Genomic DNA, 50636 nt, shown 5'->3' on the forward strand with positions numbered 1-50636 from the left:
GCGCGCCGAAGTGGACCCGGTTGCTGCCGCACGTGGTGACGAGCGCGGCCGTCACAAACGTCTCGTCATCGATCCGGTCCACGTCGTCCAGCTCCTCGGCGAGGGTCGGCCGAGGCCGGGCGGGGAGCAGGAAGTCGGCCTGTGAGGAACGCCAGAGGAACTCCGCCTCCCGCAACCGCTCGGCCAACTCCGGCCGCAGCCCGGCCCAGACATCCCCGGCCCAGTCGGCGAGTTGCGGATGATGCCCGGGTTCGGCCAGCACGTGCAGCATCGCGGTCAGCTCGGCCAGCGGGGAGGCGGCGAACCGCAGTTGCTCGGACGGCAGGCCGCTGATGTCGATCCTCAAGGTCACCCCTCATCATCACCGACCGGAGGACCGTCGACTCCGTCGGTTGACGGAGTCCGTCAACCGACGTGGCCTGTCCGGCGGTTGAACGCACCTTGGGCGCCATGGCAACCACCACCAAGATCCGGCCCCGCGCCCTCGTCCGTGCCTCCGGAGGCCCCCGCTACGCCGTCGCCCTCGTCGTGGACGCGCTCGGCACCGGCCTGCTGCGCCCCTTTCTGCTGCTCTACGGACTGACGGTGGTGAGGCTGTCCGCGCCGGTCACCGGCATCGCCATGACGGTCGGCATCGTGGTGGGTCTGGGGTGCATGCCCGCGGTGGGCCGATGGCTGGACCGGGGCGCACGCAGCACGGTCGTGGCAGCGTCGATGCTCGTACGGGTGCTGGGAGTTGCGCTGCTGCTGGCCACCCCGACCGGGCACGTCCGGATGTTCGCGACGGCTGCGCTCTTCCTCGGCATCGGCAACCAGGCCTGGCCGGCCGCCCACGCGGCTCTCGTCGCCACGATCGCCCACGGCCGGGAACGCGACGCCGCTCTCGCTGCGGGCCGCGCCCTGCGCAACGCCGGGCTGGGCGCGGGCGCGCTCCTCGCCACCGCCTGTCTCGCGGGCGGCACCTCCGCGTTGCAGGCGCTGGCAGCCGTCACCGGGCTCGCCTATCTCACTGCGGCGACCTTGGCATGGTCGGTCCACCTGCACGCGGATCCGGGCGTGGCCCCGGCCAAGGACAGGGACGACGGGCCCGCACCCCGGATGCGTGCGCTGCTGGCCGCCAACGTGGTCTACGTGTTCTGCCTCAACGTCCCCGAGATCGCGCTCCCTCTGGTCCTGGTCACCCAGCTGCACGCATCCCCGGTGTGGTCGGCAGCCGTCTTCGTGGCCAACACGGTACTGGTGGTCACCTTGCAGGTTCCGGTCACCGTCCTGATGTTCCGCTTCACCCGGCGCACCGCGCTGGCCCTCGCCGGAGTGGTCCTCACCGCGTCCTACCTCGGCTTCCTCGTGGCCACCTCCCTGGGCCACGGCTGGGGTGCCCCGGCCGTCGCCATGGTGTCCGTGGTCTGCACCATCGGCGAGATCATCTATGCCGGCAGCGCCACCGCGCTCGTCACCGACCTCGCCCCGGCCCATGCCGTGGGACGCGCCCTCGCCCGCTTCGAGCTCTCCACCGGCTTCGGCCTCGCCATCTCCCCGGCGGTCATCACCGCTCTCGCACCCCGCGGCTCGGCCGCCCTCTGGGGAAGCCTCGCCGCCGCGACGCTCCTCTCCGCCTCCGCCGTTGTCATCGAGAAGGATCGAGGCACGCGGCCCGGCGGTTCGCTGCCGCCGGGCGCGAGCCGCGACCCTCAGCCGTAGATGGTGACTGGAGGGTGGGTCGCGGCGGCTACTGCCGTACTGCCAGGCGTAGTTGGCGGGAGTGCCCAGGTCCTGGCGGTTCCGTACGTGGTCTTGTGTCGCGTGGATCGAGGCAGGCCGGCTGCCCTGCTGCGCGACCGACGGCCCTCGCCGGGCCGGGTTTTCGGGTGAGGGCCTGAAATCAATTCGACCCCGCGTGCCTCGCCCGGTACGGTCACGAGCTGTTCTACCTGCGGGAGCCCATGAGATGTGTGTGCGGCCACCCCGGCAGTCCCCACGCTGAGAGTAGGTTTCGTCCATGGCATGCCGTATCAGTGAGATCGTGCTCAAGTGCCACGACCCTGAGGTACTGGCGCGGTTCTGGTGCGAGGTCCTGGACTTCGTAGAGCTCGATCGCGAAGCGGAGGGCTGCATCGAGATCGGCCCGCGCGAAGGGTTCGGCGGCCCGCAGCCGACGATCTTCCTCATCCGCGACGACGAGCCCGAGAACGGGCATGCCCGGCTGCACATCGACGTCAACCCCACCGACCGCGATCAGGACGCCGAGCTCGAGCGCCTCCTGGCCGCCGGGGCCAAACTCGTCGACATCGGTCAGCCTGCGGAGGCGTCCTGGAACGTCCTCGCCGATCCGGAAGGCAACGAGTTCTGCCTGCTCAAGCGGCGCCTCGACCCGCTCTGACCGCCCTCGCCCGAACGATCGACGCAGCTGCTCCCTGGCGCTCGCCCGCGGGCGCTTCAGGTTCCGGCGGACTTCTGTTCATCGTGTTCGGGCTCGTACTCGTCGCTGTCGGCTTCGTCTGGAGGGGCTTGGGTTCCCGAGAGCCCCAAATGGCTGTGAGTGGGGGAGTGCTGGGCCATAGGCTCGCGCAATGCCGCTTCGCCAGTACGCCTACTTCGCCTTGACCAGCCATCGCACGAGCGCCCAGGAGATCACCGCGTGGCTGGGCATCGAGCCCGACGAGACGACAGTGCGGGGAAGCCGCAGCGCTGAGTCTCCGACCGTTCCGGTCGCTCATCGATGGAAGATCGTGTGTCGTGATCCCGGCCTGCGGGTCGACGAGCAGATCGCGCGCATCCTGGAAAGGCTCCGGCCGCGTAGGGATCGCATCGCCGAAGTCGCGGCGAGGCTGGCAGCCGAGGACGAGGAAGGCAGCGCTGCCGTGCTGCACGTCGTGCGCTACTTCGACGACCAGGACACTCCTGACGCGGATGCGCCGGACCGGCCCGATCTGTTCGGCTGGCACCTGGACCGGGACGCGTTGAGCTTCCTCACCGTCACCGGCGCCGCGTTGGACATCGACGAGTACGACATGAGCGCCGATTGAGGGCGACCTAAGGCTGTGACCGCATAGGTTCGCCGAGTTGGTGCTCGTGGCGGTTGGGCGAGAGGCCGGCCCCGCCTGCTCAGCAGTGACGACGAGGACTTCGTCATCCAGACGGCCACCACCCGACCCGGCTATCTCGGCCGGCCCTTCACCCGCTGGCTACCCCAACCACACCGTGTAGATACAGGCGTTGCACGCCGCTTCGTGGGGCGCAGCGGTCGGCTACTCGCCGGTGGCGCCATCGATGGCCTCGCGGAGGAGATCCGCATGGCCGACGTGGCGGGCGTACTCCTCGATCACGTGCTCAAGGACGAACCGCACATCGGTGTCACCGAACTCCGAATTCGGCACGATGCGCGCGAGGTCGACGGTCACCTTCGCGAATACCTGCCGCGACTCCTCGCACGCCTTTCGGTAGTCCTCGTAGACGTCCCTGGCCGGCGTAGCGTCCGACTCGTCGTACCACTCGCCACCGTCAGCGGTGGCGTAGGTCCTATAGGGGAAGAAGCGAGGCGTCGTGCCGGCCAACGTCCGCTGGAACCAGGCACGCTCAACCCCCTGCAGATGGCGCATGAGACCCAGCAGGGTCAACGCCGACGACCTCACAGGACGTAGCCGCAGTTGTGCATCCGAGAGGCCCTCGCACTTCCACAAGAAGGTCGCTCGGTGGTAATCGAGATTCGAGGCGATCACCTCCAGCCACGGGCCCGATACTGCGCGCTCAGGCCGGACGATCTTCTGGACCACAATGTCGCTCACGCTGGAGTCTCCTTACCGGTCATCAAGCTTGGTCGAGTTCGTAGGTGCCCACGATCCGAGGACTGAGCGGCGCCTCTACTGGCACCGCACGAGCACGTCCGTCCAAGAAGACCTGTCTTCGGATCGGAACTCATCGCTCGATGCCGCAAACGGGAGTGGCCATCCACGCCTGCGAGTGTCAACGAGTGGTGGTGACGTACTGGTCCGACGACAACGCAAACACCCGCACTGGCCGACCGCAGCTGGGATTGACGGTCTCACGGACCAGATGCATCCCCAGTTTGGTCATGATCCGTTCGGAGGCGTCGTTGCCCACCTGAGTGATGCTGACGATCCGTTCCAGCCCTCGCTCTTCGAACCCGAACCGTACAGCGGCCGCAGCGGCCTCGGTGGCCAGGCCCTTCCCCCAGTGGGAACGTCCCAGCCGCCAGCCGACCTCAACCGCCGGCAGTACCTCCGGCAAGAAGTGGGGCACCGAAAGGCCGGTGAACCCGGCCAGTTCGCCAGTGGACCGGATCTCCACGGCGAACAGGCCGAAACCCTGTGACTCCCACTCGCTCTCCCATGCCTGGACCCCGCCGCGAGTCTGCTGTTCGTCACGGACGCTGCCGTCACGGATCCACCGCATGACCTCGGGGTCGGCATTGACGGCAGCCATGGGCGCAATGTCTTCCTCGCGCCAGCGACGCAGGATCAATCGGGGAGTCTCCAGCGTGACCATCCCATCATTCTGGATCACAAATGGGCTCTCCACCATCCTCACCAGGCACCTTCGACACACGCCCTGGGACTGTCCCGTATCGGCAGTGTCCCCTCTCGGCGGAGTTCAGTTGATCTCACTGAACCTCGACCTGGAGAGCAGGCGAGCGCTGGGCGGCGAAACCAGGTCGACGGCGGTAACCGCGGTACCCGATCATGCTCTTATGCCGCTGAGAGACACCCTTTCCCAAGTCGATGCGGACCTGGCCGCCGGCCGGGTTCCCGTCGCGCGCCAGCGCCTGCGCGGACTGGTGTCGTCCTTTCCGGACGATCTGATGCTTCGTCGTCGGCTGGCCGAGGTGTACCGACTCTATGGAGAGCCTGCCGAAGCGGGCCGTTGGATGTACCTCGACAAGGACCGGGACGCATCCGAGACCTCGGCCTTCGAGGCGAGATACCGCACCGCTCCGCAGCGCATGAGGGCCCTTGCCTGGCACGGCCCCGAGTCGCTTGCCCAATCTGCCTTTGCCAGACAGCAACTGGCAGCGATACGAGCAGCCTGCTCCGATGCCCTGGGGCACCCCGTCGACTGGGACACGGTGCCGTCCAGCCGGGAGACAGACAACAGGGGCAGCACCTTCGCCGGTTTCCTGGCGGCGACCGGATGTCTGGTGGCTGTCCTCGCGTTCCTCGCGATCTGGGTGATCGGGCTCGTTGCCCTCTTTGATTGACTCGAAGCGCCGGGGACCGTGAAGGCGCCGCTCGAGCGCCGCGGCGCGAGGGCAGCCCGGTGTCAGTGGCGGGTGGGAAACTGCGAGACATGATCGAATCGAATGCGAAAGCGGACCTTCTCCGGTACCTGCAGGACGCTCGCGATGCCTTGCTGTGGAAGCTGGAGGGTCTCTCCGAGTACGACATCCGTCGCCCTTTCACGCCGACCGGCACCAATCTGCTGGGGCTGGTCAAGCATGTGACGGGGGTGGAGTTGGCGTACTTCGGCGACACGTTCGGGCGGCCGTATTTCGACGCGGAGCCTCCGCCGTGGTGGTACACGGAGGATGCCGATTCCAACGCGGACATGTGGGCCACCGCGGAAGAGTCGCGTGAGCAGATCGTGGGCCTGTACCGGCAGGCGTGGGAGCACTCCAACAGCACGATGGAGACGCTGGCCCTGGATACGATCGGCCACGTTCCGTGGTGGCCCGAGGAACGACGGGAGGTGACCCTGCATCACGTCGTCGTTCGCGTGATCGGCGATACTCACCGGCACGCAGGCCACGCCGACGTCCTGCGCGAGCTCATGGACGGGTCCGTCGGATGGTTGCCGGGCAAGGAGAATGTGGCGCCCGGCGATGAGGAATGGTGGAAGGAGTACCGGAACCGATTGGAACAGGTCGCACGAGAGGCCGGCAACGGCTGAACCCGCCGGTCCGCAGCACACACATCACGCCGGTGAGCGCCGCCCGGTCGGGAACACGCGACCCCATGGACCCCCGGCTCCGCGCGAAACGATCAGTAAGCCCGCCCGTGTGCGCGAGCGTTGGCCTGCCCAGTCAACGTGTCCTGGGCTTCCCGCACCACGGTGCTTCCCGGTGACACGCCCTCGCCGCGGCGGGCAGTCCGCGCGCTGGGCAGGGAGCGAGGTACCCCGAGACCGGGCGTATTCATCCGCGTGATCCGCTCCCAGGTGCGCGAGCCCCGCAACCGGGCGGTCGTCCCGATGGGCCAGGTCCGCAAAGGGATGCGGCGTGGTCCTCGGGTCGGCCACCTCAGCAGCGATGCACGGGAGCGCAAAAAATTGCGCTACTTGCGCTCGCTTGCATCGCAGGGCGCAAGGCCTGGAACGATGAGCTCGGGAGGTGAGGCCGGGCGATGGCGGCGCGGGCGAAGCGTACCTCTGGAGGGGGGGCGAGAGGCTTTCGCTAGGCGGGATAAGGAGATTGCGTCCGGGGGAGCGGGGCTCCCGCGGCGTCCCGTCCGCTTCTGCCGGCCCTTCGGGCCTCGCGCATCGCCGGTTCGTCGGTCTGGAGGCTGCGCGCGCTCCGTCTTCACCGCTGGGGCGCGGGTGTTGATGGTGAAACTTGTGCCGTACTGACCGTAGACGGACTCGCATCACTCTGCAATATTGCGATGAAACAACGCAAGAAGCTGCGCATGATCCTCTCTCGCGATCGTGCAGGGCTGTACAGGCAGCTCCTGCCGCTCTGTCGTACCGCGCCACCGCTCTGCCCAGGAACGAGCCGACCTCGCCGCCCCCTCCGGCGCGCGAACCTCCGCAGGGAGTGACCCCGCATGATTCGACACAAGCGGAGATCCTGGAGACGGCGCGCAGCGACCGCTGCGCTCGCCTCCGCCGTCATGGTTCTGGGGGTGCCCGCCATCGGCGCCCACGCGGCCGGCGGTCCCGACGCCGCCGCGGACGCTGCGACCAAGGCCGGCAGCGCCCGTGGCGGACACCCGGCCGCCAAGGTCACCGACGGCGACGCCGACACCTACTGGCAGGCCGGAAAGAAGTCGGCCCAGTGGGTGCAGACCGACCTCGGGCGGACCCTGCGCGTCCGCCAGGTCGTGCTGCGCCTTCCCCAGGACTGGCAGACCCGCAAGCAGACGCTGGCACTGCAGGGCAGCGCCGACGGCAAGAGCTTCGTCACGCTCAAGTCGTCGGCGCAGTACGTGTTCAGCCCCGGCAACGGCAACACGGTGAACGTCTCCTTCCCCGCGACCCTCGCCCGGTACGTACGGGCCGACTTCAGCAAGAACTCGGTCGCCGCCACCGCTCAGCTCGCCGAGATGCAGGTCCTGACGACCGCCGCGTCGACCCCCAACCTCGCCCAGGGCAAGCCCTTCAGCGAAAGTGGGCACGCCGACGTGTACGGCGCTGCCAACGCGGGTGACGGCAACCGGGCCACCTACTGGGAGAGCAAGAACAACGCGTTCCCGCAGTGGATCCAGGTCGATCTGGGATCATCGGTCAAGGTCAACCAGGTGGCGCTGCGACTGCCCGGTGGATGGCCGAGCCGCAGCCAGACGCTCAAGATCCAGGGCTCCACCGACAACCAGAACTTCACGGACCTGACGGCCTCGAAGGCGTACACCTTCGACAGCGGCAACGACCAGTCGGCGACCATCAGCTTCGACACCACCACGACGCGTTACGTGCGTGCGCTGATCACCGCCAACACCGGTTGGCCCGCCGGGCAGTTGTCCGAGCTCGAGGTCTACGGACCGGCGAGCGGCGACACCCAGGCGCCCACCGCGCCGTCGAACCTGGCCTACACCGAGCCGGGCACCGGGCAGATCAAGCTGACCTGGAACGCGGCGAGCGACGACACGGCCGTCACCGGGTACGACGTCTACGCCAACGGCCAACTGCGGGCGAGCGTCGCCGGGAACGTGCTGACCTATACCGACACGCAGCCGGCCGGCAGCGACATCACGTACTTCGTACGGGCCAAGGACGCCGCGGGGAACGTCTCCTCCAACAGCAACAGCGTCACCCGGCAGGGCTCGGGCGGAGACACCCAGGCCCCCACGGCGCCCGGCAACCTCGCCTACACGCAGTCCGGCAGCGACGTGAAGCTCACCTGGCAGGCTTCGAGCGACAACGTGAAGGTCACCGGCTACGACGTCTACGGAAACGACCAGCTCGTCAAGTCCGTGGCGGGTGACGTCACGACGTACACCGACACCCCGTCGCCCGCGACCACGGTCACCTACTCCGTGAAGGCGAAGGACGCGGCCGGGAACGTGTCCACGGCGAGCAACAGCGTCACCCGGCCCGGCTCACCGACCGGTCCCGGCTCCAACCTCGCCCAGGGCAAGCCCATCGAGGCGTCCTCGTCCACCTTCACTTTCGTCGCGACCAACGCGAACGACGGTCTGACCAGCACCTATTGGGAGAGTGCGGGCGGTGCCTACCCGGCCACCCTCACCACCAAGCTGGGTGCGAACGCCGATCTGAGCCAGGTTGTCGTCAAGCTCAATCCGGACGCCGCCTGGTCGACGCGCACGCAGAACATCCAGGTACTCGGCCGTGACCAGGACGCCACGGCCTTCACCGGCCTCGCCGCGGCGAAGGACTACACCTTCTCGCCCGGCAGCGGCAACACCGTGACCATCCCGGTCTCCGGTTCCGCTGCCGACATCCAGCTCAAGTTCACCGCCAACTCCGGTGCTCCGGGCGGGCAGGTCGCCGAGTTCCAGGTGATCGGCACCCCGGCCGCCAACCCGGACCTCAAGGTCACCGGCATCACGAACACGCCCGCCGCCCCGGTCGAGTCGGACGCCATCAGCCTCACCGCGACCGTCACCAACAGCGGCAGCAAGGCGGCCAAGGCCACCGACCTGAACTTCACGCTCGGCGGGACGAAGGCTGCCACGGCGGACGTCCCGGCCCTCGCGGCCGGTGAGTCGAAGACGGTCAGCGCAGGCATCGGGACCCGCGACGCGGGCAGTTACCCGGTCGGTGCCGAAGTGGATCCGTCGAACAAGGTCATCGAGCAGAACGAGGCGAACAACGCCTTCACCCGCTCCGACGCTCTCGTCGTCAAGCCCGTCTCCAGCTCCGACCTGATCGCCGCACCGGTCTCCTGGACTCCCACCAGCGCCTCCGCCGGTGACGACGTCAAGTTCACCGTCGCGATCAAGAACCAGGGATCGAGCGCCTCGGCGTCCGGTGCCCACGGCGTCACGCTGACGCTCCAGGACTCCAAGGGCGCCACAGTCAGAACGCTGTCCGGCTCCTACAGCGGCGCCATCGCGGCGGGTCAGACCACCGCTCCCGTCAGCCTCGGTTCGTGGACTGCCGTCAGCGGCAAGTACACCGTCAAGACCGTCCTCGCCGACGACGCCAACGAACTCCCGGTCAAGCGGGCCAACAACACCACCACCCAGGCCCTGTTCGTCGGCCGCGGCGCGGACATGCCGTACGACATGTACGAGGCCGAGGACGGCACCGTCGGAGGCGGCGCCAAGGTCGTCGGCCCGAACCGGACCATCGGCGACGTCGCCGGTGAGGCGAGCGGCCGCAAGGCGGTGACTCTCACCGGAACCGGTCAGTACGTGGAGTGGACGACCCGGGCGGCGACCAACAGTCTGGTGACCCGCTTCTCGATCCCGGACGGCACCGACACCACGCTCGACGTCTACGTGGACGGCCAGTTCCTCAAGGCGATCGACCTCACCTCGAAGTACGCCTGGCTCTACGGCAACGAGACCGCGCCCGGCAACTCGCCCGGCTCCGGTGCCCCGCGCCACATCTACGACGAGGCGAACCTGCTGCTCGGCAAGACCGTTCAGGCCGGTTCGAAGATCCGGCTCCAGAAGGACGCCGCCAACAGCTCCACCTACGCCATCGACTTCGTCAACACCGAGCAGGCCACGGCAGCCCCGAACCCGGACCCGGCCGCGTACACGGTCCCGACCGGCTTCACGCACCAGGACGTGCAGAACGCGCTCGACAAGGTCCGCATGGACACGACGGGCAAGCTCGTCGGCGTCTACCTGCCCGCAGGCGACTACGAGACCTCCAGCAAGTTCCAGGTGTACGGCAAGGCGGTCAAGGTCGTCGGAGCCGGGCCGTGGTTCACCCGCTTCCGTGCCCCCGCTTCGCAGGAGAACACCGACGTCGGCTTCCGGGCCGAGGCCGGCGCCAAGGGCTCGACCTTCGGCGGCTTCGCCTACTTCGGCAACTACACGTCCCGGATCGACGGCCCGGGCAAGGTGTTCGACTTCTCCAACGTCTCCGACATCACCATCGACGACGTCTGGGTCGAGCACATGGTCTGCCTCTACTGGGGCGCCAACACCGACAGCATGACCATCAAGAACACCCGCATCCGGGACACGTTCGCCGACGGCATCAACATGACGAACGGATCCACGGACAACCACGTGGTCAACAACGACGCCCGCGCCACGGGCGACGACAGCTTCGCTCTCTTCTCGGCGATCGACGCCGGCGGCGCCGACGAGAAGAACAACCTCTACGAGAACCTGACGTCGACGCTCACCTGGAGAGCGGCCGGAATCGCCGTCTACGGCGGCTACAACAACACCTTCCGCAACATCCGCGTCGCCGACACCCTGGTCTACTCCGGCATCACGATCTCCTCGCTGGACTTCGGCTACCCGATGAACGGCTTCGGGACCGAGCCCACGACGATCGAGAACGTCTCCCTGGAAAGGACGGGCGGCCACTTCTGGGGCTCGCAGGTCTTCCCCGCCATCTGGGCGTTCTCCGCCTCCAAGGTCTTCCAGGGCATCCGGGTCAACGACGTGGACATCGACGACTCCACCTACGGAGGCGTCATGTTCCAGACCAACTACTCCGGTGGCCTAGCCCAGTTCCCGGTGAAGGACACGATCTTCACCGACATCTCGATCACCAACTCCAAGAAGAGCGGAGACACCTTCGACGCCAAGTCCGGATTCGGCGTCTGGGCGAACGAACTCCCGGAGCCCGGCCAGGGCCCGGCCGTCGGTGAAGCCACCTTCCGCAACCTGCGGATGAGCGGCAACGCCGAGGACATCCGCAACAGGACCAGCACCTTCAAGATCAATATCGAGTAGGTTCCGAACGGCACTGACAGTACGGGGCCGCCCTCCACAAGGGCGGCCCCGCGCTGTTGGGTCCGGGATCGAGACAGACCCTCCGGAGTTCTATCAGCGTCGGTTGAGCGAACGTGTGACGCCGGTGACGATCGTCGTCGCGAGGATCCACCCCGAGGCGGTCAGCAGATAGCCGATCCACTGAGTGCCCGGCGTGGGGGTGAACGCCGTACCTTGTCCGAGCCCGATGACGGGGAGCAGAACGTCGAGGGTGAAGATCACGGGATGGAAGGCCTCGGTACCACCGGAGTCGGCTCGGGTGGGCCGCTGGACGGTGAAGACGACAGAGCCGAGCACCAGCAGGGCCAACAGCCAGAGCGCCGCGCGCATCGGTCGATAGCCGTAGCCGACTGTGATGTCCTGAATGACTCCCCAGACCCGTGCCGGCCGTGGGAGGGTCTTGCGGCGGAGACGTTCCTTGAGCAGCGAAACCGTGCGGGCCTCGTCTTCGTGGCCCAACGAGCGGTAGGTCAGGGCCAGTTGTTCGAAGGGCTGCGGGGAGTACCCCGAGCCGTCGCGGAGCAGCCAACGGACGCGCTGCCCCGGGGGCAGCGGGTTCTCGAACCGGTCGTAGCGAAGACCGTCGAGCTTCAACTCGTCCGGCCAGCTCTCCAGTCCGTCGCGGATGATTCCCAGCACCGCGTGACGGAGGTCGACGACGCCCTGTGGCCGGTGCGCCATCCGCAGATCCACCTCTTCGGCCTGGGCGTGCGGCAGGGCGAGCGCGACGCGGCCGGGAGCCATGATCCGCGCCTCGTTCAGGGTGATCCGGCCACTGACCCTGGCTCCAGCAAGCTCGATGCTCCCTTCCGCCGCGAATCCGCTGTTGAGGTGCAGGCTCGTGCCGACCTCCAGGTGGTATCCGTACAGCGCCTTCCCGTCCGGGTTGCTCAGCCGCGCGCCCCAGAAGCGAACCACTCCCATGACTTTGGCGCCCCCGAAGTCGATCTGGCCCATCGTCTTGATCCGGTCGCACAGCACATCGCCCTCGACACGCGTCTGCGCGACCATCAGCGCCACATTTCCAGGGTTCGACAATCGAGCGTCACTCAGGTCGAGGTCACCACCGACGTGAGCGCCGCGCAGCGACACCTCACCCTCAGCGCTGAATCCGTGGCGCATCCGTATGTGGTCGTCGACCTGGAGCCGGTTGGCAGCCAGGGAGGGACCGTCGGAGTTGGTCAGCACGCTTCCATCGAGATCGAGGACGCCGGTGATGTGCGTTCCATCCAGCATCAGCAAGCCGTCCAGCTGAGAACGATGCACTCGGAGAGTGCCGTCGACAGACGCATTGGCGGCGTAGAAGCGGACAAGGCGGCAGTGCTTCAGACTGAACTGCCGCGTGCGTGCGCTGTACAGGGTGATCCGGCCTCGGAAGTCGCAGCCATCCATGGTGACGCGGTACGGGATCTCCGCATAGTCGAGTTCCAGTGGTCCGTCGATACGTGCGCCGGCAAGGCGTAACGCTGGGACATGGCCCGGTTCGGCGCTACCGCCGTCGAGCAGCAACCACGTGAGGGCGGCGCCCCTGACCACACGCTCGGGCCCCCATCCGTCGCTGCCGGCCGGGTCGTCCGCTACCGGATCACCGCTGCGCAGGTCCAGCCTCTCGCCACGAGAGAACGCATCCCGAACCCGTAATTCCACCGGAGTCAGATCCTCTGCCCGCACTCCTGCCTCCCCCTGGCCGCGTCGCCGGGAAGGCTACCCGGGTGGTGTCCGGCCTACTGATCCCCTCGGAGTGCTGTCGGGCCGGTTCACTCAAGACCGAAGGGAGTTCCCGTTGCCGAAGGTCCAAGCCTCGATGTCGCGGTAGTGGATCGGCCCGGGGCTGCGGCCGATGTTGCTGCCGACCAGATGCAGACGTTCGGCGGCCCATCGGCGGCCGGTGAATGCAGCGAACCCCTGGGCGATCTCTCCTGCCGAGGACCGGTCTCCTCGGCGGGCACGGGCCAACGTCAGATGGGGGCGAAGCGGCCGGTCCTCGAAGGCGATCCCGCAGCTTCTGACGACGGTACGCACGTCGGCTGCGAGCCCGTGCAGCTCGTCGAGGTCTCCGTCGATGCCGCTCCACAGCACGCGGTCGTCGAAGGTACCGCTGCCGCGTAGTGACAAGGAGAGCGGTCGGTCGTCCGCTGCGAGGGCGGCGAGAGGCGGTCGCAGGAGCGGAACCGTCTCGACCGGCAGCTCTCCCAGGAACGCCAGGGTGATGTGCCAGTCCTCCATGCGGTTCCACCGCATGTCAGGGAAGGTGTCGTAAGCGGGGCGCAGCTGCCGGGCCAGTTCCTCTTTGGCGTGGTCAGGTGGGGCGAGGGCGATGAACACGCGCACGGACGTGGGCAGGGTCTGATCGTTCACACGAGACTTCGTACCGCACCTGGGCAGCCGATGCGAAAGCCGAAGTGCTGCCGGAGAGCTGTTCGAGGGGCGCGAGGCCGAGGCGGCCACGTCTGTCCGGCGGCGAGAATGCGAGCGGTCGAATCGGCATGACCGGCATGACCGGCAGGCGAGGGAGGCGGGTCGAGCATGCCCGCCTGCGCGAGGTCGCGCCGCGCGGGTCGAGGTGGTCGTGCCCTCGCCGCGCAGGTTGCTTGCGCTCACGAGCCCGGGCTCTGGTCCGCACCCGCCCGACGAGGTGGACCCAGGTCACTGGTCGGTGATCAGCACGTCCCAGGACCGGGGGCGGGTGAGCGCCTGCCACTCGTCCCGGAGCAGGGCCAGCACCGCGACGTCGTACCGGCGGCCCCGGTGCAGGCAGGCGGAGCGGCGCACTCCCTCCTGGACGAACCCGGCCCTGGCCAGGACGCCGAGAGCTCCGCCATTGGTGGTGTGAGTGACCGCCTGGACGCGGTGCATGGGTAGTTCACCGAAGGCGAGGTCGACCAGTGCGTCGACGGCGTCCGTCCCGTAGCCCTTGCCCCGGTGGTCGGGGTCCAGCATCAGCATGATCTCGGCTGTGCCGTCGACCATGTCCTGGTCCGTCAGGGCGATGTGGCCGATCGGCGTGCCGTCTGGAAGCAGGACGAGGAAGTCGTCGCGGTCGTGCTCGTCACGGTCACGCTCGATGCGCTCGCGCACGGCGGAGAGGGAACGCGGCCACATGCCGATCTCGTGGGCGGCCACGGGGTCCGAACGCCAGACCTGGATCAGCTCCGCGTCGTCGACGTCGAGCGGCGCGAAGGCGACGCCCTTGCCCCGCCAGCAAACCTCCCGAGGCGATTCCGCGTCCCCGTCCTCCAGTTGCTCCCCGGTAAGGCGCGCGTCCACAGCCCCTGCCCCGTCTTCGATCATGGACGAAGGCTATCGACCACCGGGACCGGTGGACCACTCAATAGGAGTACCGCCTCTCATGGGGCTGCGGCGGCGTGCGTCGACGTACCGGCTACGACGATGACCGGAACGGACAGCACGCGCATGCCTGGTATGGGCCACGGGCCACTTCTCGCTCGCCGATTCCGTGATACACACTGCACGTTGACACGCAGACGAGGTGGGGGAGCCGGTCGTGCGACAGGATCTGACGGTCAATCTCGTGGCCTCGCTGCTGGCGTTCGCCGTGGGCTGGCTCGGCCGCGCTCTGGTGCACTACTACCGGACCAGGATGCCGGCAGGGCGTGTGTGGCGGCTGGACCGCGACCGGCGCGTGGTGATGGTCGTCGGAGAGTCGGGCGGAGCATCGTCCGCCTATCCGAAGATCCCTGAGACTGATGCTCTGGCGGCCATGAACCTGCGTCAGTTCCTCTCCCAGGATCTGCGGTTGCACGAGGCGGCGACGGTCAGGGCCAGGGCCTTCGCCATGGCGTCGGATGCCGAGGAGAACCTGGTGGTGATCGGCGGGCCGGCGCACAACAGCGTCTGGCAGTTGATGGCCGACCGGCTCGACGCGCCCTTCGAGTTCCGGCAGTTTCCCGAGGAATATCGCATTGTCGGCGTGGAGAGTGGCGAGGAGTACGGCGAGTCGGACGTCGACCGGTCGACGCTCGTGGATCACGCCATCGTCCTGCTGGCCCGTAATCCCTTCGCGGCCGGCAGCCGCCTCGTGATGATCGCGGGGTGCGCTCTACTGGCGACCTCGGGTGCGACCCAACTGTTCGCCCGCGGTGAGATCCGCGCGCTGGCCAAGGCATACGACACGAGGTCGCCTCTGGCGCTCGTCGTTCGCGTGGAGAGTGTCAGCGGCTACGTACGCCCGCCCGTGGTGGTGGCCGCCGCGAACTTCTCCCAGGCCCCCACCGCCCGCACCGCCCCCGCCACACGCTCCTGACGTCCGCGGCGGCGGTGGCCGCGAGCGGTGCCCGGGCGGATTCCGGCCCCGGTTGCTGGGGTGCCGGTGCTCGAGCTCATGGTCGGCGTGGCATGGGTATGAGCCGGAGTTCGCCGCGGACGGCGTTGATGAAGTCCTGTTCGGCTAAATCGCTGGTGCCGCAGCCGACCGCGGTGGATGATCCGCAGGGTCCGGGGCCGCCACGAGCCCTCGCCTCCCGCTGGACAGGAATCCTGATGACCGTTGCCGAGTCCGAGCCGTCCGGGTCCCGGCCCGAAGTCCGCGTCGCGGCCGGGAAGCTCCGGGGCAGCCGGGAGGCAGGTGCGGCGGTCTTCCGCGGCATCCCGTTCGCCGAGCCACCGGTCGGCGCGTCGCGCTTCGCGGCGCCCCGACCGGTTCAGGCCTGGAGCGGGGTGCGCGAGGCCCTCTCGTACGGCCCGCCGCCCCCACAAGGCGGGCATTTCGGCATGGACTCGCTGCAGCGGGACTCGGCGGGCGACGACTGGCTGACGGTCAACGTCTGGTCGCCCGAATCCGACCCGGTCGCGGCGCTGCCCGTGATGGTGTGGATCCACGGCGGTGCCTACGTGATCGGCATGTCCGGCCTCCCCGAGTACGACGGTGGCCGGCTCGCCCGGGACGGTGGGGTCGTCGTGGTGACGTTCAACTACCGTGTGGGCATAGAGGGGTTCGCGCAGATCGACGGGGCGCCTGCCAACCGGGGTCTGCTCGACCAGGTCGCCGCTCTCGAGTGGGTGCGCGACAACATCCGGGCCTTCGGCGGCGACCCCGACCGGGTCACACTGTTCGGGCAGTCGGCGGGTGGCGGATCGGTCGCCGCACTGCTGGCGATGGGCCGCGCGGCCGGACTCTTCCACCGGGCCCTCGTGCAGAGTGCGCCGGGCACGTTCTTCTCGCCGGAGCTTGCCGCGGACATCGCTGCCGCCTGCGCCGCCGAGCTGGGCCTGCGGCCCACGGTGACCGACCTGTCGGGCGTCGCCCCACGCCGACTGTCCGCCGCCGCTGACACGATCGGCGCCACGATGGACCAGCGGGCGCAACGCTGGGGCCGGCCCGCGCACACGATGATCCCGTTCTCGCCCGTCGTCGACGGCGAGGTCCTGGCCGTCACACCGTGGCAGGCCCTGACCGACGGCGCGGGCCGCGACATCGAACTCCTCGTCGGCCACACCCGCGACGAGCAGCGCCTGCTCACCGCGCTCAACGGTCTGCTCGGTGAGGTGAGCGAGGAGCAGGCGGCCCACGCCCTCGATGTCCTGGCACCCCGCCCCGACGGCGCGCGCCGTTACCGCGACGCCTTCCCGTCGGCGGGACCGGACGAGCTGTACGAACTGGTCCATTCCGACTGGCTGTTCCGCATGCCCTCGCTCCATCTCGCCGAAGCCCAGACGGCTGCCGGCGGCCGCGCGCATGTCTACGAGCTGACCTGGCCGGCCCCGGGCATGGGCGGCGTCCTCGGCGCCTGCCACGGCCTCGACGTACCACTCGTCTTCGGCAACCTGGACCGCGGTCAGCCTGCCATGCTGATCGGCGAAACACCCTCCCCGGAGGCAGAGGCCCTGTCCGCTCGGATGCGCGCCGCGTGGACCTCGTTCGCCGCCCACGGCGACCCCGGCTGGCCCGCGTACGACGCCGCTCAGCGCCTCGTGCAGCGCTTCGACACCCAGTCGGCTGTCACCGCCTACCCGGAAGAGCCCTCCCGCCTGATCTGGCAGAGCCACACCTTCCCGGCTCTGCCGCTCATCAGCCGGTAGCGCCGACCACCCCGCCGGCCGCGCGGTGGCGGACATGGGCGGTGGTGAGTCGCAACAGACGGAAAACCGGCGCGAGTCGGGAATGCGACAGCAGCGACCGCACGTTGACGATCGCCGACCGACTCTCCAACCCCGGGAAGAAGGCCGCCCCATGACGTCCTCGCCGACCACCATCCGCGCCGTACAGCTCTCCGCCCCCGGCCCCGTGGACAACCTCCGGCTGACCACACTCCCGCTGCCGCCCGAGAGAGACGGCTGGGTGCGCATCCGTGTCGAGGCGTTCGGCCTCAACCGCTCGGAGCTGAAGCTTCGGCTTGGTCTGAGCGAGGGCGTCACCTTTCCCCGGGTTCCGGGGATCGAGGCCGCCGGCATCGTCGACGCGGCCCCGGCAGGCAGCGGTCTTGCTCCCGGGCAGAAGGTCGTCGCGATGATGGGCGACATGGGGCGCACGTACGACGGCGGCTATGCCGAGTACACGTCGGTGCCGCTGCCCCAGGTCATTCCCGTCGACACCGACCTGCCCTGGGAGGTGCTGGGCGCCCTGCCGGAGATGGTGCAGACCGCCTACGGCTCGCTCACCATCGGCCTGGACCTGAAGCCCGGTCAGTCCGTGCTGATCCGTGGCGGCACCTCCTCGGTGGGCCTCGCCGCCGCCGCGCTGGCCACCTGGCGCGGCGCCACGGTGCTGTCCACCACCCGCAGGGCCGACCGCCTCGCTCTGTTGAAGGAGCACGGCGTCGACCACCCCCTGCTGGACACCGGCGAGGTCGCGCCCGCCGTGCGCGAGCTGTATCCGGACGGCGTGGACACCGCCTTGGATCTCGTCGGCACGCCGACCCTGCCCGACACCCTGCGCGCGGTACGCGTGCACGGCACGGCCTGCTTCGGTGGCAGCCTCTCCAACCAGTGGACGGTGCGGGACTTCTCCCCGAACGAGTACCTGCCGAGAGGGGTGCGCCTGGCGGGCTATTTCGGCGACGCCGCCGACCTGCCCCGGGAAGCCTTTCAGGAGATTCTCGACGCGGTCGCGGCCGGCCGGCTGGCGTTCCCCGTGGATCGCGTCTACGAGGGCCTGGAACAGGTGCGGCAGGCCCACGACGACATGGAACACGACCGCGCGACCGGCAAGCTCGTCGTCCGCGTCCGGCATTAGCGCCCGTTCTCCCTCAAGTCATCGGAGGGAGCACTGCCGGGCAAGGGGGCGTCACCTCGCCACACCTACCCGTGCAGTGCCGGTCCGCGCGCGGGCCTCGGACCCCGTCGTCCGGATCCATGACCGGGACCCTCCGCCGAGGAGCCGGTCGGCCGCCCCCAGCCCGCGCTCGCGCGAGCCGTCAGCCTTCCTCGCGCAGGCCCCACGGCGAGCCGTACTCGGTGAGCAGGTCGAGGAAGGGGCGGGGCGGCAGGGCTTCCGGACCGAGGACGCCGCCGGCCGACCAGGCTCCGCCCGCGACGAGTTCGAGGGCGATGACGGGGTTGATGGCGGTCTGCCACACCACCGCCTGCGATCCGTACTCGCGCATCGACCATTCATTGTCGACCACGTGGTAGAGGTAGACCTCGCGGGCCGAGCCGTCCTTGGTGCCCTTGACCCAGGTGCCCGCACAGGTCTTGCCGGTCATGCGGTCGCCCAGCGTGGCCGGGTCGGGCAGGCAGGCGGCGACCACGTCGCGCGGGGAGACCGCCACGGGTCCGTTCTCCGAGGGAACGGTGACCTTCTTGGTGGCGTCGAGACCCAGCTCGTGGAGGGTCTTCAGCTTGGCGATGAAGTCGTCGCCGAGGCCGTACTTGAAGGTCACGCGGCGGGCGTCGACCCAGCGGGGGATGAGCAGCACTTCCTCGTGCTCGACGTTGACACACTCCACCGGGCCGATGCCCTCGGGGAAGTCGAAGATCTCCGGTTCGCTGAAGGGGGCCGTGGTGAACCAGCCGCGGTCCTTCTCGTAGACGACCGGCGGATTGAGGCACTCCTCGATGGTCGTCCAGATACTGAAGGACGGGGCGAAGTCGTAACCCTCGACGGTCAGGTTGGCGCCGTCGCGGACGCCGATCTCCTCGATCTCGTCGAAGAGTTCGTCGGCCGCGTACCGGGCGAAGACGTCCGAGAGACCCGGCTCCACGCCCATGCCGACCAGGGCCAGCCGCCCGGAACGTTCCCACTGACCGGCCTGTTCGAACTGCGCGTCGCCGAGCTTGACGCCGCATCGCTCGTACGGGTGGGTGGCGTGCGGCGCGGACAGGGACATGGCCATGTCGACATAGTGTGTGCCCGCCGCGCGGGCCGCGTTGAACAGCGGCATCACGAACCGCGGATCGGTCGCGTTGAGCAGGGCGTCACACCTCTCCTCGGTGAGTGCCTGACGTACGGCGTCCTCGTCGGAGGCGTCCAGGCGCCTCGCGCTGAACCGGTCCCCGTGTCCCGTGAGCGCCGCGACGGCCGCTTCGGCGCGGGCGAGGTCGTAGTCCGCGACGACCATGTGGGTCAGGAAGTCGCGGCGGGCCGCGATCCGGGTGACGGCCGTGCCCACACCGCCGGCGCCCACGAGAAGCACTCGCATGTCACACACCTTTCGTTGCCGGAGACGCACGTCTCCGGGGCTGGATCGATGCAACGGGATGTCCTGGCTTAAAGTCAACGACGTTGGCATAGGAGTCGCGCGGCGAGCGGGGAGAGGCCGTATGGGGAAACAGGTGGTGCCGGAGGTGGCACGGCGCAGGCGCCGGCCGACGAGGCAGGGCACAGTACTGTCCGAGAAGCTGATCGTGCAGACGGCGTTGCGGATGCTGCGGGAGCACGGCAGCACGGGACTGACAGCACGCAGGCTGGGTGTGGCACTCGGTGCCGACCCCAGCACCCTCTACCGGTACTTCGCCGGACTGGACGACCTGACCAGGGCCATCGGCGAGGAGCTGATGGGGCGGGCGCTGGACACCTGGACGGCCACCGGGGAGTGGCGGTCCGACCTGCGGGCCCTCGGCGGGGCCATTCACGCCTCCTACCTCGCCGATCCCCAGGCCGCCGTACTGACCGCCAGTCGAGTCACCGGACGGCCCCGGGAGATCGCGGTGGACGAGACGATCCTGGGCATCCTCCGTTCCGCGGGCTTCCCGGACGCGGACGCGGTCGTCGTCTACCACGCGTTCATCGACCTCACCCTGGCCTTCGCCGCCCTGGACGCCGGGTCGCTGGCACTGACGGGCGAGGCCCGCGCGGCGGACGAGGAGATGTGGCACTCCACCTACGCCGAACTGCCCGCCGACACCCACCCACACATCGCGGCCACCGCGCGGCTCCTGGCCGGGCGGATGACCCACAGCGCCTACCCAGTCGTCCTCGACACGCTGCTGAACAGCGCGGCAGAGCAGCTCGTCTGGGCACGCGCGCGGCGATATCCCGACGCCGCGAGCGCACGCACAACCTGACCCCGGCGCTTATGCCAACGGCGTGGACTCCATTTCGCGAGAAGGCGGGGCGTGGCTGCGAGGCCTGCCGTCGGCGGATTCTGAGGGCGAAGCCCGGAACCACCCCAGCTCCACCGCCTGGTTCGACCAGCGTCGCGGAGGCGAAGGCGAAGGCGGAATCGGAGGCGGAGGCGGCTTCGCGCCGTACGCGCATACTCGGCTCAGCCGAAGGCGGGGATCGGGTGGTCGGGGACGAGGGCCGCGGCGATTCGCTGGGTGATCGTCTGGGCGGTGTGCCCGTCGGGGGTGCTGGGGCCCTTGGTGGTCGAGACCGCGATGGCCAGGTGCTTTCCGGGAAGGTATGCCTGGGCGGCCGTGTAACCGAAGAACAGCGGGTGCTGCGAGACCCAGTCGTTCAGGACGAGCAGGCCCATTCCGTAGTGGGTCGCTTCGGTGTTCGCGATGCATACCGTCGCCGGGCAGGTCTTGGTGGCGTGGCCCAGGCCGACCGTCCCGGGGTTCAGCAGCTCCTGATAGGCGGACGGGGAGAGCAGTTCGCCCGAGCCGATGCCGCTGGCGGAGCGGGCCAGGTCGCAGATGTCGGTGGTCTGCACCGCCCCTGGAGCGGTGGTCCACGAGGGGTTCCAGAAGGAGGACTCCTCGTACGTTCCGCGGTCGGCGGTGAAGGCGTGCAGGACGGGCGTCGGAATGTCGGGTGTGAAGCTGTTACTGGTCTCGCGCAGACCGAGCGGACCCATGACCTTCTGCTGGAGCAGGACGTCGAGTGGGGTCCCGGTGATCTTCTCCAGGGCGGCGCCGAGGAGGACGAAGTTGGCGTGCGAATAGCTCCAGTTGGTGCCCGGCTCGTACCACAGGGGCCTACTCGTCGAGATGGCCACCAGTTCGTCAGCCGTCCACTGGCGGAAGGGGTCCGCGTAGACGCTGTCGGAGAAGCCGGGAGAGGTGACGTAGTCGACGAGACCGGAGGTGGAGGCGCCGAGCATGCGCAGGGTGATCCGTTTTCCGAGGCCGTCCGGAAGGTCGGGGAGCCAGCGCCCGACGGGGTCGTCGAGGCCGACCCTCCCCTCGTCGACCAGCCGAAGGAGCGTCGTTCCCATGTAGCTGATGGCAACGTTGCCGTTCCGAAAATGCATGGCGGGGTCGGCCGGCACCCCCGTCATCGATTCGCCGAGGGCGGTGGTGATGACCTCGCGGCCGTCGACGGTGACGCGCAGGATGACGGACTTGAGGTCCATTTCCTCCTTGGCCTGCTCGGCGATCCGCAGGATGTCGCGCGCCGGGCCGCGGTCGGGCAGCCGAGAGCTGACGCAGGGCCGGCGGTGGCCACCGTTGCTCTCCGCGCCGACGGCGGCCGCAACGGGGGCGCTGAGGGCGATCAGGGCAGTGACCGCGGTCAGGCGCAGCAGGGAAATGGGGCGCATGGGTCGCATGTCCCGCAGTATCGGATCGGAGTACCCGGGCGCTGCCCGGCGACCGCACGACCCGCGAGAACATCACCCGTCGGGCTGCCCACGCCGCCGCACCAGGTGTTCCGTTTCCTCGGTCTGCTCCAGAAGCGCGCCCGGTACATGGGAAAGTTCCCAGGAACCGGGGTCTGCGGGCTCGCACGGCTCCGCCGCCCACAGGCGCCCTATCTCCTCGCTACTGGCCCGCAGCCTGGCGCACGCATCAGCCATGGCTCCGAGGACCTGTGCCAGCGGGCCCGGACCGCCTTGGTCCTCGCACGGCAGCGCGTCGGCCGCGATGGACAGGGCGGCGGCTGTATCGGCCAGGTGCTGACCACCGGGCCGTCAGCCGTACCGGCAGAAGAGTGCTTGGAGGTACTCCTCCAGGCGCTGGGCGAGAACCGCGGATGTCAGATCTTCTCGCCCGAGTTCCCGCCAGGGCTCGGCGGCCTTCTCCGCGTTCGGTGCGAAGGCGAGTGCATCCAGCAGGCGCCAGTAGAGGTGATCGGCAGGGTCGCCGCTGAGCGTTCCACCGGCTGCGATGTAGTGATCGGCAAACCGCATTCCGACGGCGGCTCCGTGCAGCAGGGCAAGATTGGTGGAGCAGTGGGCGACGTCCAGGTCAGCGGGTCCCCAGGACGTCTCCACCCAGTCCACGACACCGGTGATCGTCAAACCGGTTCCTTCTCCCGCGAAGAGCACGTTCCCGGGGTGGAAGTCCCGGTGCAGGAAGCAAGGCCGGTAATCCGGGGGCGGTCGCCGGATCACATCGACGGCACGCTGCCACATCTCCGGCCGTCCCGAGCCCTCGGGAAGCCGCACCCGCTCTGGACTGGTCCACGCCTCGTAGCTGCGCGGCCGGGTTCCTTCGGGAACGTACACCTCGTGGATCGCCAGCAACTGCCGAGCAAGGAGTGCTGACTTCCGCTCGATGTCCTCATCACCCAGCCTGACACTCCCGGGAAGCAACGACATCAACAGCGAAGGATGGTCGCAGTGTTCGGCTGTCGCATCAACACCATGAAGACGAGCGGTCGGTACGGCGGTGTCCGCGAGCAGGCGGAGTATGTCTGCTTCCCGTGTGAGCAGTCCCGGCGCGTGCTTCACGAAGAACGGTTTGACGAAGGACCGAAGCGCGACGGAGTACGGCTCACGATCCCCCTCGATGTCGAGACGGCGCATCTGCGATGTCCAACCCCCTCGCAGGCCTTCCACTGCGCAAATCCGGTCCCCGGGGGGCAAGTTGCGCTCCACCCACCTACGCGTGCTGGACCAGCCCAGGTCATCGCATTCAGCCTCGACCACCGCCGCGTTCTCGTCCTCAGCCATGACAACAGCCTAATGATCACGGACGAACGGCCCGAGGCTGACAACAGTGACAGCAGTGACAGCAGTGACAGCAGTGACAGCAGTGACAGCGGGGGACGGCGCTGTGTGGCGCTCGACAGGTCCGTGCTGCGCCCGACCCCGAGCGGTCTAGGGTGGGTGAGGTTGGTGTCACGGCGCCGCGTGACCGACTGCAATGTCAACGGGACCAGGTTCGTGGCCGGCCAAGCTTTGTCATAGGTGGGGGGTCTTCGTGGGGTGGAGTCCGTCGATCCACAAGTTCGTGGGCGGTGGTGAGGCGCCTGTTTCGCTGGACCTGGAACTGGTACGGGCTGTTCTGGAGCCGCACGATGTCGGGGACCCGAGGCTGACGGTGGGTGAGGACGGGAACCTGGGATTCTGGATCCGGGCATCCGACGGCAGTGAAGCCGAAGTGTTTGTCGACGAGTACGGCATCACGGTGCACCGTCCCCACGTTGGTGGCGTCTTCGGTATCGTCGCGGAGCTGGTCTCCCGGCTGGGCGCGGTCATCATCGACCCGAGCAGCGGTCGAGTCGTATGCCGGGAGGAGGAGCGCGCGGACCTTCCGCCAGACATGCGACACGGTGCCGTCGTCATCGAGATGACGGCCGAGGCCGTCGAGACCGCTCTGACCGGGCCACGTCGACCTTGACGGCAAGACTCCGACTGCCATCGAAGCACCGCTGCCGTCGTCGAACCGCCCGGCCTGCGCAGGGCAGCCCACCACCCCTGCCGTTGGGTGGCCCGCAACGGCAACGGCAACCACAACCGCCAACGCACGCCCTGCGCCACCGCACCCTGATCCCCCTCCACCCGCAGCCGAAGGCGTCAGAACACCCATGCCACGCATACCTACCTGCGTCCTGAGCAGTTCCTCACCTGCCCACATCAGCGACGGACACCACCCGGACCGGTTCGTCGAGATCGGATCCCTCACCAAGGTCGTCACCAGCACTGTCCTGCAGCGCATGGAAGCCACCGGCGTGCTGCGCGGCGACGACCCGCTCGAACGTTGGCTGAACGTCCCGGCCGGCAGCGGTATCACCCTGCGCCACCTCGCCCAGCACACCTCCGGGCTGCCCCGTCTGCCGCCCAAGACCTCACGCCGCGACCCCTACGCGGCATTCGACGACCGGGCGCTCCAAGAAATCCTGGAACGTCTGGATGCGCTCGTTCAGGGCCCGCCGGGGCAGCACGAGGAGTACTCCAACCTCGGCTACGCCATCCTGGGCCGGGCTCTCACCGTGGCCGGTGAGGCGACGTACGAAGAGCTCGTGCACAGCTACGTCCTGAACCCGCTGGGCATCAGTGACATCGCCGTCCTCCCGCCCCGCGAGCGGCGCCTGCTCGCTCCGGGCAGGCTGCGCAAGGAGCGCCGCCCGTGGACCATGGCGGGAGCGATCCTCCCCGCCGGAGGACTGTGGGCCACTCCTGACGCCGCGGCCGCCCTCGTCGTACGCCTGCTCGTCGACCGTGCCCTCGGCGACCCCGGCCTTGCCTGGCAGACAGCCGGTCCCCTCCTGTGGCACAACGGCGCCACCCGCGACGCGTCGGTCTTCGCCGGCGCCATGTCCGACGGCCGTTGGGTGCTCGTGCACCGTCTCAACGGCTCGCCCGACGCCACAGACCAGCTCGGCCTGCGCTCCCTCAAGAACCAGCGCACGCCCCCGTCCTGACGGAAGCGATCTTAAAATCCTCCCCGGCCATCATCAGGCCGTGGCCGGGAAGGCCTCACGTTCACCGGCAGCCGATTGGGCATCCAGGCGATCGTTCGGGTAGGTGACGCTGAGTTGACCGCTGAAGCGCTCGCGATGTTGCAGGCGGCCCGAGCGGAAGGGATCGAGCACACTGCTGGCGCACCTGCGGCGAGTCAGCGGCAGGTTCCGGTCACGTCGTCCGCCTGCCACGTGTGGGAGTAGGCCTCGCGCAGGGGCCCGCCGACCAGCTCCAGGGGTTCCTTCACCGAGAACGGCCCCAGTGCCTGCGGGAACAGAGCTCCCGCCAGGCGATTCAGGCCGGTAGGGAGGCGAGCCAGCCGGTCAGGATCTCGTTGACCTCTTCGCGGCGCTCCTGCTGAATCCAGTGGCCGCAGCCGTCAAGGATGTACGAGGAGACCAGGCCGGGCAGGGTGGTGGGGTAGGCCTGGATCGCCTCGGCCATCCAGGTGGTGGAGGCGTCCAGCGCCCCGCCGAGGAACAGGGACGGCTGGGTGATGGGCTTGCCGTTGAAGTCGGCGAGGTCCTCCCAGTCCCGGTCCATGTTCCTGTAGCGGTTGAGCGCTCCGGCCAGGCCGGAGCGCTCGAACTCTCCCGCGTAGACGTCGAGTTCGTCCTCGCTGAGCCACGCGGGCAGCCGTCCGGCGGGAAACCGGTCACGCAGTGTCCCGCCGCGGCTGACGAAGTGCGGGTCCGGGGCTCCGGGTGCGGGCATGGTCTCGGCCGATAGGGCGGCGTAGAAGCCCGCGAGCCAGCCGCGGACGTCGGGTTCGATCTCGGCCTCGGCCCGGCCGGGTTCCTGGAAGTAGGAGACGTAGAACTCCTCGTCGCCGCCCATCCGCGCGAAGACCTCGCTGGGCCGCGGACCACCAGGGGGCGCGTAGGGAACGCCGAGCAGGCCGACCGCGCGGAAGACGTCCGGCCTGACGAGGGCGGAGTTCGCGGCGATGGTCGAGCCCCAGTCGTGCCCGACGATCACCGCGGTCGCCTCGCCGAGCGCTCGCACCACGGCCACGTTGTCCTCGATCAGGTCGAGCATCCGGTACGCGGCCGCGCCCTCGGGCTTGGAGGAACGCCCATAGCCGCGGACGTCCATGGCGACCGCGCGGTATCCGGCCGCCGCCAGCACCGGCAACTGGTGGCGCCAGGAATACCAGGACTCCGGGAATCCGTGCACCAGCAACACCAAGGGCCCGACGCCCTGCTCCACCAGGTGGATCCTCCCGGCGGGAGAGGGGACCAGACGATGTGCGGCATCCGTGACCTGGGCGGGCTGCGACATGAATCCTCCAGGGCTGTCGATCGATCCGAGTGCGCCGAGTGAGCCACCGGCCGGTCCAGGGGCAGCGGGCCTACGGCTCAGGCAATGATCATGCGGCAGGCGTGGCGGCCGCCGCGATTCCTGTTGCTGCTTCGGCAAACGCGTCCCGTCACTCGCCCAGCTCGTCCCCCACCTCGGCGGCGGTCTGCTCGGTGGTGGCGGTGCGGGCGAGGGCTTGGACAATCTCCAGGCCGTGGTGGCCGATGCTCCGTGGGGCTGGGGCCTTGGCGGACGGCATGACGGGGTTGCTGTCCCAAAGTTCCACTCGCAGTACGGCGCCGCTGACCCGCAGACGCAGCAGGGCCGGGCGCGCGTTTGCCGGCATGTGCCGAATCGCTCCGCACGGCTGATCACGAGGTTCTGCCCACCCTGCGCGGTACGGCTGCCTCGTCCGCGATCCTCCTGTCTGATCCCGGCGTTGCCCGGCAGACCTGCGAGGGCCCGGCCGTGAACCGGCCGGGCCTCTTTGTGTTGCAGGTCGTCAAACATGGCGCAGACGCTCGCTGGACGACCTCAGCGCTCGATGGACGGCACGCGCGGGGCGGCTGTCGAGCACTCCGCAGGAAGGTCTGGCTAGGCCAGACCGTATGCGGAACCGCACTGGGCCTTGTCACCCTTTACGGCGCAGACGTTGACGACGATCGGGGTCCCCTCCGCGATGTTGCCGGTCTTCCAGCCGGAGTTGTAGTACGCGGAATGGCCTCGCGTGGTCGCCTTGCGGTAACCGGTCGCGTTGGACTGCACGGCCGCTTCGGCTTCGATGCCCCAGCCGTCGCCCAGGATGTCGCGGACTTCGAGGGCGTCACCGGGGATGGGCGGGCTGATCGAGTTGTCGGGGTCGGCATTCCAGTCCGCGAAGCCGGCGCGCACGTGGTTGTTGTAGACCTCGATACTGAAGTTCTTGCCGTTCCTGTCCACACTGAACGTGAAGTTCGGGTCAGCGGAAGCACTCCCGGCCCCCGTCATGACTACGCCACCCGTCAGACTGGCTACGGCCACAGCTGTGCCCAGGAATCGCTTGAAACTCTGCACTTTTGACAGTCTCCCGTGATGAAGGGCGCCTTGGTCGGAGGGGCCCTGATGTTGGGGGCTGCCAACCGATGCAACGCAACCCCCGGTCCGAATGATCATACGGTGGGCATGACAAACAAACAGTGCCGGATGGGCCCGGACCGGGCCGGGCGGTTGCGCGGCGAGGCCTCGCCGTTGAACCGGGAGAGAGGTCGGCATCGGCCGTGGTTGACGAACTGCGATCCGCGACGACCGTCATCACCACCGGGATCGATGGGGGGAGGGTCCGTGTGGCGAGCCCGCTGAGCCGGGTGCTCGTCGCGGTGCGCCACACCGTGAGCCAACGGCCCTTGTGGCGTGGATGCGGGAGCGAGCGCTGCCTGGGCGGGGGTGTCAAGAAGTGTGCTGATTCATCGCCCAGGCAAGGAGGGCCCGGACAGCGCCGGAGACGGCGCCGCCGAGGGCAGCGCGAGCCAGGCCCAAGCATTCGCGGCGTGAGAGGCGAGCAGGGGTGCGGGGCATCAAGTACCTCCAGGGGGTGCGGATCAGAAGGGGTTGGCCGACCGACTCGTTCCTCTGCTCGTCCCCGTATCGAGATCAACTCCGAGTTGCGACAAGTGCACCCGGAGGCAAGGCGTTGTCGCTGTTCAGGGCCTTTGCCTCTCACGCAAGCCCTCGAGCATGCCACCCAGGACTGCAACGGCATCCCCGGCATGCTCACCCCCGTCAAGACCACCGGCACCCGCCCGCAACGCAACCGCCGTCCAAGCGCCGCCAGCCCCGTCGGCACGCCCGACCGGGACACGCACGGGCCGCACTACCGACTGGCTGACTACCTCGACCAGCACGGTCGCCACCGCGCCGACCAGATACCGCCCATCGACTTCTGGAACGCAGCCGCCACCTACGCGCACGCAGCCGATCTGACCGGACTCGGAAACGCTGCCTGGAGCCGCGGGCTATACCGCGACGCGGCTCAGCTCTACAAACAGGCCACCGCTCAGGGCATCCCGCAGGCCGCAAGCCTCTTCGTCGACCGCTTGCACATCCTGCATCCCTTCGATCACCGTCCCGTCCAGCTGGCCGCCACCCGCGTTGCTCTCCACGACCCGCACGGTGTAGCCGCGCTACTGGGCAAGTTGAGCAAAGTCGGGGCGGAGCAGCAGGCCATGATCCTGGCCCAGCGGGCCGCGACCCACATGCTCCTGGACGACCCGCAGGGATTGCGCATGCTGCTCATGGAGTTGCGGTGGGCCGGAGCGGAGCAGCAGGCCTTGGCCCTGGCCAAGCGGGCTGCCACCCACACCGCAGTTGACGACCTACTCGCTGTGGCTGCATTGCTGAGCTGATCAACGGGGGCGGTCACGCTCGCGGGTGGTGATGAGCTGATGTGTTGCCTGGAGGGGAACCCTCTGGTTCTTGCTCAGCATGGTCGCCCCCATCAGGGTCAGCGTGTGGATCACGGTGTTGCCGTTGCGGTAGCTGGTGATGAGTCCGGCATCGCGCAGCGCAGTGGTGTGATGGGTGGCGGTGGCCGGTGTGACTCCGGCCCTTTGGGCGGCTTCGGTGGTGGTCACCCCGGCGGCCGTGGCCTGTAGGACGGCGGCCCGGGCCCGGCCCAGCAGCACCTGCAACGGCGGCGAACCGGCTTTGTCGGACGCCGACTTGGACGGCGTGGTGGGTACCTCGTGGGGCAGGGAGTAGATGAGGACGGGGGGTAACCCCGGATCCGCGAGAGAGATCGGTCCCTTCCAGCAGAAGTACGACGGAATCAGCAGCAGCCCGCGGCCCTTCAGGTGGATGTCGTGTTCCGTCGGATACGTGCTGATCTCTAGGCGTGGGTGCTTCCACCGGACGGTCGGTGCGAGCCCTTCGAGCAGGCCCTCGGTGCCCCCGTCGAGCAGGTGACGGGCCAGCCGGATCCGCTCGGTGTGCAGGCTTTCGTGCACCCACTCCTCGTGGGGTGCGATGACGGTCCGGTGGTAGGCGCGCAGGATGCCCACCAGCTCGCCTCGCGTCTCCTGCTCTGTCAGCCGGCCGAGCCAGGCCGGCACCCGGGCGACCCGGGCGAGGGCCGCGAGTTGCGTCGCGACCTGGTCCGAGGGCGTGCGGAGGATCGCCTCCAGCCCGGCCTCCAACCCGGCGGTGCCTTCCAACGGGGTGAGGAAGTCGGGGAAGTAGGACGCGCGCGGGAAAAGGGGCAACAGGACCCGCCGCACCACGTCTTCGAGGCCCGCTTCCCGAAGCCGCTCACGAGCGGGCCCGTACCAGTGCGCGTACGCCCAACGGCCCGCGGGGGTTTGGAAGCGGTGCAGGCTGGAGGCGATCTCCCACATCGGGTGCGGGGCGGCAGCGACCCGGGTCCTGGCCAGATCCTCAGCAGAGAAGTGGAAGCGAAGCACGGCCAACACCCTTTCCACCTGCGATATTTCAGCACGTTCGAATGAGCATGACAGGTAGAGGCGTAGACCGGAGCATGAACTCGCCCCGTCGCACCGGCCTCGCGACACCCCATGCGGTTCTTGTGTCTCTCGCTCCTTCCGCCTGCCCCCGAACGGAGAAGGAATCCGATGGCGATGACCTTCGCCCGCCCGGCCGCAGCGGCACTGCTCGCCGCCCTTCCCGTCACCCAGGTCGTGCCGTTCCAGCTCGCGTACTGACATCCCCCCGCCCCAGCGCCGCACCCGCGCACGTGTCCCCCCAAGGAATCACGATGACCTCCCCTCTGCGTCCCTTGAACCGCCGCGCGATCCTGCGCGGAACCTTCGCCGCGACCGTGGGCGCCCTCGCAGGCCCCCTGCTTCTGTCGGGCACCGCACATGCCTACAACTGGTCGCGCACCCTGAACCAGGGCGCCAACGGAGCGGATGTGACGGAACTGCAGATCCGGATCGCCGGCTGGGCCGCGGACTCGGCCAGCCGGTCCCGGGTGAGCATCGACGGCGACTTCGGCCCGGGTACGGCCGCCGCGGTCCGCAGGTTCCAGGCGGCCTACGGACTGGCCGTCGACGGCAGCGCCGGACCCGCCACCCAGGCGCAGCTCAACGCCCTGGAGCAGTCGGACGGTTCGACGGCCCACTTCAACTGGAGCGAGTTCGCCGACCGGTCGAGCGGCACCTTCGACGGCGGCAAGGTGAGCGCTGCCGCCGTCCGGGAAAACGCACGTCGCTGCATGTACAAGCTGGAGGCGCTGCGCAAGAAGCTCGGCAACACGCCCATCACCGTGAACTCGGGCTTCCGCAACATCGCGCACAACGCCGAGATCGGCGGGGCCAGCGACAGCATGCACCTCTACGGCACCGCCGCCGACCTCACCGTCCCCGGTGTCAGCAACCGCACGGTGTACCAGAAAGCGGAGACCTGCGGGTTCTCCGGGCTGGAGCGGTACACCGTCGATCACCAGCATGTCGACAGCCGCGCGGACCTCGGTCGGGCCTGGTGGTGGGAGAGCGGCACCATCTGAGGCCCGGAGGCCCGGAGGCCCGGAGGCCCGGAGGCCCGGACCTCCGGAAGCCCGGAAGCCCGGCTCGGTCCGACCTGACCCGTGTCGAGCCGGGCTCTGCCGGGTTGGTCCGGGGACTCCGGCGAGGTCCCCGGCCCCGCGGCTCCGCGGCCCGGCGCCCGAAGCGAACCGCCACCCGCCACCCGCCACCCGCCACCCGTCACCCGATGCACCCGGGCTCTGCCCTCACGCGCCCGAAGCCACAGTCCCCACCTGGAGGCACACCCATGAACCGCAGACCGTCGCGCATACCCCTGCGGCGCGCAACCCTGTCCGTCCTCGGCACCCTGACCGTGCTGGTCGCCGCCGTGCAGCCCGTCGGCGCCGCGCCCCGCGCCGAGGGCCTCACGACCCCGGGCCCCGTCAGCCGCGCCTTCACCCGGGCGGCGGCCGAGTTCGACGTGCCGCGCGATGTCCTGATCGCCCTCGGATACGGAGAAACCCACCTCGACGACCACGCGGGCCTGCCGAGCCAGGCTGGCGGCTACGGCGTGATGCACCTGGTGAGCAACCCCGGTCAGCACACCCTGGAACTGGCCTCCCGGCTCACCGGTGAGGCACCCCGCGAACTGCGCCAGGACACCGCGGCGAACATCCGCGGCGGAGCGGCCGTCCTGCGCGCCTACGCCGACGACGCCGGCCTCGGCCGAGCCGAGCGGCATGACGCCGATGCCTGGTATCCGCTGATCGCCCGGTACGGCGGCGCGACCGCCCCCTCCGCCGCGCGCCTCTACGCCGACACTGTCTACACCTTCCTGGCCGACGGCGTGACCGCCCGTACTCCGGACGGCGAGGAGCTGACCGTCAGCGCCCGCCCCGTCGCCCCCGAACGCGGCCGCTACGAGACCGCCGCGGCGCCTGCCGCGCAGAGCCCGGACTACCCGCCGGCCCTATGGGTCGCAGCCAACTCCGCCAACTACGCCGTAGGCCGCACGGCCACGATCAGCAAAGTCGTCATCCATGTCACCCAGGGCTCCTACGCCGGGACGATCAGCTGGTTCCAGAATCCCTCGTCGCAGGTCAGCGCCCACTACGTGGTGCGCTCCTCCGACGGCCAGATCACCCAGATGGTTCGTGACAAGGACACGGCCTGGCACGCCCGTTCGGGCAACGCATCCGGCATCGGCATCGAACACGAGGGATACATCGACAACCCGAGCTGGTTCACGGACGCGATGTACCGCTCCTCCGCGGCACTGACGGCCTACCTGTGCAACCGCTACAGCATCCCCAAGGACCGCGCCCACATCGTCGGACACTCGGAGGTGCCGGGCAACGATCACACCGATCCGGGACCGAACTGGAACTGGACGTACTACATGCAGCTGGTCGGCGGCAGCACGGGAGGCGGAGGTGACGTCCAGTTGACCTTCCCGTCCTACGACACCCTTCGCGCCGGCTCCTCCGGGGCTCAGGTGTCGGCCGTACAGTCACTCCTCAACCGGCAGGGATTCGACGCGGGCACCGTGGACGGCAGCTTCGGCTCGAAGACCACCGCGGCCGTCACCGCCTTCCAACAGGCCCGCGGGCTCGGCGCCGACGGGGTCGTCGGCGCGCACACCTGGACCGCGCTCCTCTCCGCCGGCAGCGTGCCGGTGCTCCGTCAGGGCAGCACGGGCTCCGACGTACAGCGTCTTCAGAGGACTCTCACGGCCGCTCTGGGACGGACCGTCTCCGCGGACGGCGACTTCGGATCGGGGACCGACCAGGCGGTCCGGGACTACCAGAGCAGTCGCGCGCTGAGCGTCGACGGCACGGTCGGCCCCGCAACCTGGAGCGCCCTGCAAGCCGGTCGCTGACCGAGATCGGATCGCGTGAGACGGCCCCCGCCGGAACGCTGCCCCATGGGTGGGCGGACCCTTGGTCCGCGAGGCTCAGCGGGCGAGCAGGGAACCGAAGTGGGCCTCGGTTCCTGGTGTGTTGAGGCTGGCGGGGGTGAAGCTTGCGATGTTCTTGGTGACCGGGCCGTCCTTCGAGCCGCGCAGGACCCAGGCGGCGCCGGAGTCGGTCTGCGGGGCGTCCTCCCAGGGGGCGGCGACGATCAGGTCCGCACGGTTGTTGGCGTTGATGTCGGCGAGCAGGACCTCGTCACCGAAGTAGTCGTCCCGCTCCGAGGCCCCGGGGACTCCCGAGGTGGACTGGGAGAACGCGAGTGCTCCGCTGCCTGTCGGGCCCTTCGGCCCGCCCTTGAGAAGGACGACGCTGCCTGCAGCCTTGGTGCTGCCGATGGCCTCTCCCGGCGCACCGACCGCGAGGTCCGGGTAGCCGTCCCCGGTGACGTCGCCTGCGGCCAGCGCGCGGCCGAACTGGTCTCCGGCTTCGTTGACGCCGGGCACTCCGGGCGTGTTCTGGGTGATCGTCGTTGTCCGGGTGGAGAGGCCGGAGGGCGAGCCGTAGCGGATCTCGACGGTGCCGGGGCGGGTGACGATGTCCTCGTGGCTCGTGCCGAACTTGAAGGTGGCGAAGTCGCCGTAGCCGTCGCGGTCGAAGTCGGCGATCACTCCTTCCGAGGACGGAGTGGTCGATCCCGGGACTCGGGTGACGGAGCCGTCCTTGCCGCCCTTCCAGAGACGTGTTCCGAGTCCCTGGTCCTCGAAGCCGTGGGTGGTGATGATGTCGTCGGCTCCGTCGCCGGTCACGTCGCCCACGATGAAGTCGTAGCGGCTGTCCTCCTCGTCGCCGAAGGGGACGACGGTGCGGCCCGCCGACTTGCCTGCCCGGGTGATCGGGCCGAACTCCACACCCACCAGACCCGTGCCGACCACCAGGTCGGCATGCCCGTCGCCGTTGACGTCACCGGCGGCCAGGGGGCCGTTGTGCGCAGGGAGAGAGAGGGCGACGGCGTCCTTGAGACCGGCCTTGGAGCCCCACAGGACGATCGTCGGCCCGTTCTCGGAGCCGAGGACGAGATCGGTGTAGCCGTCGCCGTCGAAATCGCGGGCTGTGCTCGTGCGGCCGAAGGAGTCGTAGTCCACCACGTCACCAGGAACACCGGCGGACGCCCTGCTGATGAGCTGGGGGCGCGCGGTGTCGACACCGCCGGCGGACCCGTAGAGGACGGTGACGTACCCGGCGTCGTCCCGGCCGGCCACGGTTGCCGCGGGCGCGGCGACAGCGAGATCGGCGTAGCCGTCGGCGTTGAAGTCGGTGACCGGCACAGGTGCTGCCGGCGCGGCTCCGGCCGGTCCGGCGGCGGACACCGGGCCGATCACGATTGCGGCGACGGCGACGGCGATGGCAAGGGAACGGCGCACGGACGAGCCTCCGGGGACAACGGGACAGCACACTGACAACTGCAAGACACGCGGACAGGCGTTCAGGTTGTACGCGCCGGCCGTTGAATACCGAAGGCGGCGGCACGCGGTGTCCAGGGCACCGTGGAGCCCCCTCAGAAGGCTCATTGCCGGTGAGCGGACCTTGAGGACCGCGACTCGGTGCCGTCCACGAGCCGGGAGAGGCGCTCGCAGAGTGGCTGCGCCGGTACACCGAGTTTGCCTGTCCCCGGCGAAGGGACAGGGTACAACCGACGCGTGGTCGCCGTGCTCATCGATGGGCTGCGCACCCCGCGCCAGGGCGTCTCGTCCGGCCCGTCGCGCCGACCGGATGACGGTGCCTGTCTTTCCCGGATCGCGCGCACCCGATGCCGTCGCGTCCGGGATGAGGGCCGGCCGAGCCGCGACGCGTCGGCCCGGTCGGACGTGGCCGGTAGAGGGCCTGGCACGGGGGAGCGGTCAGTCCCAGTGGGACTCCGGGACCGGGCGGCACCACAGCTCTACGCTCTCGGTCCATGACGACTCTCGACTGCTACACCTGCAGCCAGGAAGCAGGGTTCGGCGACCTTCCGCCCCGCGAGCGCGTGGTGCACGACCACCACTGGCGGGTGGCCCACGCCTTGGACACCGCGGTTCCCGGCTGGTTGGTGCTGCTGCCCCGGCGCCACGTCACGGCGATCCATGACCTCACCGACGCTGAGGCGTCTGCTCTAGGGGTGTGGCAGGTCAAGCTCTCCCGGGCTCTCCGGAGCGTGACTGGTTGCTACAAGACCTACGTCGTCCAATTCGCCGAAGCCGAGGGCTTCGCGCATCTGCACTTCCACATCGTGCCGCGCAGGGCGGATCTGCGGCCAGAGCATCGTGGGCCGGGCATTTTCGAGCTGCTCCGGCGACCGGAGCAGGAGCGGGTGACGGCTGCCCAGGCAGACCGGATGGCCGACTCACTCCGAGCCCACCTCGAGGGGCACCCGAACGCTCATTGACATCCTCCGTGCCTGGAGGCCGGGTCGGGCTCACCTGCTCCGTGACGCGGCAGGTGAGCCCGGTGGTGGTGATGAGGGACGGTCGAAGCCGTCCGTCAGGCACGGTTCGGTGTCGGCTCCGGCTCCGGCTCGGAGAGAGGCGCTGCCGCGCGGCGGGGGAGCAGCAGCGGGGTCGCCAGCAGGAGCATGCCGGCCAGGCCGATGGCCGTACGCGGGCCGAGCAGGCCGCCCAGCACGCCCCAGACGGCCGTCAGGAGCGCGGTCGAGGCCTTGGTCGTCACCGACCAGGCGGACAGGGTGCGGGCGACCCGGTCGGTCGCGGTGCGCTGGAGGCGGTAGGTGGCGCAGGCGGGGTTGAAGACTCCGCAACAGAAGATGAGCCCGAGCTCGACGCCCATCACCAGCAGCAGCCCGCCGGCGCCCGGCCCGAGGAAGGCCAGTCCGACGGGCCAGAGCGCGCGCAGTGCGCCGGCTGCGACCAGCACCTGGTGCTGCCCGAAGCGGGTGACGAGCGGCCGGGCCAGCCGTGAGCCGAGCAGCCCGCCGATCGAGGGCGCGGCGAAGGCGAGGCCGTACTGCCACGGGGCGAATCCGAGTGGGCCGAGCATGAGGACGGCCAGTAGTGGCTGGGTGGCCATCACCAGGCCGTTGAACAAGGCGGTGTTGAAGAACAGCGGACGTAGCGTCGCGTCGGCGAGGATGTACCGCCAGCCGTCGAGCAGGTCACCGGCCCGCATGCGCGCGGCCTTCCGGCGCTCGGGCAGCGGCTCGTGCCCGCCCATCGCGCGAATGCCCAGGGCCGAGAGCAGATAGCTGACCGCGTCGGCCACCACCGTCGCCACCGGACCGAGGAGCCCGATCGCCGCGCCGCCCAGGGGTGGTCCGATGATCGTGGTCGTCCAGGCCGTGGACTCGAACCGGGCGTTGGCGACGAGCAGGTCCTCGGCCGCCAGCAGCGTCTTCAGGTAGGCGCCGGAGGCGGCGCGGAAGGTGATGTCGGCCGCCGCGACGACGACCGACACCAGCAGGAGCTGCAGGAAGGTGAGCACGCCGAGTGCGAACGCGGCGGGGATCGTCAGCAGCGCGGCGCAGCGCACCAGATCCATGGCGATCAGGACCGGTCGCTTGCGGCGGAACTCCACCCAGGGGCCGAGCGGCACCGCCGCGGCAGCGCCCACCGCGGCCCCCACGGAGGAGAGCGCGGCGACCTCGGCCGGTCCGGCGTGCAGGACCTGGACGGCGATCAGCGGGAACGCGCCGAACGCGAGCCAGGTGCCGAGCGCGCTGGTCCCGTACGCTCCCCAGAGCCACCCGAACCGCCGCCCCAGCCGATGTCCGAGCAGATGCCCCAGCCGGTCCCCGCTCCTCATGCCGACGCCCCTCGCCACTCACCTGCACAACCGATCCGCGATCGGAAGCATCAAAGCGAGCACCGTACGCAGGGGTCAAACAACCACGAGGCCGCCAGGCCACAACCAACGGTTGTGCCGCCTAGAGTGTCGACATGGACCTCGATACCGTCCGGACCTTCGTCGCCGCCGCCGACGCGGGGCAGTTCCAGGAGGCCGCCGCCGAGCTGGCGGTCACCCAGCAGGCCGTCTCCAAGCGCATCGCCGCGCTGGAGCGCACCCTCGGCGTGCGGTTGTTCACCCGCACCCCGCGCGGTGCCGAGCTCACCATCGACGGGCAGGCGTTCCTGCCCCACGCGCGCGAGCTGCTGCGCGTCGCCGAGCGAGCGGTCACGTCCGTGCGCACCGGCCGTCGTCCGCTGCGCGTCGACGTGATCGCCTCGCGCGGCGCGGCGTCGGGTCTCATGCGCGGGTTCCACCGGGCGCACCCCGAGATCGAGCTCGACGTGGTGTGGCTGTTCGACATCGAGACGGCTGTCGCCGCCATCCGGTCCGGTGAGATCGACGCGTCCTTCCGCGCTGTCGCCGTACCCGGCCGGCCCCTTCCGGAGGACGTCGAGTCCGTCCGGGTGCTCGACGAGCCGCTCCAGCTCCTCACCGGCCCCGGGCACGCGCTGGCGGGCGCCCGGTCGGTGCCCCTCGCTCAGCTCGCCGGGCACCGGATCTGGATGCCCGGCATCGTCCCCGGCACCGAATGGGCCGTCTACTACGACGACCTCGTCGCCGAGTTCGGCCTCACCATCGAGGCGACCGGCCCCAACTTCGGCTCCGACGCGCTCCTCGACACCGTCGCCGACACCCCGGCCCTGGCCACCTTCATGGGCGGGCAGACCCGCCTCGTCTGGCCCGCCGGCCACGATCTGCGCCGCATCCCGGTGACCGACCCGACGCCCGTCTACCCGCACTCGCTCCTCTGGCACCGAGACAACCCCCACCCGGCGCTGGCCGCCCTCCGCGCCCACCTCGCCGCCGCAGCGGCCGGCCACGACACCGCCGGGACGTGGGTGCCGGGCTGGGTCATTCCGCGCTGACTGGTTGCATGGCAAACCACCCTGGCTCGCCACCGCCGGCGACGACGGGACCGTGCGGATCTGGGACCCCATCACCGGCCTGGCCCTGACCATGATGCGCACCGACAGCAGCTTGCTGTCATGCGCCTGGGTTCCCTCATGTGAGCCCGCGCTGGTCGTCCTTCCTAGTCGCAGGCGGATGCGGACAGAATCGACGGTCACGTGTACGCGGCGACCGCGGCGAAGTAGACGCCCAGGCTGGTGGCTGCGGCGCCCGCGCCGGTGAGTACCGCCTGGGGGATGCCGGCGCCGGATCGGCGAGCCAACAGGCCCGCCGTGATCGCGATGTTGAGGGCAGTGGACAGGGCGAGCAGCAGGGTGCCCCGTACACCGCGGCTCAGGTCGGGGCGGAAGAGCAGGCGCCCGCACTCTTGGCAGGCGATCCCGCCGCCCATGTCCACCTCGACAACCCGTCCGTCGTGGCCCACTTGCTGAGGGTGCTGCGGAGGGTCGGGACGAAGGAGCAGGCGGCTGCACTGCTGGCCCGCGACCCTGGCGCCCACGTCCATCTCGACATCCCGGACGCCGTGGCCCACTTGCTGAGGGTGCTGCGGAAGGTCGGGGCGAAGGAGCAGGCGGAGGCCTTGGCCGAACAGGCCGCCGCCCACGCCTCCCTCGACAACCCGCCCGCCGCGACCCAACTCCTGAAGGTGCTGCGGAAGGTCGGCGCGCAGAAGCAGGCGGAGGTCCTGGCCCAACGACTTCCAGCTGCAGGGCTATTCGGTGCGTTCATCATGATCGGCGGTCACCAGGAACAGTTCAGATACGGGCGTGAACCCGATGGGAGTGCTGCGGTCCCCTGGACGTGGGAAGAGCTGGAATGATCCGGGAACAGGCGTTCAACGACGTACACGAAACGCCGAGCGTCACCACAGGTCGACCCGGCTCCGCTGCCTGCTCGGCTCTCTCAGTCGTCCGATCGACCCGCACGGAGCAGGACCGTCGAGGGCGCGGGTGACCGAGTCCTTGGCGTCCTCTCCGCCGCGGGCGAGCTGAACCGACTGCCCCGAGGTGAGCGCCGACTGGGCCGGAACGGACGGGCGTTGTGCATCTGCAGATCGAGTCCCATGTCCGGTGCATCTCGCCACCCACCTGACGTCATTCAGAGACCGCCCCGGACTCAGCCCCCGCTGCCGGGCGCCTGTCGGCCCGCTCCTCTTCCTTCTGCTGCGGCAGTTCGCGCCTGGTACGGACCGGTGAGAGAAGGATGGGCAGGAAGGACATCGTGAGGAAGACGCCGCCCGCCCAGAGCGTGGTGTGCACGCCCGCCAGTGCGCCGATGACTCCGGCCGCGGCGGCGCCGACGGCGAGCGCGCCGGTGAGCAGGAAACGGAAGGTGGCGTTCATGCGGCCGAGCAGGGCGGTGGAGGTCATGCGTTGGCGCAGACTCACGCCGAGCACGTTGTTCACGCCTGTTTTGAACATGGTCAGCAGCCAGCCGGTTCCCGCCACCCAGAGCCAGGGGCCACGGTCGACGAACGGTACGAGCATCCCTGCGGGTGCCATGTACAGGCCGACCAGGTGGAGGGCACGGCCGTGGCCGAGGCGGCGGGCGATGATGCCGGCGCAGCGGGCGCCCAGGAGGAGGCCGACGCCGCCTGCTGCCCAGAACAGGCCCAGTACGCCTTCCGGGAGGCCGAGTTCACGGACGAACAGCACGGGGAGCATGGTGTTGAAGATCTGGGAGCCGAGGTTGGAACAGGCGGAGGCGAGTGCGAGGGCCCGTAGCTCCCTGTTGCCGAAGACGTGCCGCAGGCCCTCGGTGACCTGCGGTCCCAGCCGGGTGGCCTGCCGGGGCGGGGGCGGGGGCGGTGTGCGACGGATGGCGGTGAGTCGGAGGGCGGAGAGCAGATGCCCCATGGCTGCGGATACCACGGCAGCGGGAGCCGTCAGCAGCTGGACGAGCCCTCCGCCCGCGCCGCGACCGACCACGGTTCCGGCGGCGATGAGGGTATTCACGGCGGCATTCGCCCGGACGAGGTCGGCGCGGCCGACCAGTTGGGGCAGCACGCTCTGTGCGCCGACGTCGGCGAACACGGTCGCGCCGCCGTGCAGCAGGACGACCGCGTACAACTGCCAGAGTGTGAGTGCGTCCAGCCACCACGCCAGCGGGATGGTGGCGTACAGGCCGGCTCGCGCCAGGTCGGCGGCGATCAGCACCCTCCGCTGACGCATCCGGTCCAGCCATGCCCCGGCGGGCAGGCCGATGAGGAGGAAGGCGGCCGTGCTCAGTGTGGCAAGTGCCCCGACCTGGCCGGGACTCGCGTCGAGAGCGGACACGGCTATGAGCGGAACGGCGACGTAACCGATGTTGGTGCCGAGCTGGCCGAAAGCGGTCGCGGTGAACAGGGTGCGGAAGTCGGAGTTCCGCCAGGGGGAGTCGGGTTGCATGGCCTGTTGGTCCTGTGGTTGATGTGAGGCGTCGCTGTGACTCGGCGGCTTTGTCGGCAGGGCCTACGGGGTGGTGGGCGCAGGTCGGGCCGAAGGGGAGGGGGTTCCTCGCCGGCCGATGAGCACGGTTCGCCTTCTGGCGGGTGTCCGGCTTTGAACAGTGCCTTGGCCACTTCCATAAGACAAGCAACAAAGTTTGCACGGATTGTTAAGCTGTGCTGCATGTTTGATGCGTGGTGCCTACGGCTTCGGCGAGCGCTGGTGGTCGTCAGTGAGTCGGGTGATCTTTTGAAGGACTGCTCAGCGAACACATAACGGGTTGCCTGTTGGCGATGGTGATGGATCCAATGTCCGGCACGGCCACCCGGGTGCGCCCGCCAGGGCGGGATGAGATGAGCACGTACCACCGGGCCTCGCCACTCTGCTGACCGGGCAGGCTGCAACCGCTTCGTCACACGGGAGACGCCACGCATGAACGCGCCACCATCGCCACCTGGAGCGGAGCGAACTGACGGAACATCCGTCCGGTCATCGGTCCGGTCATCCGTCCGGATCGGCGCTCTCGTTCCGCTGACTCGGCCTGGGTGGGTCGAGGCGGGCGAACACCTGCTCGCTGGACTCGAGTCGGCCGTTCGCGACGTCAATGACGCCGGGGGGATCGTCGGAAGACCGCTCGAGCTGGTGGTCCGCGACACCGCTGCTGATCCACGGAAGGCCGCGACGGCCGTGGACGAATTGGCTCGCCTGGGGGTGGCTGCCTTGGCGGGCGAGTATCACAGCGTCGTCGCTCGCGCCGCTGCCGCCCGGGCCGACACCCTCGGCCTGCCCTACCTCTGTTCCTCGGCGGTTCTCGACGCACTCACGGAGCAACCGACGGATTGGGTCGCGCGCCTCGCCCCGGCGCAGTCCCACGGCTGGCAGATCTACGCAGACTTCCTCCTCGGCGCGGGCCACAGCCGAATCGCCGTAGCAACCCAGCCGAGTGTCTACTGGGCATCGGGGACCCGCATCCTGCGGGACTACCTCGCTCCACACGGCGGCACCGTCATCGAACTCGATGTGCGCGCACTGGCCCCCACGGCCGTATGCGACGAACTCGTCGACAAGGGCGCGACAGCCCTCCTGCTTCTGGTCGGCCACCCGGAGCCGGCGGTGTCGATCGTCACGTCAGTCCGCCGCGACGAGCGCCTCGCCGAGATCCTGATCGGTGCTCCCGCCGGGCAACCGGAGTTCGCCGAATGGGCGACGCTGCTGGGTGACGACGGCGCCGCGATCCCGTTCCTGCGCTACCTGCCCGAACGCCTCAGCCCGCTCGGGGTACGAGTCGAGACGGTCCTCCGCGAGCGCCTGGCCGAAGCGCCCTCCTTCGTCGCCTTCGAGGGCTACGACACGATCACGGTCCTCGCCGAAGTGCTGCGATCTCACGGCACGGACCGGGCGCGCAGTGCCGAATCCTGGTCGCGCGTCGCGGTCGAGGGCACCCGCGGGTTGATCGAGTTCTCCCGCGCGCCGGGCATCGGCGTTTGGCAGTGGGCTTGGGCGCCGGTCCAGGTCGTGGATCGAGATCCGACGGAACCGGAACGCTTTCGGATCCTTCACGCAGGCTGAGGCAGCACGGAGATCCGAGCGGTGGCCGGGACCCGGGGGCCTCCACCCACACGTAGTGCGGGACGAAGCCGCGCAGCGTCCGTGCTGCATTCCGGCGAGGACCGAGGACGGCTTGCCCCGGTGCCGCGCGGCGTTGTTGCCGGAGGTGCGCACCGAGGTGCCCCAGACTCCGAGCCGGAGGCCGGAAGCCGGAGGCTCCCTGCGGACGGGGCTGCAGATCACCTGTCACTCGCTGCTGGCGCGTAGAGCGAGGTCGCGAAGCACCTGGGCGGAGGAGACCTCGGGATCATCGCGATCGTGTTCCGCCGCGAGTTGATGGAAGGCCGCGGCGAACGCCCCGAAAGCTGCGAAGATCGGGCCGCTCATCGCCTTGGCGATGGCGTTGGCGACCTCTTGCGGGGTGGCATCGTCGTCGATGTCCACGCTCCTCGGGAAGATGTCCTTCACCAACTCGTTGAGGAGGACATCGCCTTCGCTGTCCGGTTCCGGGGCGTCTTCCCCCACGTACTCACGTGTCTTGGTGAGGATCGCGACGACGCGCGCCATCACTTCTTCGTCGGTCATGCACAGAGCCTAGATCTTGGGAACGCGGCGCCCTTGGCAGGTCCGAGTGATCGCGCCGCGGACGTGCCTACCGGCGCACGGAAACCAGGGCGCGTCCTCGGTGGCCTCCCAACACCCAGTGAGCACGAGCGCGGCCGGCCTGGTGCGGAGAGGAGTTGTAGTGAATCCTATGATCGTGAAGCAGACGGTGCGGTGGTGCTGACAGCGCAGGCACTACGGGCGAGTCACACTGCTGACCGCCCACGATCACCAGCCGGGGAGGGCTTTGTGGAGGTAACGCTGCGAGAAGTGAGAGACACCGATCTGCCCACTTTCTTCGCCCATACGACCGATGCCGAGGCGGTCCGGATGGCGGCGTTCACGGCCAAGGACCCATCGGACAACGCGCTGTTCCAGGCACACTGGGCACGGATCCGCCAAGACTCGACGGTCATCACGCGCACCGTCCTTGGCGACGGCGACGAGGTCGTCGGGCATGCCGGCGTGTTCGGACCGCCCGAGGAACGCGAGGTCACGTACTGGATCGGGCGGCAGTACTGGGGGCGAGGAGCAGCCACCGCCGCGCTGCGGAAGCTCATCGGCGTCGCGACGGAGCGTCCGTTGCACGCCCGCGCGGTCGCGGACAACGTCGCTTCGATCCAGGTCCTGAAGAAGTGTGGGTTCGAAGTCTCCGGCAGCGCACGGGGTTTCGCGAACGCACGAGGCGAGGAAGTCGACGAAGTGCTCCTCACCCTGCTCCACTGACCGCACGCTCACGCACTTACTCCGCGGGCCGCAGTCGACTCCAGGCGATGATCTGGACCCAAGGTGATCAGCGGCCCTGGTCTTGGTTCCGCCGGCCGGTTCGCGCGGTGCCGTGCGGCGTAGCGTCACACCCGTCGGGCAGGATCTCGGCGTGCCCGGAGGGAAGCCGAAGCCGCCCGGTCTGCTCCTCAGCGGCCGAGCGGACCGCACGTCAGCCGGTAGGCCTCCTGGACCCAGGACTCCTTGGTGTGGGGGTTCACGCCGCAGGCCAGGGATGCACTCACATCGCCGAACCAGGTGGTCACGCTGCCGTAGACGTCACGGCCGGGGCAGGTCACGGTGAAGCTCGCGTCGACGGTCTGGACTTCCTCGGCCTCGACGAGACGCCCCGCGTGCCCGAGGGAGTCGACCTTGGCGGGGTAGCGCCGACGATCGGCGGACTCCTTCCCCGGAGCGGCCAGTTGGTCGACGTCCCACCACTTGAGGCGCTTGGCGAGCGCGGCGAGGACCTGGTGCGCTGCTACGCGGTCGTCGCTCGTGCTGACCTGGGGCACTATGTTGCGTACGAGCCCCGGGTGAAACGTGACCCGACCGTCGCTCTTGCGGACGTTCACGACCGGCGAGACCTCGGTGAGTCGCCACTCCCGGTGCACCGAGGTCCACCGGACGGCCCCGCCCGCGCAGGACGGCGCCGACGCGGTGGCCTTCGTCTCGGCCTCGGTCGACTTCCTCACCGCGGGCTTTCCGGTCGCTGCCCGTTCGGCCACGCCGCCGACACCACTACGGTGCTGACTGCCCCCCACCCCCCGCGTTCTGATGCGGCTCGACCCGGGCTGGCTGTCGGCCCTCGGGGGTGGCGGCGGGCATGGCCACGGACCAGTCGGCACGCCGTGAGACGCCACCCCGCGGGCGGCCGGACGGTGTCCGGCCTCCCCGTGGGGCGTTTCGTCGAAGTAGCCCTGATATGAGGTGGTCCTCTCTAGCATGGGACGCCGCGTGGGTGCTTGGGCGGGGGAGGGGCGTATGGGGACTGGGGGGCACCTCTGTCACGGGCCTGTGGTGTCCGTGCGCGGTGCGGAGGGGGGAGTCGCGGGTGGGGACGTTGTTTCGGGACGCGCGGACAGCTCCGCCGCGTGCGTCGCCTGCGTCAGTTCGACCAGCTGTCGCGCGGTCAACTGCCCGGCGACGTGGCCGTGCTTGAGCAGCCAGCGCTGCTGGCGCTGTGCGGGTGCGAGCACCCAGCGGGACACGGCTCCCACGACCTCCCGGCCGAGACCTGCGACCAGCGTGACCAGGGCGGCGAGCGCGAGCCCCCGCCAGCCGTGCCAGACACTCAGAACCGCGAGCGGCGCTCCCGCAGAAACCGCCAGCGCCCGGGAGAAGACACTCATCAGGACCACCCACCGGCGACGACGGGACGACCGGGCGTGGAACGCCCTCCTGTACGGAACATGGGTGCCTCCTCGGGCTCGGGGCCGTACGGAGGGTCAGGCCGGGTCCGGCGGATTTTTCCCGCGTTCCGAGCAAGTTTCTTCAACAGGCTTTCTCCGATTGCCGTTTCCGCAGCTCACGGAGGCGCTGGATGAATGAGCGGGCTTCTCGTCGCACACTGGCCGACGAGACGGACGAGGAACTGCTGCGCCTACTGGCGCGGTACCCACACCCTGCCGCCCGGGCCGACGTCTATGCCGTGATCGCGGAGCGCCACCGCCCCGTCGTCCTGCGATTCGTCGCCGGCCGGGTGGACGCCGACGACGCGCCGGACATCGTGCAGGACACGTTCGTCGACGCCTTCCGCTACTTCGACCAGTACGTATCGCTGGGACCGCCGTACCAACTCGCGGCCTGGCTGGTCGAGGTCGCCCGGCGCAGGGTGCTGAAGTACTGGTCGCGAGGCCGCAAGGAGCGCCCGGGCATGGCCGACGGATCGGTCGAAGAGCTGAAAGAACGCGAACGCGTCGTCGAGGCGGGCCACGACCTCATCCGCCTCGAACGGGTTCACCGGCTCCTGGGAACGGTGTTCGAGAGCCTCGACGACGATCAGCGGGACCTCTATCGACTGCGGAACCTGGGAGGGCTGACAGGGCGAGAGATCGCGGCCCGCAAGGGCGAGGACCCCAACGCCGTCAGCAAGGCGTGCACCAAGCTCGACAAGCTCGTGGCCAAGCGGTTCCACGTCCTGCTGCTGGTCCGGGACGGCGCGACCCGGTGTGCGGTGCTCGGTGAGCTGCTGGCGGAGCACGAGCGGCAGAACGGCCCCGGCTACACCGCGGCCCTGGCCGAACGCGTGGTCGAGCATTACAGCACCTGCCGGACCTGCGGCAACTGCTCCGCGTGCCGCACCACTGAGCAACGGCTCATCTGGCAAGCCGCCCCGGTCGCCATTCCGGTCATCCTGGCCGCCGCCTTCCGCGAGCGGGTCGAGTCGGCCCTCCAAGAAGTCTCCAACTCCACCGGCGTACCCAGCCATTCAGCTCAACCGCCGCCCTGGCCCCCCGGACCTCCGGACGGCCGACCGCCGGGCAAGGGCAGGACGATCCGGCGCCGGGCTGTCCGGACCGGAGCGGCCGTCGCCGTGACGACCGCCCTCGCCCTGCTCGCCCTCCGCGCTCTGAACGCGGGCGCGGCGCCGAATGCCGCTCCGGACCAGCGGGCCGCAGCGGCATCCGCCATCACCTCCGCGATGCTCAAGCAGAGACTGGTCGCCTTCGACATCAACGCCAGGCCCCCGGGCGACCCGAACTTCTTCGTCGGACAGGGCCGGCTCGACATGACCCGAAAGCCCGTCAGAGCCGCGACACATGTGCTGTACGACTACGGCGAGGGCCACAACTGGACTCCGCCGGACATCGTGCTGGTCGGCGGGAGCGCGTACGTCACTCCGGACAACACACCGACCACCAAGGGCGCCGGAGCCTACGGAGCCACCAAAGTCGTCCCCGTCACCGACACGGTCGCCGACCTCTCCGTCCGCAACGCCCTGGAAGCTCAGTGGCTCGCACAACCCGCACATCTCTCAGCGCTCATCGAGAAGGCGTCGGCGTTCACGGAGAAGAAGGAGAAGGTGAAGGGCAAGGGCAAGGACAGTGGACCAACTCTCCGCGGTACCGCCGCCTTGAGCGAGCTGGCGGCCGATCCGACGGTGGGCGCCTTCTATCGCCCGTACCTCAAGACCTCCCCGTCCGGAACGGCAACCTTCACCCTGACCACCAACTCCCGCCACCTGCCGACATCGTTGACACTGAGCATCCCCGTCACCCGCACGGACGGGTACGCGGGTGAGAAGCCCGTCGACACCTTCGGCATCACCTACAGGAACTGGGCCGACGGCAAACCCATCACCGCCACGGACCCGGCCAGGCCGACCCCGCAATGGGGCGGTACGGCCTAGGTTCAGCCGCCTTTGCAGGCTGACCCACCGGTGTCGGGGAGTCGAGGCAGCGTTGATGTGAGGCATGGGCAGCCGTTGATCTCACCAGCGAATCGCGATGCGGTGCCTGGAGAGGGGGAGCACGGGGGCTCCGGCCTCACGGCTGCGTCTGCTTCGGCAGGGTGAGGATCTCGGCTCCGTCGTCGGTGATGGCGATCGTGTGCTCGCTATGTGCTGTCCGGCAACCCGTCGCGCTTCGGAGCGTCCACCCGTCGGCATCGGTGACGAGTTCGGCGGTGTCCGCCATGACCCACGGCTCCAGTGCCAGCAGCAGCCCAGGGCGCAGCTTGTATCCACGGCCGGGCCGTCCGGTGTTCGGAACGTGCGGGTCCTGGTGCATCGTTGATCCGATGCCATGACCTCCGAACTCGGTGTTGATCGGGTACCCCGCCTCGCTGAGGACCGTGCCGATGGCATGAGCGAGGTCGCCGATGCGAGCCCCGGGCCCGGCAGCGGCGATCCCGGCGTCCAGCGCGCGTTCGGTCGCACGGATCATCGCGACGCTCTCCGGGGGCTTGGTGTCGCCCACGAGGAAGCTGATGGCGGCGTCCGCAGCGACTCCGCCTTTGGAGACGGCGAGGTCGAGCGTCAGCAGATCGCCGTCGGCAAGAGTGTAGTGGTACGGCAGTCCGTGGAGCACGGCGTCGTTGACGCCCGTGCAGATGTAGTGGCCGAACGGGCCGCGTCCGAAGGACGGCTCGTAGTCGACATAGCAGGACTGCGCTCCAGCCTCGACGATCATGGCCTTGGCCCAGCGGTCGACGTCCAGGAGGTTCGTGCCGATCGTGCTACGGCTCTTCAGCGTCTGCAGGATGTCAGCGACCAGGGCGCCTGTCTCTTTTGCTCGGGCCAGTCGGGTGGGGTTCAGGATCTCGATCAATGCGGCGCCCTTCTCGCGCAACCAATTACTATACCGGCCAAACTATACCGGTACTAGAATCGGAGCCATGGTCAGGTTGCCGCTCACTCCCGCAGAGGTCGAACGCGGACAGCGCCTCGGCGCCCTCCTGCGTCGAGCCAGGGGAGAGCGCTCGATGCTCGCCACCGCGCTCGACGCACGCGTCTCACCGGAGACCCTCCGGAAAATAGAGTCGGGGCGGGTGGCCACCCCTGCCTTCCCGACCGTCGCGGCGATCGCCGATGTCCTCGGCCTCTCCCTCGACGCGGTGTGGGCCGAGATCAGCCGGCCCCAACGTGGCGTCGAGCCGACCGACTCTGGTCGCAACGCACGTGAGCAGTTGACCTCTTGACGTGACGTGCCCCTGGCCTGAAGTCCGGGGATTCCAGCCTGGGTCGGCTGCCCCTTCCGGGGGCTTCCCGCTTCAATGCGCCGCACTCGCCACAGGGGACGGACGCCTTCTGGGTCGAGATCCGCGACTGGGCCGCGCCCTTCGGATCGTCGGAGTGGCCTCGGCCACCCCGGCGGTCGAGGCCGCGCCTGACGTGGCAGAGTGTGCGTGTGCCGACCACTGATGCCGCCCGTCCCGCCGACGCCGTCGAAGTCTCCCCTGCCGAGAGCGTGACCGATGCCGCCCAGGGGGCACCCGGCCACCTCATCGATCTGCGCAGCGACACCGTCACCCGGCCCGGTGAGGCGATGCGCCGGGCCATGGCCGAGGCCGAGGTGGGGGACGACGTCTTCGGTGATGATCCCACCGTCAACGCGCTCCAGGAGCGGATCGCCGGGCTGCTCGGATTCGAGGCCGCGCTGTTCGTCTCCTCGGGGACACAGAGCAATCTGTGTGCCCTGCTGACCCACTGCGGCCGCGGGGACGAGTACATCGCCGGTCAGATGGCCCACATGTACCGGTGGGAGGGTGGAGGTGCCGCCGTGCTCGGAGGCATCCAGCCCCAGCCGCTGCCGCATCGGGCGGACGGGACGCTGGACCCGCTGGACATCGCAGCGGCCGTCAAACCGGACGACCCGCACTTCGCGCGCACACGGTTGCTCTGCCTGGAGAACACCATCGGTGGCCGGGTCGTGTCGACGGACTACCTGAAGACCGCCACCCAGATCGCCCGCGACCACGGACTCGCCACGCACCTCGACGGGGCAAGGCTGTTCAACGCGGCAGTTGCCGGTGGGGACGACCCGTACGAGCAGGCACGGCTGATCGCCGGACAATTCGACAGCGTCTCCGTCTGCTTCAGCAAGGGCCTGGGCGCGCCGGTCGGCTCCGCGCTCGTGGGATCACGAGAGTTCGTGGCCGGTGCACGGCGCTGGCGCAAGGTCCTGGGCGGCGGGATGCGACAGGCCGGCGTGCTGGCCGCCGCGGCACTCCACGCGCTCGACCACCAGGTCACGCGGCTCGCGGACGACCATGCGCACGCCGAGCTGTTCGCCGAGGGACTGAAGGACGTCGAGGGTCTCACCATGGAGCCCAGCGGGACCAACATGGTCTTCGCACAGTGCGCTCCCGGCCTCGAGACCGACGATCTCCGCGACCGACTGGCACGGCGTGGCCTGCTGTGTGGGGGATACACGGGTCAATTGCGCTTCGTGTTCCACCTGGACGTGACACGCGCCGACACGGAACGCGCGGTGCGGATCGTGCGCGAGACCGTGGCCGAGATGGCAACACGCTGAGCTTGAAGGGCCGTTGGTCCGCGCTCGTGTCCTGGTGTTCCGCGCGGTTTTCCCGACCGGGACAGCAGGTTCAGTGGCCGAAGGGAGCCGACGGAGTCGGCCGCGATGCCACTCAAGTCGGGTCCAGATCGGTGTACAGCTGGTGGTGGTCCGAGTACGGGGTCGGATGGACACGGTGCTCGAGCGGGACGATGCCTCGCAGGAAGATGTAGTCGAACTTGCTGTGCCAGTCGGTGGTCGGCGCGCAGGTGCCGACGGGCGAGGGATGACACCGGGGATCTGTATCCGCGGCCAGTGACCAGATCCGGGCGAGTTCGGGAGCATCCGGCACGGCGTTGAAGTCGCCGAGAACGATCGCACGGTCATGCCGGGCGACCGCTGCGGCGAGCACACCGATCTGGCTTGCTCGGACCGCTTCTTGACGTCGTTGGGCCAGGTGTGTGTTGAAGACCCGGACCGGCCGGCCGCCCACCGTGGTGGTGACCGCCATGTAGCCGCGGTCTTCGGATCCTCCGTCGGGGTATTCCACGATGACGCGGTCTGTCATCGGTGCCGCCGAGAGGACCGCCTGTCCGAAGGCTCCCGGACTCCACGGCGCTCCACCGCAGCGGCCCCAATTCCGAAGAACCGTCCCGTACTCGACGTGGTACACCAGCCCGTAGAAGCTCTCCAGGTCGTCCCGGATCCTCTCGACGTCGCGCACGCACGCTTCTTGCAGGCCGATGACCTGGGGCGCATACGTGGCGATCTCCGCTGCCCGGTCAACGTTGTTCGCCGCGCAGGGGTTGCAGATGTTCCACGTCATGACCCGGTTCGGTACGACATCCCCTGCGGCGCCGGCGGGCAGCGGCCGGGCGAACAGGGCACCGCTCGGTGCGCTGGGGCCCAGGAGCACCATGCAGGCCGCGATCACGGCGCCGGCGAGCAACCGTGTGCCCTTCCCGAGCACCATCGCCTCCTCAATGTGCACGCACACGAATCCGACGTCTCCCGCACGAGGCTACGGGACGTGGCAACGGGGCCGGGAACGGTCATGCGCAACGGCCGACACCGCGTGGGCGACTGCTGCGCACGACCTCGTGGCTGTGCCGCCTACAGCGACATCTCGTACGCCCCGGACAATGCCTCGACACGACTCCAGACCTGTGCCGAACGCTCCTCGTCCACGACAGGACGCCGGACCGCGCCAAGTGCCCAGCGCTGCTGCCGCTCGGTGGCGGAGTCCTTGCCGTGCAGCTCGACGCAGTGTCCGGAGAAGTCACGGACGAGCACGGAGAACAGCTCGTCGAGCACGGACTCGTCCAGGTCCGTCAGACGCGCCTGCTCCAGGATCAGCTGGCCGTGCACCACCAGCGCGAACAACTGCCCCACGGAAAGGAGGAAGTCGAGGTCGCGGCTCTGCTCCTCGTCGGGGGCGACGGTGGTGACGAACTCGCACAGGGCGTCGGCCTGTTCCCGGAAGCGGGCGACGTTCGGGACCTCGGCATACGCGTCGTAGGCGGGGCGCCAGTCGTGGAAGCGGACGGAACCCAGGCCGCGAGCCGGTCCCTGCCGGAAGAGGAAGGCGTCGTCGGCGGCGTCGAGACGGGTCGGCACGGCGGGGTGGCCGATCGGTTCGAGCAGGTGGTTGCGCATGAACTTGAGGATCAGCGCGAGGTTGACGTGGACCGTGCCCTCGAGCC

46 protein-coding genes and 2 pseudogenes are annotated in these 50636 nt (G+C 69.3%); 24 read left to right on the top strand and 24 right to left on the bottom strand.

The genetic code is table 11. The features are described from left to right. The coding region (locus ACFWBT_RS13875; protein ID WP_385699368.1) for a DUF5937 family protein at nucleotides 1-352 on the bottom strand (352 nt) is incomplete at its 3' end. A gap of 98 nt (nucleotides 353-450) precedes the next feature. Here ACFWBT_RS13875 and ACFWBT_RS13880 point away from each other — a divergent pair. The 4 genes and pseudogenes from ACFWBT_RS13880 to ACFWBT_RS13895 all read left to right on the top strand — a co-directional run. Beyond that, on the top strand, nucleotides 451-1701 hold the full coding sequence (locus ACFWBT_RS13880; protein WP_385699371.1) for an MFS transporter: 1251 nt from the start codon (nucleotides 451-453) through the stop codon (nucleotides 1699-1701). Nucleotides 1702-1999: 298 nt separating this feature from the next. After that, nucleotides 2000-2380, top strand: coding sequence for a VOC family protein (locus ACFWBT_RS13885; protein WP_385699374.1), 381 nt, complete (start codon nucleotides 2000-2002; stop codon nucleotides 2378-2380). Nucleotides 2381-2570: 190 nt separating this feature from the next. Continuing rightward, nucleotides 2571-3026 carry a DUF4279 domain-containing protein gene (locus ACFWBT_RS13890; RefSeq protein ID WP_385699377.1) on the top strand — a complete coding sequence of 152 codons (456 nt, stop codon included), beginning with the start codon at nucleotides 2571-2573 and terminating at the stop codon, nucleotides 3024-3026. Nucleotides 3027-3080: 54 nt separating this feature from the next. After that, nucleotides 3081-3185, top strand: a pseudogene (locus ACFWBT_RS13895) (IS630 family transposase); the annotation flags it as partial. Between the two features lie 63 nt (nucleotides 3186-3248). Here the strand turns inward: ACFWBT_RS13895 and ACFWBT_RS13900 are convergent. Both ACFWBT_RS13900 and ACFWBT_RS13905 read right to left on the bottom strand, forming a co-directional pair. Then, nucleotides 3249-3785 carry a DinB family protein gene (locus ACFWBT_RS13900; protein WP_385699381.1) on the bottom strand — a complete coding sequence of 179 codons (537 nt, stop codon included), beginning with the start codon at nucleotides 3783-3785 and terminating at the stop codon, nucleotides 3249-3251. A gap of 178 nt (nucleotides 3786-3963) precedes the next feature. After that, nucleotides 3964-4506 (bottom strand): GNAT family N-acetyltransferase, encoded by a 543-nt coding sequence (locus ACFWBT_RS13905; protein ID WP_385699383.1) that lies wholly within the window; start codon nucleotides 4504-4506, stop codon nucleotides 3964-3966. A gap of 202 nt (nucleotides 4507-4708) precedes the next feature. Here ACFWBT_RS13905 and ACFWBT_RS13910 point away from each other — a divergent pair, with 202 nt between their 5' ends. From ACFWBT_RS13910 to ACFWBT_RS13920, 3 genes are all read left to right on the top strand, one after another. Continuing rightward, nucleotides 4709-5215, top strand: a complete 507-nt coding sequence (locus ACFWBT_RS13910) for a DUF6584 family protein (RefSeq protein WP_385699470.1) — start codon at nucleotides 4709-4711, stop codon at nucleotides 5213-5215. Between the two features lie 89 nt (nucleotides 5216-5304). Further along, nucleotides 5305-5904: a DinB family protein gene (locus tag ACFWBT_RS13915; RefSeq protein WP_385699386.1), complete on the top strand. Its 600-nt coding sequence runs from the start codon at nucleotides 5305-5307 to the stop codon at nucleotides 5902-5904. Between the two features lie 872 nt (nucleotides 5905-6776). Next, nucleotides 6777-11054: a discoidin domain-containing protein gene (locus ACFWBT_RS13920; protein WP_385699389.1), complete on the top strand. Its 4278-nt coding sequence runs from the start codon at nucleotides 6777-6779 to the stop codon at nucleotides 11052-11054. A gap of 93 nt (nucleotides 11055-11147) precedes the next feature. Here the strand turns inward: ACFWBT_RS13920 and ACFWBT_RS13925 are convergent, their stop codons facing one another. The 3 genes from ACFWBT_RS13925 to ACFWBT_RS13935 all read right to left on the bottom strand — a co-directional run bounded on the left by ACFWBT_RS13925 (nucleotide 11148) and on the right by ACFWBT_RS13935 (nucleotide 14384). Beyond that, entirely contained in the window at nucleotides 11148-12764 is a 1617-nt protein-coding gene (locus ACFWBT_RS13925) for a hypothetical protein (protein WP_385699392.1), read from the bottom strand. Nucleotides 12765-12854: 90 nt separating this feature from the next. Next, nucleotides 12855-13451 (bottom strand): RNA 2',3'-cyclic phosphodiesterase, encoded by a 597-nt coding sequence (gene thpR, locus ACFWBT_RS13930; protein WP_385699394.1) that lies wholly within the window; start codon nucleotides 13449-13451, stop codon nucleotides 12855-12857. A gap of 288 nt (nucleotides 13452-13739) precedes the next feature. Beyond that, nucleotides 13740-14384, bottom strand: coding sequence for a GNAT family N-acetyltransferase (locus ACFWBT_RS13935; protein WP_385699396.1), 645 nt, complete (start codon nucleotides 14382-14384; stop codon nucleotides 13740-13742). Between the two features lie 214 nt (nucleotides 14385-14598). On the opposite strand from ACFWBT_RS13935, the gene ACFWBT_RS13940 reads away from it, so the two are divergent. The 3 genes from ACFWBT_RS13940 (at nucleotide 14599) to ACFWBT_RS13950 (ending at nucleotide 18285) form a co-directional block, all read left to right on the top strand. Next, nucleotides 14599-15357: a hypothetical protein gene (locus ACFWBT_RS13940; RefSeq protein WP_385699399.1), complete on the top strand. Its 759-nt coding sequence runs from the start codon at nucleotides 14599-14601 to the stop codon at nucleotides 15355-15357. A gap of 236 nt (nucleotides 15358-15593) precedes the next feature. Beyond that, nucleotides 15594-17132 (top strand): carboxylesterase/lipase family protein, encoded by a 1539-nt coding sequence (locus ACFWBT_RS13945; RefSeq protein ID WP_385699401.1) that lies wholly within the window; start codon nucleotides 15594-15596, stop codon nucleotides 17130-17132. Nucleotides 17133-17283: 151 nt separating this feature from the next. After that, nucleotides 17284-18285, top strand: coding sequence for a zinc-binding dehydrogenase (locus ACFWBT_RS13950; RefSeq protein WP_385699403.1), 1002 nt, complete (start codon nucleotides 17284-17286; stop codon nucleotides 18283-18285). A gap of 181 nt (nucleotides 18286-18466) precedes the next feature. On the opposite strand, the gene ACFWBT_RS13955 is transcribed toward ACFWBT_RS13950, so the two are convergent. Beyond that, on the bottom strand, nucleotides 18467-19690 hold the full coding sequence (locus ACFWBT_RS13955) for a saccharopine dehydrogenase family protein (RefSeq protein WP_385699405.1): 1224 nt from the start codon (nucleotides 19688-19690) through the stop codon (nucleotides 18467-18469). Between the two features lie 121 nt (nucleotides 19691-19811). On the opposite strand from ACFWBT_RS13955, the gene ACFWBT_RS13960 reads away from it, so the two are divergent. Next, nucleotides 19812-20555 carry a TetR/AcrR family transcriptional regulator gene (locus tag ACFWBT_RS13960; RefSeq protein ID WP_385699407.1) on the top strand — a complete coding sequence of 248 codons (744 nt, stop codon included), beginning with the start codon at nucleotides 19812-19814 and terminating at the stop codon, nucleotides 20553-20555. A gap of 200 nt (nucleotides 20556-20755) precedes the next feature. Here ACFWBT_RS13960 and ACFWBT_RS13965 read toward each other — a convergent pair whose 3' ends face one another. After that, nucleotides 20756-21985, bottom strand: coding sequence for a serine hydrolase domain-containing protein (locus ACFWBT_RS13965; protein ID WP_385699410.1), 1230 nt, complete (start codon nucleotides 21983-21985; stop codon nucleotides 20756-20758). Nucleotides 21986-22345: 360 nt separating this feature from the next. After that, on the bottom strand, nucleotides 22346-23329 hold the full coding sequence (locus ACFWBT_RS13970) for a phosphotransferase family protein (protein WP_385699413.1): 984 nt from the start codon (nucleotides 23327-23329) through the stop codon (nucleotides 22346-22348). Nucleotides 23330-23579: 250 nt separating this feature from the next. Between ACFWBT_RS13970 and ACFWBT_RS13975 the strand changes: the two genes are divergently transcribed. Both ACFWBT_RS13975 and ACFWBT_RS13980 read left to right on the top strand, forming a co-directional pair. Next, nucleotides 23580-23999, top strand: coding sequence for a hypothetical protein (locus ACFWBT_RS13975; RefSeq protein ID WP_385699415.1), 420 nt, complete (start codon nucleotides 23580-23582; stop codon nucleotides 23997-23999). 187 nt (nucleotides 24000-24186) lie between these two features. Then, nucleotides 24187-25023: a serine hydrolase domain-containing protein gene (locus tag ACFWBT_RS13980; RefSeq protein ID WP_385699418.1), complete on the top strand. Its 837-nt coding sequence runs from the start codon at nucleotides 24187-24189 to the stop codon at nucleotides 25021-25023. Nucleotides 25024-25056: 33 nt separating this feature from the next. On the opposite strand, the gene ACFWBT_RS13985 is transcribed toward ACFWBT_RS13980, so the two are convergent. The 4 genes from ACFWBT_RS13985 to ACFWBT_RS14000 all read right to left on the bottom strand — a co-directional run bounded on the left by ACFWBT_RS13985 (nucleotide 25057) and on the right by ACFWBT_RS14000 (nucleotide 27349). Next, a complete protein-coding gene (locus ACFWBT_RS13985; RefSeq protein WP_385699421.1) occupies nucleotides 25057-25194 on the bottom strand; it encodes a hypothetical protein in 138 nt (45 codons plus the stop codon). Between the two features lie 163 nt (nucleotides 25195-25357). Then, nucleotides 25358-26344 carry an alpha/beta fold hydrolase gene (locus ACFWBT_RS13990; RefSeq protein WP_385699424.1) on the bottom strand — a complete coding sequence of 329 codons (987 nt, stop codon included), beginning with the start codon at nucleotides 26342-26344 and terminating at the stop codon, nucleotides 25358-25360. A 148-nt stretch (nucleotides 26345-26492) separates the two neighbouring features. Beyond that, a complete protein-coding gene (locus tag ACFWBT_RS13995) occupies nucleotides 26493-26708 on the bottom strand; it encodes a hypothetical protein (RefSeq protein WP_385699427.1) in 216 nt (71 codons plus the stop codon). 248 nt (nucleotides 26709-26956) lie between these two features. Beyond that, entirely contained in the window at nucleotides 26957-27349 is a 393-nt protein-coding gene (locus ACFWBT_RS14000; RefSeq protein WP_385699429.1) for a hypothetical protein, read from the bottom strand. Between the two features lie 758 nt (nucleotides 27350-28107). Between ACFWBT_RS14000 and ACFWBT_RS14005 the strand changes: the two genes are divergently transcribed. Next, nucleotides 28108-28743, top strand: coding sequence for a hypothetical protein (locus tag ACFWBT_RS14005; protein ID WP_385699432.1), 636 nt, complete (start codon nucleotides 28108-28110; stop codon nucleotides 28741-28743). On the opposite strand, the gene ACFWBT_RS14010 is transcribed toward ACFWBT_RS14005, so the two are convergent. Then, nucleotides 28744-29796, bottom strand: coding sequence for a helix-turn-helix domain-containing protein (locus ACFWBT_RS14010; protein WP_385699472.1), 1053 nt, complete (start codon nucleotides 29794-29796; stop codon nucleotides 28744-28746). A 311-nt stretch (nucleotides 29797-30107) separates the two neighbouring features. On the opposite strand from ACFWBT_RS14010, the gene ACFWBT_RS14015 reads away from it, so the two are divergent. Both ACFWBT_RS14015 and ACFWBT_RS14020 read left to right on the top strand, forming a co-directional pair. Then, complete coding sequence (locus ACFWBT_RS14015) at nucleotides 30108-30857, top strand: D-Ala-D-Ala carboxypeptidase family metallohydrolase (protein ID WP_385699435.1); 750 nt, start codon at nucleotides 30108-30110, stop codon at nucleotides 30855-30857. Between the two features lie 266 nt (nucleotides 30858-31123). Then, nucleotides 31124-32695 carry an N-acetylmuramoyl-L-alanine amidase gene (locus ACFWBT_RS14020; RefSeq protein WP_385699437.1) on the top strand — a complete coding sequence of 524 codons (1572 nt, stop codon included), beginning with the start codon at nucleotides 31124-31126 and terminating at the stop codon, nucleotides 32693-32695. A 75-nt stretch (nucleotides 32696-32770) separates the two neighbouring features. Here the strand turns inward: ACFWBT_RS14020 and ACFWBT_RS14025 are convergent, their stop codons facing one another. Then, complete coding sequence (locus tag ACFWBT_RS14025) at nucleotides 32771-34150, bottom strand: FG-GAP and VCBS repeat-containing protein (protein WP_385699438.1); 1380 nt, start codon at nucleotides 34148-34150, stop codon at nucleotides 32771-32773. A 533-nt stretch (nucleotides 34151-34683) separates the two neighbouring features. Between ACFWBT_RS14025 and ACFWBT_RS14030 the strand changes: the two genes are divergently transcribed. Continuing rightward, nucleotides 34684-35151 (top strand): HIT family protein, encoded by a 468-nt coding sequence (locus tag ACFWBT_RS14030; protein WP_385699440.1) that lies wholly within the window; start codon nucleotides 34684-34686, stop codon nucleotides 35149-35151. Between the two features lie 95 nt (nucleotides 35152-35246). On the opposite strand, the gene ACFWBT_RS14035 is transcribed toward ACFWBT_RS14030, so the two are convergent. Beyond that, nucleotides 35247-36521, bottom strand: coding sequence for an MFS transporter (locus ACFWBT_RS14035; protein WP_385699442.1), 1275 nt, complete (start codon nucleotides 36519-36521; stop codon nucleotides 35247-35249). Nucleotides 36522-36655: 134 nt separating this feature from the next. Between ACFWBT_RS14035 and ACFWBT_RS14040 the strand changes: the two genes are divergently transcribed. Next, a complete protein-coding gene (locus ACFWBT_RS14040; RefSeq protein WP_385699443.1) occupies nucleotides 36656-37591 on the top strand; it encodes a LysR family transcriptional regulator in 936 nt (311 codons plus the stop codon). Nucleotides 37592-37788: 197 nt separating this feature from the next. On the opposite strand, the gene ACFWBT_RS14045 is transcribed toward ACFWBT_RS14040, so the two are convergent. Then, the gene (locus tag ACFWBT_RS14045) at nucleotides 37789-38058 is read right to left on the bottom strand and encodes a hypothetical protein (protein ID WP_385699446.1); all 270 of its coding nucleotides are present in this window, start codon (nucleotides 38056-38058) and stop codon (nucleotides 37789-37791) included. On the opposite strand from ACFWBT_RS14045, the gene ACFWBT_RS14050 reads away from it, so the two are divergent. Beyond that, nucleotides 38050-38454 (top strand): hypothetical protein, encoded by a 405-nt coding sequence (locus tag ACFWBT_RS14050; RefSeq protein WP_385699448.1) that lies wholly within the window; start codon nucleotides 38050-38052, stop codon nucleotides 38452-38454. The two genes, ACFWBT_RS14045 and ACFWBT_RS14050, sit on opposite strands and share 9 nt — an antisense overlap. A gap of 274 nt (nucleotides 38455-38728) precedes the next feature. On the opposite strand, the gene ACFWBT_RS14055 is transcribed toward ACFWBT_RS14050, so the two are convergent. Then, the gene (locus tag ACFWBT_RS14055) at nucleotides 38729-40021 is read right to left on the bottom strand and encodes an MFS transporter (protein ID WP_385699451.1); all 1293 of its coding nucleotides are present in this window, start codon (nucleotides 40019-40021) and stop codon (nucleotides 38729-38731) included. A gap of 471 nt (nucleotides 40022-40492) precedes the next feature. On the opposite strand from ACFWBT_RS14055, the gene ACFWBT_RS14060 reads away from it, so the two are divergent. Further along, nucleotides 40493-41629 (top strand): ABC transporter substrate-binding protein, encoded by a 1137-nt coding sequence (locus tag ACFWBT_RS14060; RefSeq protein ID WP_385699453.1) that lies wholly within the window; start codon nucleotides 40493-40495, stop codon nucleotides 41627-41629. Between the two features lie 225 nt (nucleotides 41630-41854). Here the strand turns inward: ACFWBT_RS14060 and ACFWBT_RS14065 are convergent, their stop codons facing one another. Beyond that, entirely contained in the window at nucleotides 41855-42193 is a 339-nt protein-coding gene (locus tag ACFWBT_RS14065; protein ID WP_385699456.1) for a hypothetical protein, read from the bottom strand. A 267-nt stretch (nucleotides 42194-42460) separates the two neighbouring features. Between ACFWBT_RS14065 and ACFWBT_RS14070 the strand changes: the two genes are divergently transcribed. Beyond that, nucleotides 42461-42937 carry a GNAT family N-acetyltransferase gene (locus ACFWBT_RS14070; RefSeq protein WP_385699475.1) on the top strand — a complete coding sequence of 159 codons (477 nt, stop codon included), beginning with the start codon at nucleotides 42461-42463 and terminating at the stop codon, nucleotides 42935-42937. Nucleotides 42938-43125: 188 nt separating this feature from the next. Here ACFWBT_RS14070 and ACFWBT_RS14075 read toward each other — a convergent pair whose 3' ends face one another. Together ACFWBT_RS14075 and ACFWBT_RS14080 are read right to left on the bottom strand one after the other, a co-directional pair. Further along, complete coding sequence (locus ACFWBT_RS14075; RefSeq protein ID WP_385699458.1) at nucleotides 43126-43704, bottom strand: hypothetical protein; 579 nt, start codon at nucleotides 43702-43704, stop codon at nucleotides 43126-43128. 279 nt (nucleotides 43705-43983) lie between these two features. Further along, the gene (locus ACFWBT_RS14080) at nucleotides 43984-44328 is read right to left on the bottom strand and encodes a hypothetical protein (protein ID WP_385699460.1); all 345 of its coding nucleotides are present in this window, start codon (nucleotides 44326-44328) and stop codon (nucleotides 43984-43986) included. 191 nt (nucleotides 44329-44519) lie between these two features. Here ACFWBT_RS14080 and ACFWBT_RS14085 point away from each other — a divergent pair, with 191 nt between their 5' ends. Continuing rightward, the gene (locus ACFWBT_RS14085) at nucleotides 44520-46328 is read left to right on the top strand and encodes an RNA polymerase sigma factor (protein ID WP_385699463.1); all 1809 of its coding nucleotides are present in this window, start codon (nucleotides 44520-44522) and stop codon (nucleotides 46326-46328) included. A gap of 136 nt (nucleotides 46329-46464) precedes the next feature. On the opposite strand, the gene map is transcribed toward ACFWBT_RS14085, so the two are convergent. Further along, a complete protein-coding gene (map, locus tag ACFWBT_RS14090; protein WP_385699478.1) occupies nucleotides 46465-47247 on the bottom strand; it encodes a type I methionyl aminopeptidase in 783 nt (260 codons plus the stop codon). Between the two features lie 67 nt (nucleotides 47248-47314). On the opposite strand from map, the gene ACFWBT_RS14095 reads away from it, so the two are divergent. Both ACFWBT_RS14095 and ltaE read left to right on the top strand, forming a co-directional pair. Then, entirely contained in the window at nucleotides 47315-47617 is a 303-nt protein-coding gene (locus ACFWBT_RS14095; protein WP_385699466.1) for a helix-turn-helix domain-containing protein, read from the top strand. Nucleotides 47618-47826: 209 nt separating this feature from the next. After that, nucleotides 47827-48954 (top strand): low-specificity L-threonine aldolase, encoded by a 1128-nt coding sequence (gene ltaE / locus ACFWBT_RS14100; RefSeq protein ID WP_385699468.1) that lies wholly within the window; start codon nucleotides 47827-47829, stop codon nucleotides 48952-48954. A gap of 112 nt (nucleotides 48955-49066) precedes the next feature. Here the strand turns inward: ltaE and ACFWBT_RS14105 are convergent, their stop codons facing one another. Beyond that, nucleotides 49067-49906 (bottom strand): endonuclease/exonuclease/phosphatase family protein, encoded by an 840-nt coding sequence (locus tag ACFWBT_RS14105; protein WP_385699480.1) that lies wholly within the window; start codon nucleotides 49904-49906, stop codon nucleotides 49067-49069. A 140-nt stretch (nucleotides 49907-50046) separates the two neighbouring features. Further along, nucleotides 50047-50636 (bottom strand): annotated as a pseudogene (locus tag ACFWBT_RS14110) (acyl-CoA dehydrogenase); the annotation flags it as partial.

It is taken from the genome of Streptomyces sp. NPDC060027 (assembly GCF_042737005.1).
Lineage (GTDB): Bacteria > Actinomycetota > Actinomycetes > Streptomycetales > Streptomycetaceae > Streptomyces.

What these genes read in the sequence shown, in the direction of transcription:
- ACFWBT_RS14005 (WP_385699432.1), top strand. Translation starts at nt 28,108, where the DNA reads ATGCTCACCCCCGTCAAGACCACCGGCACCCGCCCGCAACGCAACCGC.
- ACFWBT_RS13885 (WP_385699374.1), top strand. Translation starts at nt 2,000, where the DNA reads ATGGCATGCCGTATCAGTGAGATCGTGCTCAAGTGCCACGACCCTGAG.
- ACFWBT_RS14085 (WP_385699463.1), top strand. Translation starts at nt 44,520, where the DNA reads ATGAATGAGCGGGCTTCTCGTCGCACACTGGCCGACGAGACGGACGAG.
- ACFWBT_RS13945 (WP_385699401.1), top strand. Translation starts at nt 15,594, where the DNA reads ATGACCGTTGCCGAGTCCGAGCCGTCCGGGTCCCGGCCCGAAGTCCGC.
- ACFWBT_RS13965 (WP_385699410.1), bottom strand. Translation starts at nt 21,985, where the DNA reads ATGCGACCCATGCGCCCCATTTCCCTGCTGCGCCTGACCGCGGTCACT.
- ACFWBT_RS14035 (WP_385699442.1), bottom strand. Translation starts at nt 36,521, where the DNA reads ATGAGGAGCGGGGACCGGCTGGGGCATCTGCTCGGACATCGGCTGGGG.
- ACFWBT_RS13970 (WP_385699413.1), bottom strand. Translation starts at nt 23,329, where the DNA reads ATGGCTGAGGACGAGAACGCGGCGGTGGTCGAGGCTGAATGCGATGAC.
- ACFWBT_RS13910 (WP_385699470.1), top strand. Translation starts at nt 4,709, where the DNA reads ATGCCGCTGAGAGACACCCTTTCCCAAGTCGATGCGGACCTGGCCGCC.
- ACFWBT_RS13990 (WP_385699424.1), bottom strand. Translation starts at nt 26,344, where the DNA reads ATGTCGCAGCCCGCCCAGGTCACGGATGCCGCACATCGTCTGGTCCCC.
- ACFWBT_RS14080 (WP_385699460.1), bottom strand. Translation starts at nt 44,328, where the DNA reads ATGAGTGTCTTCTCCCGGGCGCTGGCGGTTTCTGCGGGAGCGCCGCTC.
- ACFWBT_RS13955 (WP_385699405.1), bottom strand. Translation starts at nt 19,690, where the DNA reads ATGCGAGTGCTTCTCGTGGGCGCCGGCGGTGTGGGCACGGCCGTCACC.
- ACFWBT_RS13935 (WP_385699396.1), bottom strand. Translation starts at nt 14,384, where the DNA reads ATGATCGAAGACGGGGCAGGGGCTGTGGACGCGCGCCTTACCGGGGAG.
- ACFWBT_RS13905 (WP_385699383.1), bottom strand. Translation starts at nt 4,506, where the DNA reads ATGGTCACGCTGGAGACTCCCCGATTGATCCTGCGTCGCTGGCGCGAG.
- ACFWBT_RS14000 (WP_385699429.1), bottom strand. Translation starts at nt 27,349, where the DNA reads ATGACGGGGGCCGGGAGTGCTTCCGCTGACCCGAACTTCACGTTCAGT.
- ACFWBT_RS13980 (WP_385699418.1), top strand. Translation starts at nt 24,187, where the DNA reads ATGCCACGCATACCTACCTGCGTCCTGAGCAGTTCCTCACCTGCCCAC.
- ACFWBT_RS14030 (WP_385699440.1), top strand. Translation starts at nt 34,684, where the DNA reads ATGACGACTCTCGACTGCTACACCTGCAGCCAGGAAGCAGGGTTCGGC.
- ACFWBT_RS14020 (WP_385699437.1), top strand. Translation starts at nt 31,124, where the DNA reads ATGAACCGCAGACCGTCGCGCATACCCCTGCGGCGCGCAACCCTGTCC.
- ACFWBT_RS14065 (WP_385699456.1), bottom strand. Translation starts at nt 42,193, where the DNA reads ATGACCGACGAAGAAGTGATGGCGCGCGTCGTCGCGATCCTCACCAAG.
- ACFWBT_RS14095 (WP_385699466.1), top strand. Translation starts at nt 47,315, where the DNA reads ATGGTCAGGTTGCCGCTCACTCCCGCAGAGGTCGAACGCGGACAGCGC.
- ACFWBT_RS14060 (WP_385699453.1), top strand. Translation starts at nt 40,493, where the DNA reads ATGAACGCGCCACCATCGCCACCTGGAGCGGAGCGAACTGACGGAACA.
- ACFWBT_RS14040 (WP_385699443.1), top strand. Translation starts at nt 36,656, where the DNA reads ATGGACCTCGATACCGTCCGGACCTTCGTCGCCGCCGCCGACGCGGGG.
- ACFWBT_RS13950 (WP_385699403.1), top strand. Translation starts at nt 17,284, where the DNA reads ATGACGTCCTCGCCGACCACCATCCGCGCCGTACAGCTCTCCGCCCCC.
- ACFWBT_RS13960 (WP_385699407.1), top strand. Translation starts at nt 19,812, where the DNA reads ATGGGGAAACAGGTGGTGCCGGAGGTGGCACGGCGCAGGCGCCGGCCG.
- ACFWBT_RS13995 (WP_385699427.1), bottom strand. Translation starts at nt 26,708, where the DNA reads ATGCCGGCAAACGCGCGCCCGGCCCTGCTGCGTCTGCGGGTCAGCGGC.
- ACFWBT_RS13915 (WP_385699386.1), top strand. Translation starts at nt 5,305, where the DNA reads ATGATCGAATCGAATGCGAAAGCGGACCTTCTCCGGTACCTGCAGGAC.
- ACFWBT_RS14105 (WP_385699480.1), bottom strand. Translation starts at nt 49,906, where the DNA reads ATGGTGCTCGGGAAGGGCACACGGTTGCTCGCCGGCGCCGTGATCGCG.
- ACFWBT_RS13920 (WP_385699389.1), top strand. Translation starts at nt 6,777, where the DNA reads ATGATTCGACACAAGCGGAGATCCTGGAGACGGCGCGCAGCGACCGCT.
- ACFWBT_RS14015 (WP_385699435.1), top strand. Translation starts at nt 30,108, where the DNA reads ATGACCTCCCCTCTGCGTCCCTTGAACCGCCGCGCGATCCTGCGCGGA.
- ACFWBT_RS13880 (WP_385699371.1), top strand. Translation starts at nt 451, where the DNA reads ATGGCAACCACCACCAAGATCCGGCCCCGCGCCCTCGTCCGTGCCTCC.
- ACFWBT_RS13890 (WP_385699377.1), top strand. Translation starts at nt 2,571, where the DNA reads ATGCCGCTTCGCCAGTACGCCTACTTCGCCTTGACCAGCCATCGCACG.
- ACFWBT_RS14055 (WP_385699451.1), bottom strand. Translation starts at nt 40,021, where the DNA reads ATGCAACCCGACTCCCCCTGGCGGAACTCCGACTTCCGCACCCTGTTC.